Source organism: Psychromonas arctica, from assembly GCF_038155225.1.
In the GTDB taxonomy this organism is placed as follows: domain Bacteria; phylum Pseudomonadota; class Gammaproteobacteria; order Enterobacterales; family Psychromonadaceae; genus Psychromonas; species Psychromonas arctica_B.
The window spans coordinates 1-50,471 of sequence record NZ_JBAKBA010000030.1 but is presented as its reverse complement, the minus strand read 5'-3'; the positions used below and the strand labels follow the sequence as shown (position 1 = coordinate 50,471).

Genomic DNA, 50,471 nt, shown 5'->3' with positions numbered 1-50,471 from the left:
CTCCCTATGCATGCAGAGTAATTATTGAGCACCAAAGATCAACACGCCCTAACTAGAATTGAATTTAAATACATATAAATGAGGTGTCCAACCCTCTTTCCACATAAACTATCAGTCTAACTTTTCAGTAAAAAACTTTAGTGATAGCCTATTAGTTACTATTTAAAATACTCTTTTGTCTTTTAGGTTTTTTTAAAGCCTTATTAAGGTAAACAATAATTAAGCCATTGATTGGAAAGATTGTTTAATTAATTTTTTCTTTTAAACAATTTAATTAAACATATCTCTGCAATATATAAAAACTATATAAAAACAACAACCAATCGAATTTACCTATCAATCGTATCAGTACAAACGTTTTTTCTTTTCATTTGAATCCCTCTATTATCCTCATCACTTATTACAAACAACAAGTTAAAAGGGAATGAATATGAAATCTAAATTAAAGGTCCTAGTACCAGTATTAAGTCTTGCAACTGCTTTTAATGTTAGTGCTGAAGTACTTACAAAAGATAATGGTGCTGCTGTCGGCGACAATCAAAATTCACTTACTGCAGGTCCAAATGGCAGTGTTTTATTAGAAGACGTTCATCTTATTCAGAAATTACAACGTTTTGCTCGTGAACGTATACCAGAGCGAGTTGTGCATGCTCGCGGTACCGGTGCTCACGGTGTTTTTGTTGCATCTACTGATTACAGCGATGTTACTACTGCAGCACCCTTTGAGAGTAAAGGAAAAGAAACACCTGTATTTGTTCGTTTCTCATCGGTTATTCATCCATTAGGTAGCCCTGAAACACTGCGTGATCCTAGAGGTTTTGCCACTAAGTTTTATAGTGATGAAGGCAACTGGGATCTAGTGGGTATCAACTTACCAGTATTCTTTATACGAGATGCGATTAAGTTCCCAGACATGGTTCATTCATTAAAACCTTCTCCAGTTACTAATATTCAAGATCCAAATCGCTTTTTTGACTTTTTCTCAAATGAGCCAGGTTCAACAAGTATGTTAACGCGTGTATTTAGCGATAACGGTACACCTGCTAGTTACCGTGAAATGGATGGTTTTGGTGTTCATGCTTATAAAATGATCAATGATGACGGTGATGTTAACTATGTGAAATTCCATTGGAAGAGTCATCAAGGTATTAAAAACCTAGATGCTGATCAAGTTAAAGAAGTGCAATCAACAGATACACAACATATGACCCGTGATTTATATGCAAATATCTCAGATGGCAACTTCCCTAAATGGGATTTATACATCAAAACGATGAAACCTTCTGACCTGAATAAATTTGCTTATAACCCATTAGACGCAACTAAAGCTTGGACAAATATCAAAGAAACTAAAGTCGGTACAATGACTTTAAACAGAGTACCTGATAACTTTTTCCAAGAAACTGAGCAAGTTGCTATGGCGCCAGCAAACCTTATCCCAGGTATTGAACCATCTGAAGATAGATTGCTACAAGGTCGTATGTTTTCATATGCAGATACACAGCTTTACCGTTTAGGTGCTAACCACCAGCAACTTCCGATTAACCGTCCAAAAGTAGTTGTATTTAATTACAATCAGGGTGGCGTAGGTAATGTGGGTAATACTCAATCTGATATTAACTACCAACCAAACTATGAAGGTGTTACTGAAGATGTAAAAGCACGTCATAGCGAAACACCTCTAACAGGGTCAGTGCAACAAAAAGCAATTCATAAAGAGCTTGATTTTGCACAAGCAGGTGAAGTTTACCGTGCATTCTCTGAACAAGAACGTACAAACTTAATCCGTAATCTATCTGGTGATTTAGGTGCTGTTAAGAATAAAGAGACACAACATAAAATGTTAAGTCACTTTTATAAAGCAGATGCAGAGTACGGCACACGTTTAACAAAAGCAGTGAGCGGTGATATCGAAAAAGTGAAAGCAATAGCTAAAACGCTATAAATTCACACACAAATAAGTAGGTGAATCCCTCACCTACTTATATAACCTGATAATAAAGAGAGGAAAGATATGTTTACTATTAAGTCATTAATTTCAAATAATAGAACAACGAAAAAAAATGGGTTACTGGCGACTTTCTTCCCTCTTTTTGTATTAGCGATAACGTCTCCATTCACTTTTGCTAATGCTAATGCTGACGAAGCCAATCAAGAAAAAGCCTATGAACAATTAATACCTTACTACTATGCTGCAGCACGTACTGGTGACAATGAAGTCATTAGCGAATTTTTAAACGCAGGTTTACCGATTGATGTTAAAAATCATAAAGGTTACACCGCATTAATGATTGCCACATACAATGGACAAAAAAATGTTGTTAATACGTTAATTAAAGAAGGCGCTAATGTTTGTGCTCAAGATAATAGAGGTAATACTGCTTTAATGGCTGCCGTATTTAGGGGTGAGTTTAGTATTGCTAAAACGTTAATGTCTGAAGATTGTGATGAAAACCAACAAAATAAAGCAGGTCAAACAGCAGTAATGTACGCTAGTTTATTTGGTCGTGAAGAGCTTCGTGAATTATTAGTTGAACGTGGTGCGGATATTAACTTACAAGATAATAGCGGTAACTCGGCAACCACCATTGAACAACTAAATAACTGAAAAACCTTTATCCAGTTAACTTTATTTTAAAGTAATGAATATTAGAAAACGCATAACATACAATATTCGGTGTTTATAAATGACACCATAAATGATTCATTACTAAGCTAGCTTGCGACTAATCCTTCTCTGTTTTTTACAAACAACACGGGATCATGGTTAAAACTGATAACACAAGCATTACAAATACAGGTTTTATTTTTAAGGCTGGTAGGTACTAACTGTAAAAGCTGAGCAGGAATATCGACGACTTTACACCAACAACTATTAGCGACATCACATTGATTGTCCTTCAAACAAAAAGGACAAGCCATTTCATTGATATTTTCACGCATAGTATCTCTCTTATAAAAACCAGCTCAATTATTCTTTTATTGGATTAATCATAAAAAACCTGAACAATGATGGTAATAGCAGCCTTTCAGCATTAAGTAAAAGACGATTCTTAACCCCATAAGTTCATTCAGGTTTATCGATTAATACTGATGAGATTATTCACCACACCTTGTACTACTGCATTGCTCTGTATGCACATGATCCTCTTCGCTATGCGCACTTGAATAAGCGCCTAGTACTTCACTGCTAGGGCTATAATCATCATCATTTCCTGCAATATAACGTAGATGTTCCCACGTGAGCATATAAGCAAAAAATAAGCGGTGTTGACGTTTTAGTTTAATATTTTTTGCTTCAAATAACTGACTACCCGCGTAACCTTGTAATGATTCAATAATATTCACATAGCGTAACCATGGTTGAGAGCTACTAGTAGGGTTAAAGTTAATTTGATTAAACGCTAATAAAGCATTCCAAAAATGCTTATTGGTATCTACGTTATTTGTCTTTTTCGCTTGCTCAATTAACGAGAAAAAACTTCTTGGTTGTGCTTGTTCAACGCCTAAGTAATCTTTTAGCTGAGTTACTAAATGAAGCTCAGCTTGATAAAAGAATGCACCTAATGAGACAGGTTGTTGCTCTTTAAATTGAGCAACAAAGTTTTCAAAGTTATTTTCCACGCGCCTTTCCTTTTATTTTAATGTATTAAATGTTGATGATTATACTCATCTCTGTTTAAACTCGTCTAGCTTATAGTACGACTATTCTTTAAGCATACCTTGATATTTTATTTTAAACTTTAGAGCTGATATTTAATTAGGATACAAAAAAGGAGATGAATAAATTATTATTCATCTCCTTTTTTTCAAATCATTCCATATCATTAGCTTTTTAAGTTTAAGCATTTGGTTAAACGCTTTCGCTACTGTTATCGGATTAATGTGATTGGTCTAATCTCATTGAGCCAGTGCAATTTAATTGCTCTTTTTGGTTATGCTATTTGGTCAATGTCATTGAGTAAAAATAGCGAACCAATAACAATAAAAAATATTAACCTAGCTTATTTTGTAGGTAACCAAATGCCGTTAACATAGCTTGCTCTTGGAATTTTTTAAGCCCGACTTCAATCGCAGTAGGTGTATTTTGTGCTTGTTTAAGACCTTGTTTAATATAATCAGACGAAATCACCTGCACTTCTACACTTTGCATTAATTGTAACGCACCTTCAATTTTAAAACTTAACGTATGACCAGCGAACTTGCCTTTTAATGCACGCTCACGGATGATCACTTTATCTATTTGGTAATCTTTCATCAGTTGAGCGAAATCAAATTGAAACTTCTTTAACGGCTCAGTATTAATTGGATCATTTAATGTTAGTTTTGTTGTACGCACAGGCGGCACATCATATAAGCCATTTTTATACTGCATAATGGCAATCACTGCTTCATTACCTGTTAATTCAACACCACATACTCTCATTTTCTTTCCTCTTTTATTCGATAGCTTCTTTAATTAACGCTAGTATATTCGTCAAAGTACAAAAGCCCTAATCAAAGATTAAGGCTTTTATTTTAAGAATCTAGTGATAACTAGATTTTATTAGTTAACAATAACTTTTTAGCGTTAACTTTCTTTATTATGCATACGCAAATTGATCATACGGATTGTTGCACCAATCCCTGCTAATACCTGATTTGCATTGACACCACGCGTTGTAAACTGATCATCGCCATCTTCCCAAGTAACAATACACTCAGTAAAGGCACTCGTTTGACCACCAGGTGGAATGCGCAATTCAAAATCAACTAATTCAGGGAATATAAACTGCTCATTATCTAACACTTTTTTCATCGCGCTTATAAAGGCATCAAAACCACCATTACCGCTGCCACTGGTTTTATATATTTCATCATTAACACGCACACGAATACTGACCGTTGATTCTAAATCTAAACCTGAATTAATAGAACAGTTTAATAATTCAACATAGTTATAATCGTTTCTCTCTAATAGGTCAGCAATAATAAACGGTAAATCATCCGCAGTAATCGTTGCTTTTTGATCCGCCAAACGCACAATACGTTTTAATAGTTTCTTCTGTTGACCTGCATCGAGTTCAATATCCATTGCTTCTAGGTTTTTAGCAATTGAAGCTTTACCACTCATTTTCCCCAATGCATAACTACGTGAACGCGCAAAACGTTCAGGCGTTAAGGCAGAGATATATAAACCACCCTTTCTATCACCGTCAGCATGAATACCACTAGTTTGAGTAAAGACATCAGCGCCGACAATCGGGGTATTATCAGCGATACGTTTACCTGAAAAATTCTCAACTAATTTGCTTAGATTATGAATTTCAGACTCGTCGATATTTACTTTTTTACCTAATTTATCTTTTAATACCACAGCAACTTCAGTTAAAGAGGCGTTACCCGCTCGCTCACCTAAACAGTTCATGGTGCAATGAATAGAAGACACGCCTGCTTTTACAGCATACATCGCATTAGCGGTTGCTAATCCGTAATCATTATGAGGATGAAAATCAAACTTCAATTTTGGAAAGCGTGTCACCATATCACTCAGACTTTCAAATACTTCATCTGGGGACATGACTCCTAATGTGTCTGGCAACATAAAATGCGCAATACCTACATCAGATAATTTAGTGACCATTTCGTAGACATATTCAGGACTATCTTGATAACCGTTTGACCAATCTTCCAAATAGATATTAACTTTTAAGCCTTGTTTTTTTGCATATTCAATCGTTTGTTTAACATCATTAACATGCTCATCTAAGGTTTTTTTTAATTGCTCAGTGCAATGCTTTAAACTACCTTTGGCTAATAAGTTTAATACTTTACCGCCAGTATCAGTGATCCAATCAACACTTAATGTGTGATCGACAAAGCCTAAAACTTCAATACGGTCAACTAACCCTTCTTTTGCGGCCCACATATTTAACTTAGTAACACCTTCTTTTTCACCTTCTGATACTCGTGCAGAGGCAACTTCAATACGATCAATTTTAAGCTTTTGTAATAGTGCTTTAGCAAGGCTAACTTTTTCAGCAGGAGAAAATGAAACAGCTTGAGTCTGTTCTCCATCGCGTAATGTTGTATCCATCAACTGCACAGTGACATTATCTTGAGTCATTGCTTACTCCACATGTAAAAATTTAAGATAAAAGCTTATTGCACTGAATTAATAAAAATAGTGTTAAATAACAATTCACTACAAACAATCCACTACAATAAGTTTTCGATAAAAAAGGTGCAACAAGTGCACCTTTTATTTGTGATAACAAACTACTACCAATTTAGTTTAATTGGTATCAAGCTTGATTAAGCGCTAGGCCATAACCACGGTAAACGTTTTCTTTGTGCCGCTTCATACGTAGAAATTTGCTCTTCATGCTTTAACGTCCAAGCGATATCATCAAGACCATCAAGTAATGATTCTTTACGGAATGCATCTACTTCAAATGAGATTGAAAGACCACCTGGTGTCGTTACTTTTTGAGCTTCTAAATCAACGGTAAATTCAACACCTTCGTTACCTGCAATTTCAGCCATTAATGCAGCAAGTTGCTCATCGGTTACGATAATTGGCAAAATACTATTTTTAAAACAGTTACTGTAGAAAATATCAGCAAAACTAGTTGAAATAACAGTATTAAAACCGTAATCCGCGATTGCCCATGGAGCATGCTCACGAGATGAACCACAACCGAAGTTTTCACCAGCAACTAATATTTTAGCGCCTTTAAAAGCAGGTTTGTTTAATTCAAACTCAGGATTTGGTGTCACGTTATCCGCAAGATAACGCCAGTTATGGAACAAATTAATACCAAAACCAGTACGTTCCACTTTTTTCATGAAGTTTTTTGGGATGATTTGATCCGTATCGACGTTACTACGATCCATTAACGCTGCGATACTTGTATGTTTAATATATGGTTGCATTATCTAGCCCCTATTTCCAATCTCGAATGTCTACAAAGTGACCTGCAACTGATGCTGCAGCAGCCATTGCTGGTGATACAAGATGAGTACGACCACCTTTACCTTGACGACCTTCAAAATTACGATTTGAAGTAGATGCGCTACGTTGACCATCTTTTAACTCATCACCATTCATTGCTAGACACATTGAACAACCTGGATCACGCCATTCCCAACCAGCCTCCACAAAGATCTTATCAAGACCTTCTTTTTCTGCTTGTTCTTTAACAGGAAAAGAACCTGGTACAGCGAAAGCTTGAACACCATCAGCTACTTTTTTACCTTTCAGTAATTCAGCTGCGGCGCGGAAATCTTCAATACGACCATTTGTACAAGAACCAATAAATACGACATCGATATGAATATCAGTAATATTTTGGCCTGCTTTAAGATCCATGTATTTAAGTGCGCTTGCACATGCTTGAGATTTAACTTCATTAGTAAAATCAGATGGAGAAGGAACAACACCTGTTACAGAGATTACTTGCTCTGGAGATGTACCCCAAGAAACTTGTGGAGCGATATCTTCTGCTTTTAATTCGATAACTGCATCAAACTCAGCGCCTTCATCAGAGACTAGTGATTTCCAATACTCAACAGCCATTGGCCATTCGTCGCCTTTTGGTGCGAACTCTTTACCTTCAAGGTAGTCAAATGTCACTTGATCTGGTGCAACAAGACCAGCACGAGCACCCGCTTCAATCGCCATGTTACATAGCGTCATACGACCTTCCATTGTAAGGTCTGTAATTGTATTACCAGCGAATTCCATTACATAACCCGTACCGCCAGCAGTACCTGTTTTAGCAATAATAGCTAATGCAATATCTTTTGCTGTTGAGAAAGCAGGTAGTTTACCTTCTACTTTCACTAGCATTGTTTTCGCTTTTTTCTGTTGTAATGTTTGTGTTGCCATTACATGTTCAACTTCACTAGTACCTATACCAAACGCTAACGCGCCGAATGCACCATGCGTTGCTGTATGGCTATCGCCACAACATACAACCATACCTGGATGAACAAAACCATGCTCAGGTACAACAATGTGAATAACACCGTTTTGGTTACTGTCCATACCGTAAAGGTTAATTTCATTTTCTTCACAGTTAGCAGTCATCGTTTCAACTTGTTTTTTAGCAATAACATCAACAATATTGAAACGGTCTTTAGTTGGTACACAGTGATCGATTGTACCTAGAATACTATGCACGTTTCGCACTTTACGGTTTTGCAGGCGTAGGCCTTCAAAAGCTTGTGGACTTGTTACTTCATGCATTAGATGTCTGTCAACAAACAAAAGCGGAGATCCTGCTTCTGGTTCATGAACTAAGTTCGCATCCCAGATTTTTTCATACATTGTTCTAGTCATTGTTTCCCTTACCACACTATTACTTAAAATCTTTTTTCCGGCCTAAACATATTCAGATAATGCGAATGATTATCAATAAGCAGATCGCGGCGCATTTGTAAAGGTGTATTCTAATGGATCTGCAACAAACGCACAATAATAAGCACTTAAATTTGTTAGCCTTGCTTATATATTTATGCAATAAATCATACTTTTTATGCATTAGAATCTATTTTAAATAAAAGTTAACTAATCAATATTTCAATAGAAAAAATACATCAATTTCCGTAAGATAAGAAAATATTACAATTCTATTTAGGTTATCAATTGATGCAATTTGAGATCATTTCCACACAAGAAAAATTATCTGAGTATATTGCTACATTAGATAACTCCCCTATCTCTTTAGATACTGAATTTGTTCGTACGCGTACGTTTTTTGCTAATTTAGGTTTATTACAAGTCTCTCAAAATGAAAGAATTGTATTAATAGACCCAATCGAAATAGGCGACATCAGCGCATTTTGGCAAGCGATCGATAAAAAAGATTGTATATTGCACGCCAGTAGTGAAGATTTAGAAATCATCAAACACCAGAAAGGCAATCTCAATATTAAATTATTTGATACACAAGTTGCCTGTGCTTTTTTAAACCATGGCGGATCGTTAGGTTACGCTAAAATGGTTGAATTGATTGAAGGTGTTGTATTAGATAAAGGTGAGTCTCGTACCGATTGGTGTGCTCGCCCATTAACAGAAAAGCAACAACATTACGCAGCAGCTGATGTGCTATATCTACAACCAAGTTTAGAAGTATTACAAGCGCAACTGGCTGAAAAAAACATGTCGACATTTTTTGAACAAGAATGCCAAATGATCCTTGACCAAAAAATGAAACCAGTAGATCCAGAAAAAGCCTATAAATCATTAGATAACCTTTCTCAATTAGACCGATATGGTTTAGCGCTTATTAAAGCACTTGCAAAGTGGCGTTTAGAAACAGCACAAGCAAGAAATTTAGCACTTAACTTTGTGGTTAAAGCTGAACATTTATGGTTATTAGCTTATTACCAACCATCGACATATGCTGATTTGAAACGATTGAATTTACTACCGAATGAAATCCGTATTCACGGTGATAGCATTTTAGCCGTTATGGCTAAAGTAACAGCACAAGATCCAGAAACTTATCCACCATTGATTTCACGCTTAGTCGACTTTCCTACTTATAAGAAAACATTAAAATCGATCAGAGACCAAGTTAAAACCTGTGCTGAAAAATATGAATTACCCGTTGAATTAATTGCTTCTAAACGTGTCATTAATGAGTATTTAAGCTGGTGTTGGAAATTAAATGATCAACAACGTTTAACAGCAGTAAAACCTAAAATATTAACAGGTTGGCGTTTTGAGTTGATCGGTCATCAATTAAAACATTAGAAATAATATTAATAACATTGAACTTTAAACTGCCCCATCATAAAAACCCATTGGGTAGTTTAAAAAATTCACTCAACTAAATAAGCAAACCGCTTAATTTTTCATCCTTTTATTTTAGCGAGACCATCAACCTTTATCGAGTTAATTCCATGGCAATAGAAATATCACAACAAATAAATAAGCCGACTTGGTTAGAAAGTTGCAAAATTTATCTACAAAAACGTGTCGCAATTTTATTCTTTTTCGGCTTTTCTGCCGGCTTACCTCTTTTACTGGTTTTTTCTACTCTCTCATTTTGGTTACGTGAAGCGGGTGTTAGTAGAGCAAGTATTGGCTTTTTCAGCTGGATAGCACTTGCTTATGCTTTTAAATGGATATGGTCACCTTTTGTAGACCGTTTATCAATACCATTATTAACCCCTTGGCTTGGGCGAAGACGATCGTGGCTGTTACTGTCGCAGCTATTTATTATTATTTCACTTATTGGCATGGCCATGAGCGACCCACAACAAAATTTAGTGATGTTTGCTGTTTGTGCTTTGGTGGTTGCTTATAGCTCTGCAACACAAGACATTGTTATTGATGCTTTTCGTATTGAATCTGCCCCAGAAAAGTTTCAAGCTGCAATGGCTGCTGCTTACATGACGGGATACCGCTTAGCGATGATTATGGCTGGAGCAGGCTCCTTAGCAATTGCTGCTTGGTCGAGTAGCTCAGAAGCATATGAGCTTTCAGCTTGGTCAACGTCTTACTTTGTGATGGCTGCATGCATGGGTGTTGGCATAATCACAACATTCGTAGCGAAAGAACCTAATTATAAAGGAACGGAGTTACAACAACAGCAAGCAGCTATTTTGAAACAATTAAACGCAGCTGAAATTCCTACAAAAGCAGGACGCTTTATGGCCTGGTTAAATATGGCGGTAATTGCGCCTTTCACAGACTTTTTTAAACGTTACGGAAAACATGCCATCTTAATTTTATTATTGATTGGCACATACCGAATTTCCGATATTGTAATGGGTATTATGGCTAACCCATTCTATGTGGACATGGGATATACCAAAGGTGAAATTGCCGCGATATCAAAAATATTTGGTGTCACGATGACTTTATTAGGTGCTGCATTAGGTGGTGTTTTATTAACTCGCTACAGTACTTATTCAATCCTTTTTCTAGGTGGGTTATTAGTGGTTATCACTAATTTCATTTTTGCTATTCTCGCTTTTGTGGGGAAAGATTTAACATTATTAACGTTAATCATTTCTATGGATAACATCAGTGCAGGTATTGCGACAACGGCCTTTATTACCTATATTTCAAAACTGACTAATATTGAGTTTTCAGCCACACAATTTGCACTATTTAGTTCAATAATGTTGTTGTTTCCGAAGTTTATTGCAGGATTTTCAGGTGTGTACGTTGATGATTTTGGCTATGTAAACTTCTTTATCGCTTCTGCATTGATTGGTGTACCGGTGTTAGGGTTAATTGTTTTATTGAAAAAAGTGATAGAAGAGTAGGTTTAACGCGCTAACATTCTAATACTTGTTAAAAAGTACTTTTTACAAGCTATTCTTACAAAGCAGTTGTTACAAAGCACTTATAGCAATGGAATTAAATAAGTGATCAGAGATTGCGCAGGAAAAATTAACACTAATAAGGCGTGAGTTGTAGGAGATAGTTGTTCTCACTTCAAAACTCACAACGCAATTAGGGGTAATTTTAACCAGCAAGAATGATCACCTTATTAATTCTTTTGGTATTTTTACAAAATGATTGCTTAATGCCATTGTCCTTTTGATAGACAACCGCTCCTTTAATAGGCATAACAAAGATGATAATAAAAAGCCCCACGTTAACAGATGTTAACGTGGGGCTTTTTATTACAAAGAGATGAGCTTAGGTAAAGCTAAATAAAATTAAGTTAAGTTAAGTTAAGTTAAATAAAGTAATTCTTAGATTTAAATAACCTAAGTTACTCTACAGATATCTCATCAGACTCTGCTGCCTCACCTTGCATGATCATGATTTCAACACGACGGTTACGACGTTGTTCAGCAGGCGTATCACCTTCAACTAATGGTTTAGTATTAGCATAACCTACCACTAACATTTTTTTATCTCTAATCCCTTTTAACTTAAGCATTTCTTGAGCAACAGAAACAGCACGTTGTGCAGATAAATCTAAGTTAGAGCGATATAGCTCTGATTGTATTGGTTCATTATCAGTATGCCCAGCAACCGTTACCACACCAGGTACATCAACTAATATTTTTGCCACTTTCGCAATCACAGGCCTAAAGCGAGGCTGTAAAAAAGCAGAACCTGCAGGAAAAGCGCCTTTTTCTCTGACACGAATAATCAACTGCTGTCCTAAAGATTCTATTTCAATCGCACCATCTTCAATCTCTTCACGTAAATCTTCAGCCACTTTCCTGGTAAGTGCCTGCTGTGAAGCAGTGCTAGCACTAGCTGCCTGCTCAGTTTGCTCTAGTTGTTCTTCTGATTGTTCAGCAACTGATTTAGAAACCTCAGCAGATAATACCTCTTTCGTTTCTTCATTTACTTGTAAAGAGGTTTCTCGAACAGGTACATCTTGTTGTCCACCAGAGCGGCTACTATCACCCTCTTGAAAGTCTAACGTCGTTTGAGTAACCTCAGTCGTTCGCTGCATGATCACTTCGATAGGTGTCGGTTCAGGTTTACCTGGCCTAAACTCCTGTGCAATGACCGAGGTCCCTTTAGGAATATCTTTTACTTCTAATTGGTTTTGTACACCAAAAGCAAATGCCATTGATCCTGCTATTTGCTTAAATTTTAATACATCCATTTCTGAGAATGATAAAAGTAAAACAAAGAAGCACATTAACAATGACATTAGATCTGCAAAGGTCCCCATCCATGCAGGTAATCCCTCGGGGGGACATTTACATTCTTCTTCCATTACTCAGCCCCACCATCATCAGCACTACCTCGTTTAGACTCAGGTAGGTAATTGCGTAATACACCTTCAATAACACGTGGATTTTGACCATCTTGAATACCTAATACACCATCTAAAATAAGGCTACGATTCAGTTTCTCTTCTTGGGCTCTTAATTTTAATTTATCTGAAATTGGCAAAGCAACCATGTTTGCCACTACCGCACCATATAATGTAGTCAATAACGCAACAGCCATCGCAGGACCAATTGATTTTGGATCATCCATATTTGATAACATAGCAACCAAACCAATTAAAGTACCAATCATCCCCATCGCAGGAGCCACATCACCAAAGTTTTTAAATATATCAGCACCAATTTCATGTCGCTCAGAGGTTAACCTAATATCATTTTGTAGGGTTTGACGAACCACGTCTGCATCATGACCGTCAACTAGCATATCAACCCCTTTCTGCATGAAAGGATTACTAATTTCAGCTTCTTCAAGTGCTAAAAAACCACCTTTACGGGCAGCATCAGCCATTTCTACTGTTTTTACTATTAGCTCTTCAGGTGAGTCAGTCTTAAACATAAATGCTTTCATCGCAATTTTGACGGCACCAAAAAATTGTCCAATGTTATATTTCATCATTACAACGAATGCTGTACCGCCAAACACGATCAAGATAGAAGTCACATCGACAAACATATCGAGTGTTCCCCCCATCAGCATCGCCATTACAACAAAGCCAAAGGCGCCTATAATTCCAACGAGTGTTGCTAAATCCACAGATAAATCCTTTTTAATTTAATATTAATGCGTTGTTATGTAGATAGTATAGCTATTTATGGTTAGTTTGCAGCCATAAACTATTATTTAAAATCAAATATTTTGCAACTCACTAAACAGCTTACAACTTCACTCTTTCGAAATTATTTTTATACCTTAGTTTGACATCCTTAACAGGCACGGTAATCTTGCACAAATTATAGAAAAGAGATCTCCCATGGCCTTAAAAAAACCTGAAAATATGCAATATGAAGAAGCAATTACTGAACTTGAAAAAATTGTTCAACATTTAGAGGGTGGTGACTTACCGCTCGAGGATGCGTTAAAACAATTTGAACGAGGTATTTCACTAGCACGCAGTAATAGTCAAAAACTACAACATGCTCAGCAACAAGTCAGCATTTTAATGCAAAATGATGTACAAGCGCCTTTACAAAATTTTGAAGAATAACTTTTTGTCTTCCATTTCCAATACTAAGCAGCCTAGATGACACAATTAACTTCTACCATGCAACAATTTCAAGTACGTGTAAATGAACAGCTTGAAAAACATATTAATTACTCGAGCCCTGCTTCAATAAAATTAAATGAAGCAATGACTTACGGTGCATTACTAGGAGGAAAACGTGTCAGACCTTTCTTAGTTTATGCCGTTGGCCAAATGCTCGGTAGCAAACTTGAAACACTTGACCCAATTGCTGCGGCTATTGAATGCATTCATGCTTACTCTCTAATACATGATGATTTACCTGCAATGGATGATGATGCGTTACGTCGTGGTCACTCGACCTGCCACATAAAATACGATGAAGCCACGGCTATTTTGGCTGGTGATGCATTACAAACATTAGCATTTGATATTCTATCTACAGACATTGAATATTTATTACCTCAACCACAGTTGAAAATCATCAATATTTTGGCGAAAGCTTCTGGTGAAAAAGGTATGTGTGCGGGACAAGTATTAGATATAGCCGCTGAAAATACGGCAATCTCTTTAATTGAGCTAGAAACGATACATAATGCAAAAACTGGTGCACTCATATTAGCTGCAGTGCAAATGGGCGCTTTAACTAAAGCTGATATTGATCCACAAGAGTTTGCATTATTGTCTCGCTTTGCAACTGCGATAGGATTAGCTTTCCAAGTACAAGATGATATCCTAGATATCACTAGCGATACACAAACCTTAGGTAAACCGCAGGGTTCTGACCAAGAATTAAATAAATCAACCTATCCAGCTTTACTAGGTTTACCTGCTGCACAACAAAAAGCACAAGACTTATATAAAGAAGCGCTTCATGCTTTATCGCAATTACCTTATAATACTCAGTTACTCGAGTTGTTCTCTCACTACATCATCAAACGTGATAAATAAATATGCCATTGGATTTAAAAAATTACCCGTTGCTAGCTGATATTAATTATCCAGAAGATCTGCGTCTATTAAAAAAACACCAGCTCCCTGCACTGTGCGAAGAATTACGTCAATTTTTATTAACCAGTGTTAGTCAAACTAGTGGTCACCTCGCTTCAGGTTTAGGTGTAGTCGAATTAACGGTCGCTTTACATTATGTTTACCATACACCGTTTGATCACCTAGTTTGGGATGTCGGCCATCAAGCCTATCCGCATAAAATCTTAACGGGTCGTCGCGACCAAATGGAAAATATCCGCATGTTTAAGGGCTTACACCCTTTCCCTTGGCGCGAAGAAAGTGAATACGATGTATTAAGTGTTGGTCACTCATCAACGTCTATTGGTGCCGCACTCGGTTTAGCGATTGCAGCAGGAAAAGAGAAAAAAGACCGTAAAGTCGTTGCCGTGATTGGCGATGGTGCAATCACTGCTGGAATGGCATTTGAAGCTTTAAATCATGCAGGTTCTTTGCATAACGATATGTTAGTGATCCTCAATGATAATGAAATGTCTATTTCTGAAAATGTCGGTGCTTTAAATAATCACCTCGCTAAAATATTATCTGGTGATTTATATACTCAATTTCGTGAAAGTAGCAAAAAAGTATTATCGAATATTCCCCCCATTAAAGAATTAGCGAAGAAGACTGAAGAACATTTAAAAGGCATGGTTTCACCAGGCACTATTTTTGAAGAATTCGGTTTTAATTATATTGGTCCAATGGATGGGCATAATGTGATTGCATTAGTCGATACATTACGCAATATGCGTTCTCATTCGGGTCCACAGTTTTTACATGTGATGACTAAAAAGGGTAAAGGCTACAAACAAGCTGAACTTGACCCGATCACTTATCATGCGGTACCCAAGTTTACACCCGATCAAGCATTACCTATTCCTAAACCGTCTGCACCGACTTTTTCTAAAATATTTGGTCAGTGGTTAAATGACATGGCCGATAAAGACCCTAAACTCACCGCAATTACGCCTGCTATGCGTGAAGGTTCTGGAATGGTTGAGTTTTCTAAACGCCACCCTGATAAGTATTACGATGTTGCTATCGCAGAACAGCATGCTGTGACATTAGCAGCAGGTATGGCGATTGCAGATTTAAATCCTATCGTTGCTATTTACTCAAGTTTTTTACAACGTGCCTACGACCAAGTGATCCACGATGTAGCAATTCAGAACCTCGGTGTTTTGTTTGCTATTGATAGAGCGGGTATCGTTGGCGCTGATGGTCCTACGCATCAAGGGGCTTACGACTTAAGCTTTTTACGTTGTGTGCCTAACATGACGGTGATGACCCCTTCTGATGAACAAGAGTGTCGTAATATGTTATACACCGGACATTTACTTAACACACCAGCGGCTGTACGTTATCCGAGAGGTAGTGGAACGGGTATAGCAGTTGAAGCAGTAATGACACAATTAGAAATTGGTAAAGCAAAAGTCGTTATAGAAGGTAATAAACTTGCTATTTTATGTTTTGGTACGTTTTTACAAGCGACGATGCCAGTGGCAGAAAAACTCAATGCTACGTTAGTCGATATGCGATTTGTAAAACCATTAGATAAATCATTATTGAAACGACTTGCTGAAAGCCATTCTCAGATTGTGACGATTGAAGAAAATAGCATTGCCGGTGGCGCAGGTTCTGCTGTTAGTGAATTTTTAATGACACAGCAATATACGGGTAAAATACAACACTTAGGCCTACCAGATTCATTCATTGAACAAGGTACACAACAAGAAATTTATCACATGTTAAAACTTGATAGTGAAGGTATCGAAGAACAAATAGTAAGCTTCTTTACATAACTATTGGGACTTTACAGGTAGGCTTTAAAAGCTACGCTTTGTTAGTGTTTTGAGACAATCTTTGTTGAATAACCCTAACTTACTGGCTTTTACTAGATAAGTTTAAGTAATATGACGAATTAAGCTTTTGAAAAACGATGATTTTAAAAGCCTAATAAAACTACAACATAATGAAGTAATTAACACCACGTCATTATGTTGCAGTTCTTATATTAGCCTTGGTTTTTCTCTTTCAACTTTAATAAAGTATCTTCATTTTTAGGTTTATCTTCAGTATTTTTTAATTTAAGTAACGACCAATATGGGATTCCGTTACTTGAAAATATTTCATCTAAATTAAATTTATTATTTTGAGCCCAAATTTTGTCTTGATAAAACAATGGGATAACCCAGTTACCTTGCTGTAAGGTTTTAAAGTAAGCAGATTCCTGTTGAAAGTTATCCTTTAACCCCTGCCCCTTAAACTTATCTTGTAAATAACCTGTTAAATAGCTTTGTAAAAATAAGTTTTCATACATATTATCTCGACTCATTAACTGAGTCTGCCAAGTAGAAACAGTTAAGTCATAGTATAAGTTAGTATTTTTCCATATTTCTTCAGAACTAATTTCTTGCGTAGCAACAACGATACCAGCTCTCTTCAACATTTTACTTAATGCTTCAGCTACTTTTTTGGTATTCCCAACATCATCTAACATTACCAATAAAGACATTTGTTTTGGTAATTTCATGGCTTTGACTAACGCTTTAGATTTTTCTAAATCGTATTCAGGCATATCTTCTTTTGTTTTATCTTGTTTATCTGAAAACGTATTGTCGGCTAGCGCCATCACAGAAGGATGCACTTGACCATTATCCTTTAAGATATATTTCAACATACCCGCTTGATTGATTGCTAGGTGAATAGCATCACGCGCTTCTTTATTTTTTAATACTGGTGATAATTTATCGTTAATCGTTAAAAAAACGACATTTGAAGACGGTACTTTAACTAAGTTTTTCGTCGTATTACTTTCAAGGTCTTCGGTACTTTTATTAGGAATTGCATAACTCACCTGTACATCATCAGCTAACAATGCAAATAAGCGAGATTGGGGCTTATTAATACGCATAAAACGAAAGAATTGAACCTTAGGAAAACCGTCCCAATAATTTGGATTGGCAACAACAACCATTCCTAAAACAGGATTATATTGTTGTATTAAATAAGGACCAGTCCCAGACATCTGTAAATTTCTTACGGGTGGGAGTATTATTGATGGAGAGCTATTTAATACGTTTGTATTACTTTCATAGAACCTTGAGTCTAATATAAACACATTGGTTAAATAGTCTAACAGTTGGATATCACTGAGACTTGTTCTGATATCAAAGCTATTTTTATGATTAGCTTTAACCCAATCTAACTTACTTAAAAAATTACTGTTAATTTGTTTCTTTGCTTGCTCAAAGGACCAAAGTACATCATTTGAAGTTAATAAATTACCCGTATGAAAATGTATATTATCACGAAGAAAAAAACGCACAGTTCGTTTATCGATACGCTTCCAATTTTTGACCAAACGCGGTTCTATTTTTTGGTTTTTATCCCAGCGAAATAAAGGATCAAATAGTAGATGTTTAAATTGCTGTCCCATTAATGCTTGATCAGAATAAGGATTAAATGAAACAGGTGTTTTATCTATAGCAACGGTAATGGCCTGTGGATTAAATATATTCTGGCTTTCTGCAATACTACCAGTTGTATAAAACGTCACAGTAAGAATAAGCCAACGTAATAACATATTTACCCCCAATATTGAATTATCAAAAGCAATCCAATTGCAGCAAAGACTCCGGCAACGATATCGTCAATCATGATCCCAAAGCCGCCATGCACTTTTTTATCTAACCAACTAATAGGAAAAGGTTTTAGTACATCAAAAAAACGAAACAAAGCAAAACCAACAACACTCCAAATAAAAGGAATATCCATGGTACTTTTAAGATCAGGATAAAAGAATAAAACAGGTAACATGGTTATCCAATAACCTACAAATTCATCCCATACAATTGCTTTATGATCATGCACTCCCATCGCGTCACTAGTGACATGGCAAAACCAAAAACCTGCAAAGCTAGTGATGACTAAAACCGCAAAATAGGATTCAATATCAAGCATGGCTAATAAATAAAATAGAGGTACCGCCGCCAGTGTGCCAAATGTACCAGGGGCTTTAGGTGCTAAACCACTACCAAAACCAACGGCGGCTAAATGCATTGGATTGGATAGTTTTAAGCCTTTTAAATCATCTCGATTTAACATTTTTTTACCTTATTTAAAATGATCCCAACCAGTGCTATTAACATCAACAGGTTGTTGTAGATAAGTGAATAATATGGAAGATACAGCGGAGGCTGTTGTCAATTTTTCACATTCAATTTGCTTTTGCTTAGTTATTTTTCCAATTTCATAACAAGCTAAATCGTCGTATTTTGACTGTGTATTTAGCAGTGCTTTAAAGGCACTTACTTTATCTGCAGGAATGGTAAATAATAACTCATAGTCATCACCACCATTAACCGCATGTTGCCATACTTGAGATAATGAAAGATGATCTAGTTTAATTTCATTTAATATAGCGTCTGAAAAAGGCAAATTTTCTAACGTAATTTCAGCACTACATTGAGATTTGTTAAGAATATGAGAGAGATCTTGACTTAGGCCATCAGAAATATCAATGCAACTTGAGGCATAACCTACGAGTAATTTAGCTAAATGTAAGCGAGGCTCTGTTAACTCTAATGCGTTGACAAAGGCTTGCTGATTATCTTTAGTAAACAATTCCGTTTCAGTGGCCAATAATTTAACCAGTAAACCTAAAGCGCCATCGCCTAAACAACCACTAACAAAAATGACATCACCAATCTTTGCATTACATCGTGTTAAGGCTTGTCCTGTTTTGACTAATCCTTTCGCTGAAACGGTAATCGAAAGAGGTCCTTTTGTGGTATCACCACCAATTAATTTAACGTTGTATTTATCAGCTAAAGCAAAAAAGCCTCGACAAAACTCAGCTAACCAAACTTCATCGATTTTTGGTAAAGTAATAGCTAAAGAAACCCACTTAGCTGTCGCTCCCATTGCCGCTAAATCACTTAAATTAACAGCTAACGATTTATAACCTAAACGGTAAGCATCGACATCCTCAAAAAAATGAACGCCGCTCACTAAGCTATCTGTGGTAACAGCTAGTTGATGATCGCAAGGTACATCTAAAATTGCACAGTCGTCGCCTATACCAATTTCAACGCCATCAACTTTATTTGTTGAACGCTGAAAGTAACGTTTAATTATATCGAATTCACCTTGGCTCATTTTCTTTTTAATGACAACTTTGGTTTATTGGTTGTTGTGCTTGGTTTTGCATTTTTATTAATAAATACTTTCTTGGCTTTAGGCGCACTTTTATTGTTTGCACCGTATTTATCATTTCTATCGCTCTTTTCTACTTTTCCGCTTTTTTCTACTTTTCCATAATAAGCACTAGAAGTGCTAGGCTCTGATGATTGCTTTTGACGAGATAATTTATCACTATTTGTTTGGTCAGTCGTACGTTGTTGTTTAGGTAAAGTAGTATTAACAGCTGTTTTTGAAGAGCCTTCAACAGCAGTATTAATCTCTTCCATCTCTTTTTCAGAGAGGTTTCGCCACTGCCCTACTTTTAGGTTATTTAACGTCACATTCATGATACGCGTTCGTTGTAGACGTGTAACTTCATAACCTAAATATTCACACATACGACGAATTTGGCGGTTTAAACCTTGCGTTAAAATAATAGTAAATACAAAACGACTTTCTACTTTAACAGTACAAGGTTTAGTAATTGTGTCTAGAATAGGTACTCCACGCTGCATACGGTCAACAAAACGTTCGCTTAAAGGTTGATCTACTGTGACACGATATTCTTTATCATGTGCATTTTCAGCGCGTAAAATTTTATTAACAATATCCCCATCACTAGTAAGAAAAATTAAACCTTCAGAAGGTTTATCTAAACGTCCGATAGGGAAAATACGTTCTTTATGTCTAATAGCATCAATAATATTACCGTAAACCTCACGTTCAGTCGTACAAGTAATACCAGTTGGCTTGTTATAAGCTATATAAATGCGATCTGACTTATTGGCTGCGATTTTATTAATACGCTTACCGTCAACAAACACCTCATCGCCAGGCTGTACTTTAGTTCCTAACTCCGGAACTTGCCCATTAATTTTAACGCGGTTTTGTTCAATTAACTTATCTGCTTCACGTCGAGAACAATGCCCCGAATCACTGATAAATTTATTAAGACGCTTCTCGATATCTTGACTCACAGTAAACCCCAATGCTATTTATTTAACGACCAACTAAGCGCCGTATTAAAGCATAATCAGGATGTTAACGGAAATAAAATGAAGTGATATCAATGATACACGGTGAGATTATTTGAAGATTTTCTTTTATAGCTGAATGCTTTTAATAATAGTATGGATCTTATCTCAAACCTTATATCCCCGTTACTATTCAAAGTGCAAAGTTCAGGAAGCGCTAGTGTGAAAAGATTCTAGGCTAAAATAGGAAGATTTGACGGGTTAAATCGATTATTCTAACAACGAAAATATTTACTTCGCCACTTGTCCTCTAAGTCGTGAACTTGAAAATCAACTTGCCTTACAACCTTTGATAAGGGCTTACCATTGTCATCATGTGCGTCTAATTTGAAGTCCAAGTTAACGATTGAACAAAGCACATCGAAAGGTATAAATATCTAAATAATATTATCAATAATAAGCATTCTATTCAGTAATGTTTTATTAGTGATCCCCAACCTTACTTATACTTTTTATTATCTGAATCCAAATGTTGAAAACAATGGATAACGACACTTACCCGTTAACTAATATTAACCATTAATATTTAAGTCATATGCTGACCAAGCTTTATCTGGCTTCCAATTCTCAGACCATTCTAATACATCAATAGCAGGCATTGGTCTTGCAATACCGTAACCCTGAGCTAAATAACAACCTAACGCTAATAATGCGAGTCCATGCTCAAGCGTTTCAACACCTTCGGCAATGATATTAAGTTCGAAAGCTTTAGATAATCCCATTACCCCTTCAACAATCGACAAGTCATCAGGATCATCCAACATACCAAAAATAAAGCTTTGATCTATTTTAATTAAGTTAACAGGTAAGCGTTTTAAATAAGTTAACGAACAATAGCCTGTACCAAAATCATCTAATGCAAAGCCAACACCTAACTCAATACATGCATGCATTATTTTTGATACATCTTTAACATCAGCTAATTCACTTGTTTCTAATACTTCTAATTGAAGAGACCCTCTAGGGACATCTGGATGGGCAGCTAATAATGTAGATAATCTGTCGACAAAAGCCGCTTGCTGTAACTGTAGCGCATCGATATTAACACTAACAATAATATTGAGACCTAGTTTTTGCCAATGAGATATTTGAGTAAGGGCAGTATCAATCACCCACTCTCCTACATTGATTGTCAATTCATGGCGTTCTATGACTGGTAGAAATTCAATAGGAGGTAATAAACCTCGCTCTGGATGCTGCCAACGAATTAATGCTTCCACCCCTATCAATTCACCGGTTACCATATTAACTTTAGGTTGGTAATAAAGCACAAACTCATTATCTTGTAATGCAGCCTCTATTCTAATCAATTTTTCATGCTGATTTTTTAAGGCTATATCTTGGGCCATATCAAATAAATGATATCGATTTTTACCTTCTTGCTTGGCCGTATACATAGCTTGATCTGCATGACGTAATAATTGTTCTGCATCAACATTGTCATGAGGATAGATGGTGACACCAATACTTGCAGAAATGTTAATAGTGGCATGACCAATTGTCAGAGGAGCTTGTACTACCGCAAGTAACTCTTCTAAAATAGGTTCACAATCATGGGCATCATCAAGATTTCCTAATACGGCAACAAATTCATCTCCACCGAAACGAGCAAGTGTACCTTCATCCCCTAGAGAAGCTTGTATCCGAGAAGCAATTTCTACTAATAATTTGTCTCCAGTATTATGACCATGAGCGTCATTAATTTCTTTAAAGCTATCTAAATCAAGAAAAACGACCGCTAAAGATTGATTTCTTTTTGTACAAGACAACATTGCTTGTTTTAAACGATCAGCCAACAAGCTTCTGTTAGGTAAATTAGTCAACACATCATAGTGTGCAATACGTTCTAATTGACCTTGTTGTTCTTTTATTGCACTGATGTCTGTGTATAACGCAATATAATTTGTTATTTGTCCTAATGCATCGCAAATAGTGCTGACAGTCAGTAATTGAGAAATAATCGTTCCATCTTTACATCTATTGCGGATTTCACCTGTCCAATGACCTTTCTCTGAGACAACATCATATATTTCACTATAAAGCTCATCAGACTCTAAACCAGACTTAAACAGAGACGTTTTTTGGCCTATCGATTGGTCTTTTGAATAACCACTTATTTTTGTAAATGCATCATTAACATCGATAATATTATTATTTTGGTCAGTAATCATAACCGCTTCTTTAGCATGAGTGAAAACACCAGCGGCTAGTTTTAACTTATCTTCAATTAACCTTCTTTCTGTTATATCGATACCAATCGCATAATACTTCCCATCTTCGTTTGAGACAGTACAGGACCAATCAATTAAACGATATTCGCCCCCCTTGCTCATGCAGCGCGTTTCAAATGAAAGAAGATCTTGTTCTGTCTTTAATTTAGTTGTCACTATTTTAGATTTTTGAATATCATCTGAGTGCATTAACGCTAATACATTAGTACCAACCAGTTCATTTGAGGTATACCCAAGAATTGATTCCCACCCCTTGTTTACTTTAATAATTGATTTATCGAAATTAATGATGGCATGCAAGTTCATCGGCAACTTAAAGAAATTATCTAACGTATCCTGATTACGTTTATCTTCTGTTATATCTTTAACTAATGTAGCAAAACCATTAATAATGCCCTCTTTATCAAGAATAAGGGTGTTATACCAATTACAATTAATGGTACGACCATCTTTAGTTATATTTACACCTTTAAAGTTAGTTCCTCCTTCTTGCCTTAATAACAATCCATATTGATCTATGAATTCAGCTTTTAAGTTAGGTGAAACGATTAAATCACTAATATCGGCACCAATAGCCTCACTCGATGAATAACCAAATATATGTTCAGCCGCACGATTCCATTCAGTACAAACGAAGTTTTTATCCCAAGTGATTGAACCAAGTGGTGTATTTTGTAAATGTCTAGATAATCTTGTTTCACTTTCTTGCAAAAACGCTTGGCTGTACTTGAGCTGCTGCTCTGCATACAACCTTGTTTTTGCCATTAAAGAAAAATGTTCTTGTAGATCAATCAGCTCTTTGGTTCCTTCCACAGAGTTCACGCTTTCAGTGAGGCCTAATTCAAGTTTTTTAGTAGAATTTTTAAGCGCTTTAAGTGGTTTTAAAATGCTTTTATTAATAGTAAAAATAGCAAATAAGATGCTAATGATAATGAAAGCAATTAACAGTGAGATGATTTTCAAAAGCCTTGAATCAATAAGCGCTAATTCATTTTCAAAAGGGATACCAACAGTAATATTGACCGCACCATCAGCATCACTACCCTCGTTCATGTTTATCAATGCCCGACTCACAAATATGCGCAGATAATTATTTGAATCTTCAACTAATTTTACTTTTTTATCTGACATTGATTTAACAGAATATTGAACACTATCTAAGGAAAGCCCAAGTTGGGCTTTATTCTCAGGGTAAACTGCAATAATTTTATTATTAGAATCTGTGATATATGCAACTGACTTTTCAGGTAAGTTAGCATGTTCAAGTTGCTCGCTCCACCAATCAAGCGAAACAACAGCAACGGCAGCCCCAACAACCTCATCATTTAATGCATTGATAATAGGATAAGCAAAATTAATACTCGTCTTTTCAGCGGCTCGGTCAAATTGAAATTGACCAATAGTAAATGCTCTGTTTGTTATTGCTTGTTGAATATAAGATCGGTCTGAAACATTAACCGGTTCACTCAATGGTGTGGCACTACAAAGTAATTGTCCATCCGCACTGGGTGCACCTAGATTGACGTAATAATCTGTTAAATGATGAATATTAACTAAAAACTGATGACATTCAATTGAACTAGGGTTTAATAATATTGGCGATTGAGATAAACGTTGTAAAAAAATTTTTGTTTTTTCTATTATTTCTGTTTGTTCCCATGTGATGTTATCGACAGCCACCACAGCAAATTGTCGAGCACTTTTTATCGCATTATTACGATCTGAAGTTGCTTGAAATAAAACAGCAACCAATCCTGGTAATGTAACAATAAAAATCAAAAATAATAAACGAGATTTTAACGTATGGAAAAAGTCCATTATTTATCTATACCTTATCTAAGTCTAACGACTTCAAACTAGCGTGTAGCATCCAGTAGTTGAGCTTTTCAGTCCTTGAACTCAAAAATCACATGAGGATTTGTAATACTAATAATTATTACATCAAATTTAACTGAGTTATTCCAAAAGGTCTATAAAACAATAGTGTATATAGGCCTCTAATTTCGCATTTTAACATGACAAAGGCCTAAAGTGATTGAAGTTTAAAATGTAATTTTTATACCTATTAGTAGGTTGGTAGAATTTATTTAAGGAATTAAAAAATTTATTGAATTAGCTATGCATTATTTATTTTTACTTTATGCCAATCTGGATAAATAAATGGTCTATTTAGGCGTGAGGGAAAGCGGATACTAGCAAAGCGTTGATTGCAGTAACTGGATTCTCATTACAAAATCAACAACGAAGCTAGCATTCATTTTAACATGCATAAATGGCTAGATAATTACTTTAGATTGGTACAAGTTATTTTAACAAGTAAAATAGATCAGTTAATTAGTGTGATTGGTATAATCAATAAACATAAATTTTAGGCAAAAAAAAAGCTTCGCAAATGCGAAGCTTTTTTCTTAAAATTGGTGCCCGGAGACGGACTTGAACCGTCACGACCATAAGTCGAGGGATTTTAAATCCCTTGTGTCTACCGATTTCACCACCCGGGCGATTGCTTTAAAGCGTTCTCAAGCAAGTGAGGCGTATTATAGAGAAGTTAATTTTAACCACAACCCCTAAACAGTAATAAAATCAAAAATATGAACTGACTGTCGATAATTTCAACACTTTGATATTTAACAAGCAATTATTGTTTAAGATTCATACCCAAGCTTGAATGATAAACTCAAATATAATGTCCGTAATATGATTTTCATAAAGTATCGCCACATTAAATGACCTTTATTCCCTCTTTAACAAGCTTTCCGTTTTATACTTACTATTGAATAAATCATTTTAAAGCAGCGATTTAATAAAATAGTCACAATAATAAGATACAAATATGTCTACTTTATCCAATATGACATGGAAGCCTTACGATGAAACATAATTTAATCACCAGTATTATTCTTTCTTCAACTATCTTCAGTTGTTCAACTATCTCAGCTCAAACAACAAAACAAGTTCAACTATCCAGTATTAAACTGATTGAAGCGGGCCGATACCACGCTAATATTTTTGACCAAAGCGCAGCTGAAATTGTCACCTTCGATAAATTAACTCAACAAACCTTCGTAGTGAATGCACAGTCAGGGAAAATAGATGTACTTAATAGCAGCAATATAGACGCCCCGACTTTAGCGAATAGCCTAGATCTTAAAGCCGATATCAAACAATACTTAAATGAAGAAGCTGGCGCGGCGAATAGTGTAGATGTTTATAATGGATTATTAGCCGTTGCCATTGAAGCAAAAAACAAAACAGATAAAGGCTGGGTTGCCTTCTATGATACTTCAGACTTACGTTTTGTATCTGCACATTATGTTGGCGCCTTACCAGATATGCTAACTTTTACACCTAATGGAAAGCAGCTTGTTGTTGCACTTGAGGGTGAGCCGAGTGTTGGAAATTACGCTGTCGATCCTGAAGGTGAAATAGCAATCTTAGATGTCCATTGGCAAAATAAACAACTCTCTACCAAGGTGACTCATTTAAACTTCACTGATTTTAATGAAGGTGGTTCCCGACATAACGAACTGCCTAAAAATATCCTGTTAAATGGTTATCAAGCGAGTATTGCTGAAGATGTAGAACCAGAATATATCGCGATTAACCAAGACAGCAGTAAAGCTTACGTTGCTTTACAAGAAAATAATGCCATTGCAGTTGTCGATTTAGTGACTAAAAAAATAGAACGTATTATGTCGCTTGGTTTTAAAGACCATCTCATTAAAGGCAATGAAATTGATGGTGACGATAAAGACAAGCAAGCACGGTTAAAAAACGAAGCATTATTAGGCATGTATCAACCAGATACGATTGCAACAGTACAAATTAATCACATTGATTATTTACTGACGGCAAATGAAGGTGATGATAGAAGTGATTGGGTCACTGAGTTATCTCAAAATGAATGTGAACAAGGCCATTTTTATTATCACTTAGAAGATAAGCACTGTGCAGATGATCTTAAGTTAAAAAATGCTTTTTCTAGTGATATTTATTCTCCTAAATCAATATCTGCAACATTGGACTTATCAAACTTTAAACAAGGTGGCTCACAACAATCAACTGTCAAAACAATCAAATTTTCTCATTCTTTAACAGCAAAACACGGTGATTTAGATGGTGACGGTAAAATTGACCGTTTATTAACCTTTGGCGGCCGATCTTTCTCTATTTGGGATATGAGCAGTTCAACAATGATCTTTGATTCCGGCAGTGATTTTGAACGAATCACGGCTAAAAAATACGGCAAAGATTTCAACCAAACACATAACAAATTAAAAGCAGAGGATCGTAGTGCTAAAAAAGGCCCTGAACCAGAAGCACTCACTACGGGTGTGATTGAAGGAAGGACCTATGCATTTATCGGCTTAGAACGAATGGGTGGGATCATGGTTTATGATATCAGCGAACCTAGTGATGCACAGTTTGTACAATATTTAAATAGCCGTGACATGTCTGTTAATCCAAAAGATAATAAACAAAAAAATGCAGATGGCGTTAAAACTTATCAAGTCGATGCGGGAGATTTAGGGCCTGAAGGCTTTAAATTTGTCAGTGCAAAAGACAGCCCTTCTGGCACACCTATTTTAATCGTAGGAAATGAAGTTAGCGGGACGACTCGCTTTTATAGAATTAATACACAGGTAAAATAGCCCTGCTAATGATAATTAACTGAGCTAATGTGCAACTTGATCTACACGTCCTGATCCACACATTAAGGTGTTTTGATTATTTGAAATTGACAACTAAAAATAGTGCGAATACAATCCGTTCTGTTTTTAGTTGTTTAATTAGCAGTTGGTTAATGAGTAATTGGTTAGCAAAGCGTTAATTAACTTATTAAACGAGTTAGCAATATTAAAAAATGATAAACAATATAGTGGGGCTATAGCTCAGCTGGGAGAGCGCGACGCTGGCAGCGTTGAGGTCTGCGGTTCGATCCCGCATAGCTCCACCACTATATTGTTCATTTAAATCTCTTCGTGTTTAAACTCTTATCTTTACAATCTTATTTTTAACACGACAAAAATGGTTTACTCTTTATTTACTCTCAGTATTCTCTTGCAGTGCATCTGTTTGTGGCGCTGTTTTCAATTTACGACGTTGTCGAATCAACCCTTCTTGGACACTTGAAGCCACTAACTTACCTTCTCTCGTAAAGAACTTACCTGAAACTAAACCACGGCCATCAGAGGCAACCGAACTTTCCACTGAATACAATAACCAATCATCTAAACGGAAGTCATGATGGAACCACATAGAATGATCAATCGTCACCACTTGCATCCCTTCACTTAAAAAAGAAACACCATGAGGTTGTAATGCCGTCGGTAAGAAGTTGAAATCTGAGGCGTAGGCTAATAAATAACGATGAACACGTAAATCATCAGGCATATGCCCATCAGCCTTAAACCACACTAAACGTTTAGCAGGTTCAATTTCCGGTTCAACAGGGTTAACTAAAGATACAGGTCTCATTTCAATAGGTTTTTCAGCAACCAATTTGTCACGAATAAAGGCAGGTAATAAATCAGAGTGTAACAATGCCATTTCTTGCTCTGAAATAAGGTCTTCTGGAGCAGGTGCTTCAGGCATAACATCTTGGTGCTCAAAACCTTTTTCAGGGGCTTTAAACGAAGCCGTCATATAAAATATTGGCTTACCGCTTTGTATTGCTTTAATGCGCCTTGCTGACAGTGATTTACCGTCTCTTATTCGCTCGACATCATAAACAATGGGTTGGTCCGTTTTACCAGGACGTAAGAAATAAGAATGGAAGGAATGCACTTGTTGCTGAGATTTAACCGTTTCTTTTGCTGCAGAAATGGCTTGGCCCATTACTTGCCCACCAAAAACAGCACCATAACCTAGATCTTGGCTCTGACCGCGAAATAAATTCTCTTCTAACTTCTCTAAACTTAACTGTTTTAAAAGATCGTTTAATACTTTGCCCATATTCTACTCCCAAAAAAGGGCGTGTAATACGCCCTTATCTAATACTAAAACTTAATAAATGGCTTATAAAGACATTAATAGTTCACGTACTTTTGCAAAATCAACCGGGAACTCTTTTGATAATAAAGGTAAATCGGCACGTGACGCTAGCTCTTCAGGAATGAAAATTTCACGTCCTAAAATATCTTCAACGCTTTCTCTGAATTTAGCAGGATGCGCTGTACATAAGAATAGGCCAGTTTCATTTTCTTTTAGTTGTTTAGTCAACTCGTGGTAAGCAATAGCACCATGAGGTTCACATAAATAACCTAATTTATCCATGTCGACTAGTGTTTTTTTAGTCTCTTCATCAGATAACTTGCCGTAACCTAACTCAGCTAAAGACCAACCTTTCACTTTGAATAACTCTTCAATACGAGGCCAGTTATTTGGTGCACTTACATCCATTGCATTTGATAATGTTGCAACCGTCTTTTTAGGTGCCCAAGTACCTTCTTGTAAATAACGCGGTACCGTGTCATTTTCATTCGTTGCAGCAATAAAGCGCTTAATTGGTAAGCCTAGTGCTTTCGCTAATAAACCTGCCGTTAAATCACCAAAGTTACCGCTTGGTACTGATACGACTAAGTTTTCACGTTGCTTTGCATCTAACTGAGCAAACGCTTCAAAGTAATAACAAATTTGAGCCACTAAACGACTAATGTTAATTGAGTTAGCAGAGTTTAAACCAATCGCTTGTTTTAAATCTTGATCATCAAACGCTTGTTTAACCATTGCCTGACAATCATCAAAATCACCTTCAATTGCCACTGTTGTGATGTTGCCACCTAGTGTACAAAATAGTTTTTCTTGTAACGGGCTAATTTTACCTTTTGGATAAAGAATAACAACGTTGATATTCTCCATGCCAAAGAAAGCATGTGCTACCGCAGCACCTGTATCACCAGACGTTGCAGTAAGAATTGTTATTTTTCCATCATCTTTAAATTGCGCTAAACATTGCGCCATAAAACGGCCACCAAAGTCTTTAAACGCTAATGTTGGACCGTGGAATAATTCTAATGCATTGATATCTTCAGTTACTTTTTTCACTGGTGCTGGGAAAGTAAATGCTTTAGAAACGATATCGAATACGGCCTCTTTACTTAGCTCGTCACCAATTAAGTGCGATAAGATTTCAGTTGAACGATCAACTAAATTCATTTTAAGTAATGCATCAATATTATCTAATGGATTGATCGTTTCAGGAAAAAACAAGCCTTGGCCACGTCCTAGTCCTTGTTTAACAGCTTGTTGAAAGCTTACTTGTTCACTGTTGTCTGTGATGTTGTATAAATTCATAGTTCTTTTCCTAGCACGCGTGCACCCTGTTCATCAAGGTGACAAATATGACAAAACCCTTCTTCATTTTGAAGGAAGTTTTCTGTTAACCAATTTTTTAATAATTCAGCTTGCGGTAAATCAGTCATCACTGCAAATACTGTTGGACCCGATCCAGAAATCCCCATTGCTAATGCACCACTTTGTTGTGCAAATAAACGCGCTTGGTCGAAACCAGGGATTAGCTGTGAACGATAAGGTTCTGCAATCACATCTTTTAACATAGAAGCCGCTAAAACAGGCTGATTACTATGACAAGCATGTACAAATGCACCTAAACGACGACCATAGGTCAATGCGTCCGATAAGCGATATTGCGATGGTAAAATATCACGAGCAGCAGACGTAGAAATAGTAATACCAGGATAAGCAACAACCCAGTACCATTCTTTAAATGAAGGGATTGTTTGACTAATTTCGCCACCTTCATTAATCATTAACTGCATACCACCAAGGTAACATGGTGCAACATTATCATAGTGAACACTGCCACTAATCTTACCTTCCATTTCGCCCATAATCGTTAACATTGCATGCTCATCTAATAGATAATCATGCCATGCATTTAACGCTTCTAATGCCGCAACAATTGAACTTGAACTAGAGCCTAGCCCACTGCCTACCGGCAGGTTTTTCTCTAGCGTCATTGCCACGGGTAAGATTTCTTTGTTTAATTTTGCTATTGCTACTTGGTAAGCTAAATAACAGTCATAAACGATATTGCTTTTAAAATCATCTGGCAATTTATGTGAGTATGGGCCTACACATTGTAACGAAAACCCATAGTCACCTTTAGTGATTTTAACGCGGTCACCTAGTGGTGAACCGTCAATCGGCGTAAGTGCTCCACCTAATACATCAAAACCTACACTCACATTAGCTGTTGAGGCTGGAGCATAAACAACAATAGACATCTTAAAACTCCTGTTTCCAGTTCAACGTACGCAGTACATCAGCAAACACACCTGCAGCGGTTACTTCAGTACCTGCACCATATCCACGTAATACTAACGGGATTGGTTGGTAATATTGGCTATAAAACGCTAATGCATTTTCGCCATCTTTTACTTTATTTAACGGATCATTCTCATCAACCGCCATAATACTACATTTACACTTACCGTCTTCAATACTACCAATGTAACGTAATACTTTACCTTCTTCATTGGCTTTATCTTGTAATGCTTTGAAATAAGCATCCGCTTCAGGTAAACGCGCCATAAACTCATCCGTTGTACCTGTATCATCAAAGCCTGGTGGTAATGCTTGTTCGATTTCTACATCGTCTAGGTTTAATTCCATACCCGCTTCACGCGCTAAAATAAGCAATTTACGTGCAACATCTGTCCCGCTCAAATCATCACGAGGATCTGGTTCTGTAAAGCCAATGTTACGAGCTTCAGAAGTCACATCTGAGAATGATTTACCTTCATCTAACTTACCAAAGATAAATGATAATGAACCCGATAAAATACCATTAAACTTAACTAAACGGTCGCCTGCGTTAAACAGGTTTTGCATATTTTCAATAACCGGTAAACCAGCACCTACGTTAGTATCGTATAAAAATTTACGACGTTTCATTAATGCCGTTAAACGTAACTGATGGTAGTAATCCATGCTACTTGTATTGGCTTTCTTATTCGCAGTAACCACATGGAAACCAGCGCCTAAGAAGTCAACATAACGAGCGGCAATTGCATCGTTGCTCGTACAGTCAACAATCACAGGGTTAATGATGTGAGAGCCATCTACCAGAGATTTCATTGATACTAACGACAACTCATCTGTTGCATCTTTTAATAGGTCGCGCCAATTATTTAAATCAACACCTTCCACATCTAAGATCATCGCACGGCTATTGGCTACGCCACAAACACGGATAGCAATATTACGCTCTGCTAAGTAACTTTGTTGACGATGTATTTGGTCAACTAATGCGCCACCAACACCACCACAACCAATCACAAATAGGTCAATAAACTGCGCTTTGCTGAAGAAGCTATGATGACAAGCCGTCACCGCTTCATTGGCTTTTTTCTCAGAAACAACTGCTGAAATAGAACGCTCAGAAGAACCTTGCGCAATCGCAGTCACATTAATAGACGCATCTGTTAATGCCATTAAGAAACGCGCTGCAACGCCTTTTTCTTTTTTCATGCCATCGCCAACCAGTGAAATAATCGCCTGTTTGTCGATTACATCAATCTCTTCTAATAAGTTATTTTCGAACTCTAATTTGAATTCTTCATTTAACGTATCAATGGCTTTTTGTGTATCGTTTGAGTAGATACAAAAGCTTAAGCTGTATTCTGATGAAGACTGTGTAATCAAGATAATAGAAACACCAGCACGCGAAATCGTCGTAAAGATACGACCAGCCATGCCCACAATGCCTTTCATCCCAGGGCCTGAAATGCTTAGCATACTCAAACCTTTAAGGTCTGAAATACCTTTTACGCGTAACTTTTGGTCACTTTTTTGTGCACTAATCAACGTACCTTCCGCTTGAGGATTATGTGTATTTTTAATTAAACAAGGAATATGGTGCTGCGCAATCGGTGCAATCGTTTTTGGGTGCAAGACTTTTGCGCCAAAGTAAGACAGCTCCATCGCTTCAGCATAACTCAATGATGTTAACAATTTAGCATCTTTTACTAGGCGAGGATCACAACTGTAAACACCGTCTACATCAGTCCAAATCTCACAACATTCAGCTTTTAAACACGCTGCTAATACCGCAGCAGAGTAATCAGAACCATTACGGCCTAACACTAATGTTTCGCCTGCTTCATTACCGGCAGTAAAACCAGGCATTAAGTAAATAGCATTACTAACAATGGCTTCTTTAGCGAATAGCTCACGTGATGCTTTAATATCGATTTGCGCTTCTAAATAACCCCCTTTGAAAGAGATTAGTTTTTGCTGCGGAATGATCATCTCAACATTTTGGCCTTTAGCGATAAGTAGCTGCTTCATACAAGCAACACTTAATACTTCGCCTTTACTTAAAATACGCGCTTCAATACTAGGAGGACATTGACCTAATAAACGAACCCCCTCTAGTAATTGAGTCAGTTCAGAAATTTCATTTTCAAAGGTATTGCGTAACAATTGATCAGCTAATTCTACGTAGGTTTCTTTCAAGCCTTGAATTAATTCAGAAAATATTTTTTGAATTGCAATTAAATGTTCGTCAGCAGACAATCCTTGGCTGGTTTTTTCTACTACCGCAACTAAATTATTGGTCACCCCTGATGGTGCCGATAATACTAGTGCAATTTGAGACTGTTGATGATTGTTAATAACAATATCAGCAACCTGATTGAAACGTTGAGCATTTGCTAATGAAGTGCCGCCAAATTTAAGTACGCGCATCGTACCCCCCTGCTTTAATACGAAAAAACCCGCCATCAATAGCGGGTTTTATGAATGTTGAACTTACTCTTTTACAAATAACAAAAAGCACTGCGAACAAAGCGCAGCACTTTTCTGTTTGAACTGAGAAAATAAAGTAAAATCCATGTGTGTTAATAATTTCGTTAAATTTATATCCCTCGATTATATCAAAGCTTATTGCGTACTGGAACAAACAACCGATCTAGGTTGCAACTAATTAGCATAACAAATAACAAAATGTTAACTCTAGTCATAGATGCATTGATAAATATCAATTAGATAAGGTAAAAGTACCGTTTAGTGACAGAATAAGTTGTTATCTATATGTTAAGTAATTACACTTTGATTACTGAAAACTAAGATTTTTTAAACCGTATTCGCTTTCATTTGCATTTTTTGTTTAAAAAACAACCAGCCATTAGTGCGGTAAGATAGTTTCACTTAGCCTTTTTAATGTTAAATCAGTTAGTTTTAAATTAAAAAATATTAAATCTGGTTAAGAAAAGGATTATTAATTTTATAGGAGTCAATTCATGTCTAGCGCTAAAATTTTAGTTGTAGAAGATGAGTTAGTTACACGTAGCACATTGAAGAGTGTTTTCGAAGCCGAAGGTTATCAAGTTTTTGAAGCTAATGATGGCACAGAAATGCACCAAGTTTTAAATAATAATGACATCAACCTCATTATTATGGATATCAATTTACCTGGAAAAAATGGTCTTTTATTAGCACGCGAAATTCGTGAACATAAACAGATCGCGTTAATTTTCTTAACAGGTCGTGATAACGAAGTTGATAAAATTTTAGGATTAGAGATCGGTGCAGATGATTACATCACTAAACCATTTAATCCACGCGAATTGACCATTAGAGCGCGCAACTTATTAACGCGTACTATGCAAGATACTTTGTATTTTGAAGAAATACGTCAAAAGGTTGAACACTATAAATTCAGTGGTTGGACGTTAGAAATAGACAGTCGTTCATTAATCAGTCCAAATGGCCAAGTATTTAAATTACCGCGTAGTGAATTTCGTGCGATTTTACACTTCATTGAAAATCCAGGGAAAATTCAAACCCGAGCAGATTTATTAATGAAAATGACGGGTCGTGAATTGAAAACTCATGATCGTACTGTTGATGTGACTATTCGTCGTATCCGTAAACACTTTGAAACAGTACCAGAGTCAGCGGAAATCATTTCAACCATTCACGGTGAAGGTTACCGTTTTTGTGGTGAATTAGAATAATCTGTTTATAAATTACAAGCTGAAATAATAACCTGACTCAACCTACTATAGCTTGACGATATTTTAGTTAAAAAGGCCTGCTAGATTACTAGCAGGCCTTTTTTGTTTTACGCCATCACCTAAATTTTAACTTCAATGCTCACTTCACTTTTTACTTCAAAATGAAAGCTCACTAATGAATATTTAATAAACTTCACGTAATCTACTAATAAACTAAGCATTAGCAACAATCCATTTTTTAAGCTCTTTGACATCTTCTAAATACAAATTCTTAATTAGCTCATGCCAATCATCAATATTATCCCACCATGCAGGCAAATCTGGAGATTGCATTTTTTGTGCTAAGTTTTGAATACGTAACAGTCCAACTGAAGCTGCTGCCCCTTTTATTTTATGTGATTTATCAACAATCCCTAGTTCATTTTTAGCTACCATATGACTATCTAACACGGCTAAATATTCAGGCATTAGTTGCTCAAATAACGACACATTATCCAACATCACTGAAAGCGGTAAAAACTCCATTAACTCTTTTAACATAGGTTCGTTAAACAGGACTAACTCTTCGTCAATAGGCTCTACCTCTTGCTCGTCCTCTTCAATGGTCGAGATCATAATACGGTCACTAAATTGACGTTCGACCATGGTATTAAATACCGACAGACTAAACGGTTTGCCAATTGCATCATCCAAGCCTTTATTAACAAACTCTTTAGTATTAGAGAACACGTTTGCAGTTAACGCTACAATCGGAGGGAGTTTATGATGTTTTTCACGTAAACGGCGAGTCACTTCAAAACCATCCATATCAGGCAATTGAATATCCATTAATATCAATTGGTAGTCTGACGCGGCGACTTTATCAATAGCTTGTTGCCCATTCATTGCGATATCGATTTGATGCCCTTGTCTTTCTAGTAAGGCACGTGCAACGAGAATATTTAACTCAATATCTTCCACTAGCAATATCGATAAAGGAGGAACGTTAAAGTCTGCTTTATGTTTTTTCTCAGGTGAACAAGTACTTGGTAAATCCAATGTAAAGATGCTCCCTTTGCCTAATTGGCTGGTCACCGTTAATCGACCATTCATCGCTTTTACTATTTGGCTAGAAACAGATAATCCAATACCCGTTCCCGTTGCATGACGTTCACCTTTAACTTGATAATACATAGCAAATATTTTATCTAACTTGTCTTCAGGGATACCAACCCCCGTATCCTCAACTTCAAAACATAACCATTTTTTATTACCTTCTCTACGATGACTACAACGGATATTCACCTGCCCTTGATCGGTAAACTTAACCGCATTAGTGATTAAGTTCCATAATACTTGGCGTAAACGTGTTCCATCCGAATAAAGACACTTAGGTAAATCACCTTTCTGCTCAAACACTAACTTAAGCTTCTTTTGTTCCGTTTGAATATAAGCAAGGCTTTGTAAGTCATTCATAAAATCATCAACGATAATACAATCATTTACTAAATTTAAGCGTCTTCTATCTAATTTATCGAGGTCGACAATATCGTTAAAAATATTACCTAACGTAATCGCACTCATATGAATCGTTTTAAGATATTGAATTTGTTCTTTATTAAAACTTTCATCTAGCAACATACGACTTAAGCCAACAATACCGTTAAGTGGTGTACGTAGCTCATGACTAATAGTTGAAATGAAAGTAGTTTTATCGCGACTGGCTTTTTCTAAAAATTCTTGGTGTTTTTTACGTTCAGTAATATCGCGTCCAAAACCAATTAAGCCAACACATTCATTTTGACTATTAAATAAAGGTAACGCGCGAATTTCAAAATAGCCTAACCGACCGTTCGGATATGACAACCAAGTTTCGTGAATTTGTTCACTGTGTGTTTTGATTACTTTTTGGTGGCGTAATGAAACGTCTGCTGAATATTCAAGGGAATAAATATCCTTAGGCTTTAATCCCACCAGCTCTTTTTCTGTTTTACCGGATAATATTTCCATTGCTTTGTTACAACTAACGAAACATTCATCTAAATCACGATGGAATATTAAATCAGGAGAGGTATCAAAAAACGATCGCAATAAACCAGTACCTTCACGTAGCCTTTGTTGTGTTTTTTGATGTTCTACTATTTCTTTTTCTAGCAGTTTGGTTTTAGCTTTATCGTCTTTTAGAATGTTTTCTAACTTTTTAACCGTTAAAGCAAGGCGATGTCTCGCATTGTCTAAATCCCCGACAACCACACTTAAAAAATAAACCGCCCAAGGGGTAATAATTAACCCTAAAATCACCGAGCGATAAATATCAGCGGTATCCAGTTTTTCAGAAAACAGTTGGGCAATAATAACTTGCAAACATGCATCAGCAAAAATAATGGCAAAAGCTAATAACAAACTAAACTTGATGGGCCCCAGTCGTTTCAATAAAGAAACATAATAATGAACCCAGGTTTTTAGATTAAATAAACTCACACATCCTCACAATAATAATGGCTGAATCACTATTTTGCATTGTACCGACTTTTCAGTGATTAACATTGATTCAATCTCGAACAATCATTAAATAACTTAATTTTACGCTCATTTACCTCGCTATCCCCTATGATTTATAAAGTATAGGGATAAATTATCAATCACTTAGTTAAAACCTTTGTATTTCATGGTTTTTAATTTTTCATAACCCGTTTATAATGCGCGCTCAATTTCATAATCATCTATCCATGTAAAGCATGTTGAAGGGAGCCTTATTGAATGGCAATGCCAGATATCGCAAATAGCGCACAAGCTCAAACTGAAGGAACGCTTGACCGCGTTGGTATGAGTAATATTGAGTTACCATTGATGGTACAAACAGATAACTACCCTGCTCAACAAGTTAGTGCAAAGGTTGAGTTATTTGTAAACCTGGGTGACCCACAAGCAAAAGGCATTCACATGTCGCGTTTGTATTTGCAATTAGATCAGCTTTCTACGGAATCTGAGTTAACACTGCAAACATTAACGACATTATTAAATGGATTTATTGAAAGCCACATTGACTTAAGTACAGAAGCTTTTGTAAAAGTTGAGTTCGATTATAACTTACGTCGTAAATCGTTAATCAGTGAAAAACGTGGCTGGAAAGCTTACCCAGTAGTGATTATTGGACGTTTAATTGATGGAAAATTCGATTTTGAATTACAAGTAGATGTCCCTTATTCTTCAACTTGCCCATGTTCAGCGGCATTAGCGCGTCAGTTAATCCAAGAAGCATTTAGCAAGCAATATGAACAGCAAGAAAATGTTGCAAAAGAAGACATTATTACTTGGTTAGGCTCTACACAAGGTATTGTGGCAACACCACATAGCCAACGTAGTGTTGCACAAGTTAAAGCAAAACTAAGTGATTCTGCAGATAACTTTCCAATTATTGCATTAATTGACTTAATTGAAGCAACATTGAAAACACCAGTACAAGCAGCCGTTAAACGTGAAGATGAACAAGAATTTGCACGTCTAAACGGTCAAAACTTAATGTTCTGTGAAGATGCGGCACGTCAATTACAATACGCATTGAATCAACAAACACAGTTCTCTGACTTTTGGTTACGTGTAAACCATTACGAAAGTTTACATGCTCATGATGCAGTATCAGTTACAACTAAAGGCATTAAAGACGGTTACAAAGCTTAATAATTAAATTCAGTAAGCACTCGCTCTTTATACGTTTTATAGTTCTGAATAGCGCTGAATAAAGCAATAAAAAAAGCCCTTAATCAGTAATGACTAAGGGCTTTTTATTATCTATAATAACCAGTGTACTGCTTGATGGCTTCACTGCTTTTAATAGTTGAGTAAATATTGTATAAAATAGTGAATACTTTATTTCAAAATAAAAGCGTTTATTGCCCGTTTACAGGCGTTATAAAAGGCACATCCGTTTTAAAGCACACTGTCTTTTTAGTATAAGGGTGTTGAATAGATATTTTGCTCGCATGTAATAGCAAACGAGGTGACAAGGCTAATGCAACGGGGTCAGCATAAAAGTCATCACCTAAAATAGGATGTCCAATCGCCATCATATGTAAACGCAATTGATGAGTACGCCCAGTGACCGGCATTAATTTAACTAATGTACTTTGCTCTCCGTAACTAACTACTTCATAAAATGTTTTACAAAGCTTACCAGCGTTTAGGTCAACCTTATGTTTAGGCGGATTATCTGTATCTTTGATTAATGGGAAATCGATACATCCTTTCTCTTCTTTAACATGACCAAAAACACGAGCGTAATACGTTTTCTTTGTTTCACGTTCTTGAAATTGTATTTTCAATGCCCTTTCTGCATCTTTACGTAATGCAAAAATAATAACGCCAGACGTCGCTAAATCTAAGCGATGTACCGTATGACTATCTGGATGTAATGTTAGCAAACGACTGTACATACTATCATGACGCTCAATATCTCGCCCTGGTACAGACAAAATCCCTGCAGGTTTATTAAACACAATCATATCTTTATCTTTATAGATCGTATCTAACCAAGGTTCTGTAGGAGGATTATACAAGAAGTCATTCATCGGCTTGTCAGTTAGTTATTTAAACAAGTGGCAAAGATACCTATTTACTAATAATTTTTCAATGAATGAAACGCCCATTTGTGGGATAGTTGTGGGGATAGTTGTCTGCATAATCATAACCCAGCTTATTCAATTGCTAATGAGGTATTAAATTAAAAAAACAACACATGCTATAGTCAATAATTTAGGCAACTAAATGGCAATATCGCAATATCCTTCAAAACTGAGTTTGCCTATCGTTAATCCAGGCGTTACAACGGTATTTGAATACCTGCTTATTAAATTCCCTTATGTTAAACCGAGCGTTTGGCAACAGCGTATTCATGATGGCAAGGTGCATTATCATGATGGTTCACTGTTAACCATGCAATCACTCTTTCAATCACAACAACGCATTTACTATTATAGAGAAGTTGAAAACGAACCTCTCATCCCTTTTTCGGAAACCATATTATTTCAAGATCAGCACATTCTAATTGCCTATAAACCGCATTTTCTTGCTGTCACACCAGGTGGAATCTATGTGAATGAATGTTTACAAAATCGTTTACGTCGACGTACTGACATTGAGTCCTTACAAGCATTACACCGTTTAGACAGAGTCACCGCAGGCTTAGTAATGTTCTCCATTAGTCCTGACTCGCGAGCGCTTTATCATGATTTATTTGAAAATAGAAAAACACATAAAACCTATCAAGCCGTGGCGAATATTACAAAAGATCAGGTTTTAATCGATAAAGAATGGCAGGTCCACAATCGCATAGAAACCAGTCAACCACGTTTTACAATGCGCATCACTGAAGGAGAAGCTAACAGTCACTCTATGATAAAATGCATACAACAAACGACTCAACAGGCCTTATTTGAACTCACACCCGTCACAGGAAAAACCCATCAGTTACGAGTCCACATGCAATCATTAGGTTGGCCGATAGTAAATGATAAATACTACCCACATTTACAGTCATTCTCAGCAGATGATTATTCAGCCCCATTACAATTATTAGCTAAAGAACTCAAATTCATAGACCCAATGACCCAGCAGCCAAGGCACTTTCAATATGAAGGTAATTTATCATTACTTTAAGTAATATAGTAAAAAAACCATTAAATGGGGAAGTGTATAAATAGTTAACACTCATCATTAATTTATCATCCATCATCACAAACTTGAATTAAACCTATCAACTAAGGTTAAATAGAGAGTACTTCCCTATACTTTAACCTTTTGCTTTCATATACTTCTGCACATTAACTAACACGATTAACTTACACTACTAACTTGCGCTAATTTATTACCTTAGACTTACTAAGCTATCGCTTAAATAAACCTATTATTCACAACTAGGATCAACGATGTCGACAATCATATTTATATTCCTCGTTATCCTTCTAGGTTTCTTAACGGGTCAAATCTTATATCGCAAAGCGTCAACCAATTTAGATAAAATCAAGCTATTCACCACCTTCCTAGCAATGCGCTTTACTATTCCGTTATCCGTGATGCTCGCAATCTGGCAATTAGAACTGCAAAGCTGGAGCTTAATTTGGCTCCCTATTATTGGTTCAGCCATATTATTATCAGGATTTTCAATTGGTTGGCTAGTGTCAAAGTCCTTTCGTCTACCGGGTATACAACGCGCTGTCGTTGCCCCCGCAGGTGCCTTTACCAATATAGGTGCCATAGGTTCGTTAGTAGTGTTTGTCTACCTTGGAGAATCAGCCTTTGCACTGGTACCATTATTTAAATTATTAGAAGAGTTTATTTATTTTGGTTTTCTATTTCCTTATGCAGAACGCTTTTCAACATTAAAAAACATAAAGAAACGAGCGCTTTGGAAAGACCCTACCTTACAAGCCATGTTTGCAGCCTTAACCTTAGGTGCAATGCTAAACGTCACGGAAGTGGTTCGTCCAGATTGGTTTAAAGATGTTACATCGGTTTTAATACCGTTAGGCACATTCTCTATGATGATAACGGTTGGTTTAGTGTTTCGATTCAATGCCATCTTACAACACTGGAAAATTGCGTTGGCATTATCACTCTCTAAACAGATGCTCTTACCGGTTATCGCCTATTTTTTAGTGGTGTTAACAGGACAAGCAGACGCTTATGATGGTTTAATTCTACAAATCGCCGTGCTCATAGCAACCATGCCAATCGCCTTTATTGTTATTTTACCTGCTTCTATCTACAAATTAGACCAAGGCTTAGCCAATTCATGTTGGGTAATGAGCTCATTGGTATTTCTTGTTATGTTGCCTTTCTATTCAACGTTTTTAGTTTAGATATAGCAGCATTGAATCAGTAAAGAATTAGTTAGAAAACAAGTGATTTAAACGAGTACAAGTTATAAATTAAGATCGCCCTTGGGAAAATGATAAAATGCAAAAAGAGGGTAGGCGCTCAATACGTAAATATGATTATCAGTGTCTATACTTTTTATTTGGGCATCTAATATTTCATTTTGATCATAGCAAGTTTCAAAATGAGATCTACCTTCTATAAAATAATTTGTTTTTTCAACATTGGCTTTTATTAATTCCTTCCAATCTTCTAAAGTTAACTTTTTGATTTGGTGAAGATAATTCATTCCTCTATCTGCCGATAATTTCTTATACTTCTTACCTCGACAATTCTCTACATCGACTTTTAAATTTTTATAGCCTTCTAAAGATGGAACATCTCTTAAAGCTTCAACCATGGGGTAACTAAGAAATAATTTTCCTTTATCATCTTCAAGATTAAATATTTCTAGCATTTTAGTCAATGTAGATGCGTCATACTTGTCGTCTTGGCACTCCATATCAAAAAACAAATAAATTTGATTCACATCTTCAGATGTAAGTCTTTCGAGTAATATTTTATTATTTGGAGTGAGAACAGATTCTTTTACTAAATCAAAAAGATTTAGATCATCATCTTTTTCTAACTCTTCAAAAAGCTCAAATATATCATTACCATACGAACACTTTACTATATCGACTTGTTCTTCATTGAAGAATTTACTTTGTAATGAATAAAAATATTCGTGTTCTCGTCTCTCACCTTCAAATAAACATAAAATTGTACTTCTAAGCACTTATTTCAAGCCTTTAAATATTTTTTCTAAATTATGTGCCTTTCGTAAATCTTTGTTTACTAGTTGGTCAAACCGATATTGTTTATCTGCTAATAATGAATAGCAATCAGGCCTTAGTAAGTCATTACTCATAAGCCCAGTATTATGAGTAGTTAAAACTGTTTGACACTCAATTTCAGAAATTTTATTAACTATTAATTTAGACAATGCGTAGTGATAATATGCATCAAATTCATCAATATATGCGAAGGAGAGAATTCCAGACTCTAGTTTTAACCACCAGTAATAAAACACTCCTAAAGACATGGTACCTGTTGAGGCTACAAGCGAAAATTCCAGAGTATTACCATCATCAAAATCAAATGCTATTCGTTGATCCCCAATATCACCAGTAGTAGTTAGATTGCATTCTATTCCTGCATCATTTAAGAATTTTTCAAAGTCTTTTACTTTATTAGACTCAATAATTGCATGAGATAACCTTTTAGAATCAGGGCTATGTCCACTAACTTCAGCTCCTTTAGTCAATGTTCTAAAGAAAATCATTCCCTTAACGAAAGCAATAAATTTATTAAATACATTATTTTCGTGATTGTCATCCAAAACTGCATTTGAGCTTAAATATTTTACAGCTGAAATTTCAGATTTAGTAAGGTCATTTTTTAGAGACTGCGCTCCAGCTAGTTCAAATGTTGCTAATCCAGATTTTCGTCTATCAAAAGAAACACATTCTTTTCCGTCAATTTTTAAGAATTCGTAAACAGTATTAAAGCAAGTTGACTTTCCGTAAGAATAAATTACAACGGAGTTTTCAAATATAAATTCATACTGAAATTCAGCAACTCCCTTTTGTGCTGTGCGAGCATTAATATAGTTAGTTTTTAAAGAAGGCATTACCGAACTGTCACTTATGTGACAAGTAAGATCAAGAATTGCTAATCCTAAATTAGATTTTCCACAGCCATTTTGGCCATATACCATTGAATGCTTAATAACATTTTTATTTGATATTACTTCTGAATTAAATTCATAGTTCTTATCTGTAATAAAATTAAATTCGAACCAATTCGTAAAATTCCTGAAATTTTTAACTGAAAATTTTGATAACATAATAGATAACTCTGATTTCGCATTGGTTAATATGAATGAATATTAACATACACATATTCATCCGTAAAAAAAATACGGCAAAAAATAAAACTTAAAAGTTCTATTAATAAGTAAAAACTATAAGTGCAAAGACCTATATAACCTAATTAAATAACCTTTAATATGAGTAGAGCTCGAATATGAATCGCAGTTACAAACTATCGTAATCAGCCAACCTATAAAATAATTATCTAGAATTCTCTTGTTTAATTTTTGTATTTGTTAGTGTTTTTTTACCATTTAGTCGTACGACTTGTGCTGGCAGAAAACTGTACTACCAAATGTACTACTTAAAAACGTAGATGTCACGGGTACGTGATGGACTGCAATAGACATAAAAAAACCCGCAAAGCCTTTGGTTATGGGCGTTGCGGGTCTTTAACGGTCTTCTTAAGACCTTGATGTGGTGGAGATGGGGGGAGTCGAACCCCCGTCCGAAAAACCTACATCCTCGGTACTACATGCTTAGTCAGTTATTTGGTTAACTCGTTAATCTCCAACTGACAGGATATTAAAAAGCGAGTCCGATACTATTTCGCGGTTCACCCTCGAACAAGGTTCCCTCGCTATCCGATGTAAATGACCTTCCGAATCCCTACCCATTGGAAAAGCGCGGGTGGAAGGCTAGCTAGCCTAAGCTGCTAGAGAGTAGTTAGAGTCGTTTGCAACTATAACGTTGGCGGCTTTTTACGAGGCCAACCGCCACCTCGGCATGCACCTTGGGTTTCAAGAATCTCGTCGAGTCCTAAATCATCCCCACAGTGGTTAGTGATAAATAACCAACAAGTTAAGTCTAACAAAGCTAAGTGATGCAAGATAGTATTATCTTGCATGTTGTTTGCTAACTGCTTGTTTATCGAACGCTATGCTTCATCATACGTTCTTTTTGAACTTGCCATTCACGATCTTTAACATCACTACGTTTGTCGTGATCTTGTTTACCTTTTGCTAAAGCAAACGAGATTTTTACCCACGCATGTTTCCAATAGAGTGAAATTGGAATAATAGAGTAACCCTGTCGTTCAACTTTACCGACTAAGTTATCAAGCTCACGGCGTTTAAGTAATAATTTACGATAACGTAAAGGATCACAAACTACGTGCGATGATGCTGCGAGCAATGGTGGAAATGTTGCATTAAGTAAGAAAGCCTCTCCATTTTTTAAGAAGATATAACTATCTGCAATATTTGCTTTACCTGCGCGTAAAGATTTTACTTCCCAACCTTGTAACTCAATTCCCGCTTCAAAGCGTTCCTCTAAGTGGTATTCATGAGAAGCACGTTTATTACGTGCAATCGTATTGTCGTTATTTTTTGGTTTTGAGTTTTTTTTAGCCATAACCTGCATTATACCCTTTATCATTCAAGGTGGAAAGTTCAGCAAGCATTGAAATGAACAGGATCTAGGCAGAAAGTTGGAGATATAACAGATTAAATTATAACTTTCTAACCACTAAGGTGTTTACTTCAGAATTTGCTCTATGAGTCGCTCGCTGAGAATCAACTTTGTAATACAATACTGAGTAATGATCAACTATTATCATCACCTTATGATCTTGATTTTAATCGACAAGCTAGTGACGAAGTAAAACATGCTAATGACTGAAATGTCACTAACATTTGTTTTTAAATTATTATTTTATTTGTTGGAAAGCCATTCATTTATCGGCATTTTTTGCTATTTTTTTTCAGTTCGCGCATCGCATCGTGTAAGATACCCTTTTTCAAACGAGGTAAGACATGGCTCAAGTATCACGTAGCGCATTGTTGATGTATAGCGCACAAGAAATGTATCAATTAGTGAATGATGTGGATGCTTATCCTGAGTTTTTACCTGGTTGCAGTGAAACGTCTGTATTAGTCGATCAAGATGATTTAATGAAAGCGTCTATTAAAGTATCTAAAGCAGGTATAAGCCAAACCTTTGTTACTGAGAATGCGCTTGTACCAGGGAAATCAATTGCCATGAATTTGGTTGAAGGCCCTTTTAAGCATTTAACAGGTGGTTGGACTTTTACTGAATTAGATGAACAAGCGTGTAAAGTGAGTTTAGATTTAGAGTTTGAGTTTAGTAACTCTATTATTGAGTTAGCTTTTGGTCGTATTTTTCATGAGTTGATCGGTTCTATGGTGAAATCATTTTCTAATCGAGCTAAAACAGTTTACGGTAGCCGTTAATTTTCGCTTTAGTTAATTCTAAAGTTGAGTATTAAAATTAAGTATTAAAATTAAGTGTTAAAATTAAGTGTTAAAGTTGAGAGTTAAAATAGATGAATCAGTTAATTGATATAGAGGTCGTTTACGGCCTCCCTCATAAACAAGTGTTATTGTCCTTACAAGTACCTAGCGGCACGACTATTGAAAACTGTATTAAGCTATCGGGTATTGTTAAACACTTTCCAGAAATTGTCCCAAGTAAAGCGATTGTTGGTATTTTTAGTAAACCAGATAAATTAGAAAATACTGTCAAACAAGGTGATCGCATTGAAATTTATCGCCCATTAACAGCAGACCCGAAAGAAATGCGTAAGTTACGTGCTGAAAAAGCCAAGCAAGCTAAAAATAATTAACTGATTACTGCAACTCACTTATTAGTAATAGTTTGTATTTCTATTGCTAATAAAAAAGCGCCCTTCGGCGCTTTTTTGTTAATTTAATAAACGTTATTAATAGTAAAGTAACAAAGCCTAAAATTCGTGGCTATACTGTACTGCGATTAATAATGCATCTGCATGTGTTGTACCAGTGATAGAAGATAATGCAGTGCTTTCTGAAACTGATACGTTTTTACCTAACAAATAAGTAGCACCAAAATCCACATTACTGCTTTCAGAGAAGTGATAAGTAAAGCCGCCTGAAAACCATTGGCGATCTGAGTCAGGCACTGATATTGAAGTCACCTCATCTTGAGCACTCATGTCGTACATGTAACCTGTGCGTAATGTCCAAGTTTCATTTAAGTAATAAGTACCACCAAGTGAAAAGTGCATTGTATCTTTCCACTTATAAGTACTCACTGTACCTGTAGCGTCAGACTCTAATGTATCGAATGAAGACCAACCAATCCATTGCACACTATAATGAACCGCATATTTGGTATCTTTAATACGGTGGTAACCAGAAAACTCAGCCATATCAGGTAATCCTAAATATAAAGAATCATCTTCAGTGGTTACATTATTACGGGTAACATCTCCCTCTACTTCTAATTCAGGGCTATAATGATAAGACAATCCAAAACGATTATTTTTATTTAATTCAAATACGGCACCTAAATTAAAACCTACAGCAAAGCCATCAACATCAGCATCTAAGGCTGTAATTTCAGCAACTCCAATATCGAGAGTTCGCTTTAACTCCCCTACTCCATAAATAATATCGATCCCAGCACCAACACTCCATTGTTGGTTGATACGGTAAGAAGCGGCTAACCCTAAATTCAAACTTTTAACATCGGTCAATCCACCAAATTCTGAACCTGTAAAGGAATTATCAAAATCCGTTCGAGTGCCAAAATTACTATATAAATTGGCGCCAATAGCAAACTTATCGTTAATTGGAAAAATAACGTGAATATTAGGTGATACAGACACACCACCTGCATCATCATAATTTGAATTTGCCCCACTAGGAGCTGTTGGTCCTGTATAGACACCATCTGATATTGAAATATCAGTCTTTAAAAAGTTAACTCCTAAAGATAACGCTGTTTTATCAAACAATGCCATTGCAGCTGCATTACGCCCCATAACAGACGCATTATCAGCAATAACGGCATCACCCGCAAAAGCACGGCCCAATCCTGTTGCAGATTGTGAGTTTAATTGGAAGCCCGCGGCATTAACTTGCATAACAGAAAGAGAAAGGGTACTAACGAGTAGTGATTTTTTGAATAAATGAAGTCCTTGCATCCGAGTGCGCATATTATCATCCTTGGTATTTGGTGTAGTGAGTCCGAAGTGTTACAACATCACTTAATATTAAATAAGAAGAGCATAATTCAGAAAAAATATTTAGATTTAGTTATGCTCTGAAATCGTGATCCGGTGCAAATGCTTTCCATTAATTTATCGAAAATAGCTAAGTTGGGTATGGATTTCACAATTTTAATGGGTCTCTATAGTATTAAATTCAATAGTAAAATCGATAAGAATTAATACTATAGAGTAAAGAAAGTACGAATACTTAGTACACGAGATGTACTAAATTATTATCAGATAAGAAAGTATCGTCGGTTACGCTTAGTTTGTTATAACGAATTAAACTACGTAATCCATCGATATAAGCTTGACCACGTTCAGAATATTTGATCAAGGTACCTGCGAGTAATAGGCCTGAAAATGGTTTACTTGCAGTCACTTGTTTAGCGCGCAAATTACGCAGTGACTTATAAGCAGAAGTAGTATTAATGTTTAACATGTACCCCTCCACTGAGCCTAAAGGACTATCGAAACGAGCAATGCCGTAATTACCTAATTCAGTACGTTGTTGTTTTGGTTTAATGCCATTACCGCTGAAATCCCATTGCCCAAAAAATGCATTTCCCTCAAGCGCAAATCGTGAAGTTCCCCATGCACTTTCTTCGGCGGCTTGTGCTAATGCTAACGAAGGTGGAATAATATTAACGCGCTTCAATAATGTTTGTTTGTCTGCATTGGTTAAAGCCGTTGTTTCATCTTCAATAACTTCATATTTAAGCGCAATAGAAATCAGTTCAGGAGAGGTTAATTTAGCGATTTTAACGATTTCTCGTTCACGCAAAATATTTTCATTTGACACTAAAACTAACGGTAATATCAAACGTAAGAAAATGCTTTTTTTATTTTCAACGGGCATGTTCTTAGAGATATCTTGCCATTTTGGACTAATGCTTTCAAACGTTAAGCGAGGAACTTCTTTGATGCCGTTATCCCAATCTTCAGGGGTGTAATCTAGTTTTTTGAATACTGCATTGAGATCATCTAATGAGGTAATTTTTATTTCAGTTGGATTAGCCATTAGCTTTTCAGAAGTAGATAGATTCTCCGTACAAGCAGACAAAAACAACACACTAAGTAATGTAAAAATGATGATTTTTTTCATAAGAGTAATTTCCAAAAAATAGTTAATGACACCTATTTTTATAATATTGGTATAACAGGTAATGAGTTAATTTCATTTATATGTTAAGAAAGTTGATGTCATATTAAGATAATTGATGGGTTAAATAATGCGATAAGAAACATTCAATAAGTAAATAATATCGTTATGGTCGTTGTATTATAGGCAACAAAAGAAGAAGTTAGTTAGTAAACTAATTATAAAATAAATATAGAAATTAAGTTTTAAGGGATGTTAATTGAAGTTTGCATCAAAATAAAAGTAAAGGTAACAAGCAGTTGTATTGTTATTACCTTTTTTAATTTTCACTCATATAATGTTAGATAATCTCAGTTCTGGATAAGCAAAGCGATACAACACCGCTATTTCCGCGATGCCTTAAATTATCTCTCAATAATTCGCCTTGAACTGCACAAAACTAACGGCACTGACAAGTAAAAAGTATAACCTAATGATTTTAAATGCTATTCCGCTTCCATTAACCAGAACTTAGGTTAGATAGCAGATTTTATTGACTTTAAGAGCCAATATTTATTATTCCAAACATAGTTAATAAGTGGATTACAGGTAGCATTAACATACATACCAATGCTAACCACATTAACCAACCAATGAACCCATTACCCGTCATTGTTTTTAAAATACTACTGCCATGTATTTTACCTACAAAGTACAAAAGACCATACTGAATAAGCATCACACCTATAACGATCGGCATAGCAGGCAAACCTACTGAATTAATAGCAGCAGGAATAGTTAATAATGACATATACGCAACAGCGATAATAATGACAAATGCTTTGGGTTTAAACCCTGTGAGCTCTTCGAGAACTGAATTACCCGGCTTAGAACCGTTGCTATCCATGTTTACCTCTTTCTATAAAATTTAAGTTAGCTTTAAAAGACTAAATGTTTAAAAGTGCAATAATACCCCGTTAAAAACTAAATGCTTGTTCCTTATTTAGATTGTGTGATAGTAATTGTATGATGAATAAAATTCATACAATTACCTCCCCCTATTTTTAGTATTAAAAGTAGCTCATCTAAACAACATCATTATTTTCACTTAATATTATAGATATACCTTTAATTATGAACGATTAAGACAATTCGCTTGTTCTTTAAGCAACTAGCATCTCATTTGCTTAGATACACCAAATAACGCTTGCAATATAATGTGATCTCTATATTATTCGCCGCACTTAAACGGACGCGAGATGGAGCAGTCTGGTAGCTCGTCGGGCTCATAACCCGAAGGTCGT

General features: G+C 36.0%; 39 protein-coding genes, 2 tRNA genes and 1 other RNA gene. 15 read left to right on the top strand and 27 right to left on the bottom strand.

The features are described 5' to 3' along the window. Positions 1-430: 430 nt before the first annotated feature. Both V6255_RS12785 and V6255_RS12780 read left to right on the top strand, forming a co-directional pair. A complete protein-coding gene (locus V6255_RS12785; protein WP_425355929.1) occupies positions 431-1,945 on the top strand; it encodes a catalase in 1,515 nt (504 codons plus the stop codon). Between the two features lie 69 nt (positions 1,946-2,014). Further along, complete coding sequence (locus V6255_RS12780; RefSeq protein ID WP_341628505.1) at positions 2,015-2,608, top strand: ankyrin repeat domain-containing protein; 594 nt, start codon at positions 2,015-2,017, stop codon at positions 2,606-2,608. 107 nt (positions 2,609-2,715) lie between these two features. On the opposite strand, the gene V6255_RS12775 is transcribed toward V6255_RS12780, so the two are convergent. From V6255_RS12775 to leuC, 6 genes are all read right to left on the bottom strand, one after another. After that, positions 2,716-2,943: a cysteine-rich CWC family protein gene (locus V6255_RS12775; protein WP_341628504.1), complete on the bottom strand. Its 228-nt coding sequence runs from the start codon at positions 2,941-2,943 to the stop codon at positions 2,716-2,718. A gap of 156 nt (positions 2,944-3,099) precedes the next feature. Then, positions 3,100-3,624: a hypothetical protein gene (locus V6255_RS12770; protein WP_341628503.1), complete on the bottom strand. Its 525-nt coding sequence runs from the start codon at positions 3,622-3,624 to the stop codon at positions 3,100-3,102. A gap of 370 nt (positions 3,625-3,994) precedes the next feature. Next, entirely contained in the window at positions 3,995-4,426 is a 432-nt protein-coding gene (locus V6255_RS12765) for a DUF3010 family protein (protein ID WP_160061158.1), read from the bottom strand. Positions 4,427-4,570: 144 nt separating this feature from the next. Then, positions 4,571-6,106, bottom strand: coding sequence for an alpha-isopropylmalate synthase regulatory domain-containing protein (locus V6255_RS12760; RefSeq protein ID WP_341628502.1), 1,536 nt, complete (start codon positions 6,104-6,106; stop codon positions 4,571-4,573). Positions 6,107-6,294: 188 nt separating this feature from the next. Next, the gene (gene leuD / locus V6255_RS12755) at positions 6,295-6,915 is read right to left on the bottom strand and encodes a 3-isopropylmalate dehydratase small subunit (protein ID WP_160061156.1); all 621 of its coding nucleotides are present in this window, start codon (positions 6,913-6,915) and stop codon (positions 6,295-6,297) included. A gap of 10 nt (positions 6,916-6,925) precedes the next feature. Then, a complete protein-coding gene (gene leuC / locus V6255_RS12750; RefSeq protein WP_341628501.1) occupies positions 6,926-8,323 on the bottom strand; it encodes a 3-isopropylmalate dehydratase large subunit in 1,398 nt (465 codons plus the stop codon). A 309-nt stretch (positions 8,324-8,632) separates the two neighbouring features. On the opposite strand from leuC, the gene rnd reads away from it, so the two are divergent. Together rnd and V6255_RS12740 are read left to right on the top strand one after the other, a co-directional pair. Next, the gene (rnd, locus tag V6255_RS12745) at positions 8,633-9,742 is read left to right on the top strand and encodes a ribonuclease D (RefSeq protein WP_341628500.1); all 1,110 of its coding nucleotides are present in this window, start codon (positions 8,633-8,635) and stop codon (positions 9,740-9,742) included. Between the two features lie 149 nt (positions 9,743-9,891). Beyond that, a complete protein-coding gene (locus V6255_RS12740; RefSeq protein ID WP_341628499.1) occupies positions 9,892-11,265 on the top strand; it encodes an AmpG family muropeptide MFS transporter in 1,374 nt (457 codons plus the stop codon). Positions 11,266-11,720: 455 nt separating this feature from the next. Here the strand turns inward: V6255_RS12740 and V6255_RS12735 are convergent, their stop codons facing one another. Next, positions 11,721-12,689: a flagellar motor protein MotB gene (locus V6255_RS12735; protein WP_341628498.1), complete on the bottom strand. Its 969-nt coding sequence runs from the start codon at positions 12,687-12,689 to the stop codon at positions 11,721-11,723. Next, on the bottom strand, positions 12,689-13,459 hold the full coding sequence (gene pomA, locus V6255_RS12730; protein WP_341628497.1) for a flagellar motor protein PomA: 771 nt from the start codon (positions 13,457-13,459) through the stop codon (positions 12,689-12,691). Before pomA ends, V6255_RS12735 begins: the two co-directional genes overlap by 1 nt. A gap of 217 nt (positions 13,460-13,676) precedes the next feature. On the opposite strand from pomA, the gene xseB reads away from it, so the two are divergent. The 3 genes from xseB to dxs are packed head-to-tail and all read left to right on the top strand — an operon-like array spanning position 13,677 to position 16,699. After that, entirely contained in the window at positions 13,677-13,910 is a 234-nt protein-coding gene (gene xseB / locus V6255_RS12725; protein WP_160061150.1) for an exodeoxyribonuclease VII small subunit, read from the top strand. A gap of 36 nt (positions 13,911-13,946) precedes the next feature. Next, a complete protein-coding gene (gene ispA, locus V6255_RS12720; RefSeq protein ID WP_341628496.1) occupies positions 13,947-14,837 on the top strand; it encodes a (2E,6E)-farnesyl diphosphate synthase in 891 nt (296 codons plus the stop codon). Between the two features lie 2 nt (positions 14,838-14,839). Beyond that, entirely contained in the window at positions 14,840-16,699 is a 1,860-nt protein-coding gene (gene dxs / locus V6255_RS12715; RefSeq protein ID WP_341628495.1) for a 1-deoxy-D-xylulose-5-phosphate synthase, read from the top strand. 212 nt (positions 16,700-16,911) lie between these two features. On the opposite strand, the gene V6255_RS12710 is transcribed toward dxs, so the two are convergent. The 6 genes from V6255_RS12710 to V6255_RS12685 all read right to left on the bottom strand — a co-directional run bounded on the left by V6255_RS12710 (position 16,912) and on the right by V6255_RS12685 (position 25,847). After that, on the bottom strand, positions 16,912-18,483 hold the full coding sequence (locus tag V6255_RS12710) for an ABC transporter substrate-binding protein (RefSeq protein ID WP_341628494.1): 1,572 nt from the start codon (positions 18,481-18,483) through the stop codon (positions 16,912-16,914). Positions 18,484-18,485: 2 nt separating this feature from the next. After that, complete coding sequence (locus tag V6255_RS12705; RefSeq protein WP_341628493.1) at positions 18,486-19,004, bottom strand: phosphatidylglycerophosphatase A family protein; 519 nt, start codon at positions 19,002-19,004, stop codon at positions 18,486-18,488. 9 nt (positions 19,005-19,013) lie between these two features. Continuing rightward, complete coding sequence (gene thiL / locus V6255_RS12700; protein WP_341628492.1) at positions 19,014-20,057, bottom strand: thiamine-phosphate kinase; 1,044 nt, start codon at positions 20,055-20,057, stop codon at positions 19,014-19,016. After that, a complete protein-coding gene (gene rluF, locus V6255_RS12695) occupies positions 20,054-21,058 on the bottom strand; it encodes a 23S rRNA pseudouridine(2604) synthase RluF (protein ID WP_341628491.1) in 1,005 nt (334 codons plus the stop codon). The genes thiL and rluF overlap by 4 nt, the downstream gene beginning before the upstream one ends. 569 nt (positions 21,059-21,627) lie before the next feature. Next, on the bottom strand, positions 21,628-25,164 hold the full coding sequence (locus V6255_RS12690; protein ID WP_341628490.1) for an EAL domain-containing protein: 3,537 nt from the start codon (positions 25,162-25,164) through the stop codon (positions 21,628-21,630). Positions 25,165-25,761: 597 nt separating this feature from the next. Next, a tRNA-Leu gene (locus tag V6255_RS12685) sits at positions 25,762-25,847 on the bottom strand. Between the two features lie 369 nt (positions 25,848-26,216). On the opposite strand from V6255_RS12685, the gene V6255_RS12680 reads away from it, so the two are divergent. Both V6255_RS12680 and V6255_RS12675 read left to right on the top strand, forming a co-directional pair. Beyond that, positions 26,217-27,998 carry a choice-of-anchor I family protein gene (locus V6255_RS12680; RefSeq protein WP_341628489.1) on the top strand — a complete coding sequence of 594 codons (1,782 nt, stop codon included), beginning with the start codon at positions 26,217-26,219 and terminating at the stop codon, positions 27,996-27,998. A 229-nt stretch (positions 27,999-28,227) separates the two neighbouring features. Then, positions 28,228-28,303 (top strand) — tRNA-Ala (locus V6255_RS12675). Positions 28,304-28,386: 83 nt separating this feature from the next. On the opposite strand, the gene tesB is transcribed toward V6255_RS12675, so the two are convergent. From tesB to thrA, 4 genes are all read right to left on the bottom strand, one after another. Then, entirely contained in the window at positions 28,387-29,301 is a 915-nt protein-coding gene (tesB, locus tag V6255_RS12670) for an acyl-CoA thioesterase II (RefSeq protein WP_341628488.1), read from the bottom strand. 63 nt (positions 29,302-29,364) lie between these two features. Then, on the bottom strand, positions 29,365-30,642 hold the full coding sequence (gene thrC, locus V6255_RS12665) for a threonine synthase (protein ID WP_341628487.1): 1,278 nt from the start codon (positions 30,640-30,642) through the stop codon (positions 29,365-29,367). Next, positions 30,639-31,595 (bottom strand): homoserine kinase, encoded by a 957-nt coding sequence (gene thrB / locus V6255_RS12660; RefSeq protein ID WP_341628486.1) that lies wholly within the window; start codon positions 31,593-31,595, stop codon positions 30,639-30,641. Before thrB ends, thrC begins: the two co-directional genes overlap by 4 nt. 1 nt (position 31,596) lies before the next feature. Then, positions 31,597-34,059: a bifunctional aspartate kinase/homoserine dehydrogenase I gene (thrA, locus tag V6255_RS12655; RefSeq protein ID WP_341628485.1), complete on the bottom strand. Its 2,463-nt coding sequence runs from the start codon at positions 34,057-34,059 to the stop codon at positions 31,597-31,599. A 554-nt stretch (positions 34,060-34,613) separates the two neighbouring features. Between thrA and arcA the strand changes: the two genes are divergently transcribed. Next, entirely contained in the window at positions 34,614-35,330 is a 717-nt protein-coding gene (arcA, locus tag V6255_RS12650; protein ID WP_160061137.1) for a two-component system response regulator ArcA, read from the top strand. Between the two features lie 213 nt (positions 35,331-35,543). On the opposite strand, the gene arcB is transcribed toward arcA, so the two are convergent. Then, the gene (gene arcB / locus V6255_RS12645; RefSeq protein ID WP_341628484.1) at positions 35,544-37,790 is read right to left on the bottom strand and encodes an aerobic respiration two-component sensor histidine kinase ArcB; all 2,247 of its coding nucleotides are present in this window, start codon (positions 37,788-37,790) and stop codon (positions 35,544-35,546) included. Positions 37,791-38,069: 279 nt separating this feature from the next. Between arcB and folE2 the strand changes: the two genes are divergently transcribed. Beyond that, complete coding sequence (folE2, locus tag V6255_RS12640) at positions 38,070-38,990, top strand: GTP cyclohydrolase FolE2 (protein ID WP_025565849.1); 921 nt, start codon at positions 38,070-38,072, stop codon at positions 38,988-38,990. 209 nt (positions 38,991-39,199) lie between these two features. On the opposite strand, the gene V6255_RS12635 is transcribed toward folE2, so the two are convergent. Then, entirely contained in the window at positions 39,200-39,877 is a 678-nt protein-coding gene (locus V6255_RS12635) for a pseudouridine synthase (RefSeq protein ID WP_341628483.1), read from the bottom strand. 196 nt (positions 39,878-40,073) lie between these two features. Between V6255_RS12635 and V6255_RS12630 the strand changes: the two genes are divergently transcribed. Next, on the top strand, positions 40,074-40,964 hold the full coding sequence (locus V6255_RS12630; RefSeq protein ID WP_341628482.1) for a pseudouridine synthase: 891 nt from the start codon (positions 40,074-40,076) through the stop codon (positions 40,962-40,964). Between the two features lie 269 nt (positions 40,965-41,233). After that, positions 41,234-42,166, top strand: a complete 933-nt coding sequence (locus V6255_RS12625; protein WP_341628481.1) for a hypothetical protein — start codon at positions 41,234-41,236, stop codon at positions 42,164-42,166. Between the two features lie 62 nt (positions 42,167-42,228). On the opposite strand, the gene V6255_RS12620 is transcribed toward V6255_RS12625, so the two are convergent. The 4 genes from V6255_RS12620 to smpB all read right to left on the bottom strand — a co-directional run bounded on the left by V6255_RS12620 (position 42,229) and on the right by smpB (position 45,448). Further along, entirely contained in the window at positions 42,229-42,960 is a 732-nt protein-coding gene (locus V6255_RS12620; RefSeq protein WP_341628480.1) for a hypothetical protein, read from the bottom strand. Beyond that, positions 42,961-44,070 (bottom strand): ATP-binding protein, encoded by a 1,110-nt coding sequence (locus tag V6255_RS12615; RefSeq protein ID WP_341628479.1) that lies wholly within the window; start codon positions 44,068-44,070, stop codon positions 42,961-42,963. A gap of 443 nt (positions 44,071-44,513) precedes the next feature. Then, positions 44,514-44,867, bottom strand: a transfer-messenger RNA (tmRNA) gene (gene ssrA, locus V6255_RS12610). A gap of 95 nt (positions 44,868-44,962) precedes the next feature. Further along, positions 44,963-45,448 (bottom strand): SsrA-binding protein SmpB, encoded by a 486-nt coding sequence (smpB, locus tag V6255_RS12605; RefSeq protein WP_025565722.1) that lies wholly within the window; start codon positions 45,446-45,448, stop codon positions 44,963-44,965. A 401-nt stretch (positions 45,449-45,849) separates the two neighbouring features. Here smpB and V6255_RS12600 point away from each other — a divergent pair, with 401 nt between their 5' ends. Together V6255_RS12600 and V6255_RS12595 are read left to right on the top strand one after the other, a co-directional pair. Next, the gene (locus V6255_RS12600; RefSeq protein WP_341628478.1) at positions 45,850-46,287 is read left to right on the top strand and encodes a type II toxin-antitoxin system RatA family toxin; all 438 of its coding nucleotides are present in this window, start codon (positions 45,850-45,852) and stop codon (positions 46,285-46,287) included. A gap of 92 nt (positions 46,288-46,379) precedes the next feature. Continuing rightward, positions 46,380-46,679 carry an RnfH family protein gene (locus V6255_RS12595; RefSeq protein WP_341628477.1) on the top strand — a complete coding sequence of 100 codons (300 nt, stop codon included), beginning with the start codon at positions 46,380-46,382 and terminating at the stop codon, positions 46,677-46,679. 117 nt (positions 46,680-46,796) lie between these two features. Here the strand turns inward: V6255_RS12595 and V6255_RS12590 are convergent, their stop codons facing one another. From V6255_RS12590 to V6255_RS12580, 3 genes are all read right to left on the bottom strand, one after another. Further along, positions 46,797-48,032: an outer membrane protein transport protein gene (locus V6255_RS12590; protein ID WP_341628476.1), complete on the bottom strand. Its 1,236-nt coding sequence runs from the start codon at positions 48,030-48,032 to the stop codon at positions 46,797-46,799. A gap of 262 nt (positions 48,033-48,294) precedes the next feature. Next, positions 48,295-49,191: a glucosaminidase domain-containing protein gene (locus V6255_RS12585; protein ID WP_341628475.1), complete on the bottom strand. Its 897-nt coding sequence runs from the start codon at positions 49,189-49,191 to the stop codon at positions 48,295-48,297. A 535-nt stretch (positions 49,192-49,726) separates the two neighbouring features. Further along, on the bottom strand, positions 49,727-50,074 hold the full coding sequence (locus V6255_RS12580; protein WP_341628474.1) for a hypothetical protein: 348 nt from the start codon (positions 50,072-50,074) through the stop codon (positions 49,727-49,729). Between the last annotated feature and the right edge of the window lie 397 nt (positions 50,075-50,471).

Bases quoted from the DNA above. Each gene is read 5' to 3' on its own strand.
- V6255_RS12785 (WP_425355929.1), top strand. From the start codon at position 431: ATGAAATCTAAATTAAAGGTCCTAGTACCAGTATTAAGTCTTGCAACT.
- V6255_RS12780 (WP_341628505.1), top strand. From the start codon at position 2,015: ATGTTTACTATTAAGTCATTAATTTCAAATAATAGAACAACGAAAAAA.
- V6255_RS12775 (WP_341628504.1), bottom strand. From the start codon at position 2,943: ATGCGTGAAAATATCAATGAAATGGCTTGTCCTTTTTGTTTGAAGGAC.
- V6255_RS12765 (WP_160061158.1), bottom strand. From the start codon at position 4,426: ATGAGAGTATGTGGTGTTGAATTAACAGGTAATGAAGCAGTGATTGCC.
- V6255_RS12760 (WP_341628502.1), bottom strand. From the start codon at position 6,106: ATGACTCAAGATAATGTCACTGTGCAGTTGATGGATACAACATTACGC.
- leuD (WP_160061156.1), bottom strand. From the start codon at position 6,915: ATGCAACCATATATTAAACATACAAGTATCGCAGCGTTAATGGATCGT.
- leuC (WP_341628501.1), bottom strand. From the start codon at position 8,323: ATGACTAGAACAATGTATGAAAAAATCTGGGATGCGAACTTAGTTCAT.
- rnd (WP_341628500.1), top strand. From the start codon at position 8,633: ATGCAATTTGAGATCATTTCCACACAAGAAAAATTATCTGAGTATATT.
- V6255_RS12740 (WP_341628499.1), top strand. From the start codon at position 9,892: ATGGCAATAGAAATATCACAACAAATAAATAAGCCGACTTGGTTAGAA.
- V6255_RS12735 (WP_341628498.1), bottom strand. From the start codon at position 12,689: ATGGAAGAAGAATGTAAATGTCCCCCCGAGGGATTACCTGCATGGATG.
- xseB (WP_160061150.1), top strand. From the start codon at position 13,677: ATGGCCTTAAAAAAACCTGAAAATATGCAATATGAAGAAGCAATTACT.
- ispA (WP_341628496.1), top strand. From the start codon at position 13,947: ATGACACAATTAACTTCTACCATGCAACAATTTCAAGTACGTGTAAAT.
- dxs (WP_341628495.1), top strand. From the start codon at position 14,840: ATGCCATTGGATTTAAAAAATTACCCGTTGCTAGCTGATATTAATTAT.
- V6255_RS12710 (WP_341628494.1), bottom strand. From the start codon at position 18,483: ATGTTATTACGTTGGCTTATTCTTACTGTGACGTTTTATACAACTGGT.
- V6255_RS12705 (WP_341628493.1), bottom strand. From the start codon at position 19,004: ATGTTAAATCGAGATGATTTAAAAGGCTTAAAACTATCCAATCCAATG.
- thiL (WP_341628492.1), bottom strand. From the start codon at position 20,057: ATGAGCCAAGGTGAATTCGATATAATTAAACGTTACTTTCAGCGTTCA.
- V6255_RS12690 (WP_341628490.1), bottom strand. From the start codon at position 25,164: ATGGACTTTTTCCATACGTTAAAATCTCGTTTATTATTTTTGATTTTT.
- V6255_RS12680 (WP_341628489.1), top strand. From the start codon at position 26,217: ATGAAACATAATTTAATCACCAGTATTATTCTTTCTTCAACTATCTTC.
- tesB (WP_341628488.1), bottom strand. From the start codon at position 29,301: ATGGGCAAAGTATTAAACGATCTTTTAAAACAGTTAAGTTTAGAGAAG.
- thrC (WP_341628487.1), bottom strand. From the start codon at position 30,642: ATGAATTTATACAACATCACAGACAACAGTGAACAAGTAAGCTTTCAA.
- thrB (WP_341628486.1), bottom strand. From the start codon at position 31,595: ATGTCTATTGTTGTTTATGCTCCAGCCTCAACAGCTAATGTGAGTGTA.
- thrA (WP_341628485.1), bottom strand. From the start codon at position 34,059: ATGCGCGTACTTAAATTTGGCGGCACTTCATTAGCAAATGCTCAACGT.
- arcA (WP_160061137.1), top strand. From the start codon at position 34,614: ATGTCTAGCGCTAAAATTTTAGTTGTAGAAGATGAGTTAGTTACACGT.
- folE2 (WP_025565849.1), top strand. From the start codon at position 38,070: ATGGCAATGCCAGATATCGCAAATAGCGCACAAGCTCAAACTGAAGGA.
- V6255_RS12635 (WP_341628483.1), bottom strand. From the start codon at position 39,877: ATGAATGACTTCTTGTATAATCCTCCTACAGAACCTTGGTTAGATACG.
- V6255_RS12630 (WP_341628482.1), top strand. From the start codon at position 40,074: ATGGCAATATCGCAATATCCTTCAAAACTGAGTTTGCCTATCGTTAAT.
- V6255_RS12625 (WP_341628481.1), top strand. From the start codon at position 41,234: ATGTCGACAATCATATTTATATTCCTCGTTATCCTTCTAGGTTTCTTA.
- V6255_RS12615 (WP_341628479.1), bottom strand. From the start codon at position 44,070: ATGTTATCAAAATTTTCAGTTAAAAATTTCAGGAATTTTACGAATTGG.
- smpB (WP_025565722.1), bottom strand. From the start codon at position 45,448: ATGGCTAAAAAAAACTCAAAACCAAAAAATAACGACAATACGATTGCA.
- V6255_RS12600 (WP_341628478.1), top strand. From the start codon at position 45,850: ATGGCTCAAGTATCACGTAGCGCATTGTTGATGTATAGCGCACAAGAA.
- V6255_RS12595 (WP_341628477.1), top strand. From the start codon at position 46,380: ATGAATCAGTTAATTGATATAGAGGTCGTTTACGGCCTCCCTCATAAA.
- V6255_RS12590 (WP_341628476.1), bottom strand. From the start codon at position 48,032: ATGCGCACTCGGATGCAAGGACTTCATTTATTCAAAAAATCACTACTC.
- V6255_RS12585 (WP_341628475.1), bottom strand. From the start codon at position 49,191: ATGAAAAAAATCATCATTTTTACATTACTTAGTGTGTTGTTTTTGTCT.
- V6255_RS12580 (WP_341628474.1), bottom strand. From the start codon at position 50,074: ATGGATAGCAACGGTTCTAAGCCGGGTAATTCAGTTCTCGAAGAGCTC.